This window comes from Fervidobacterium pennivorans, assembly GCF_001644665.1.
In the GTDB taxonomy this organism is placed as follows: Bacteria; Thermotogota; Thermotogae; order Thermotogales; family Fervidobacteriaceae; genus Fervidobacterium; species Fervidobacterium ngatamarikiense.
This window is the reverse complement of record NZ_CP011393.1, coordinates 1,682,914-1,740,584: the sequence shown is the minus strand read 5'-3', so window position 1 is coordinate 1,740,584 and position 57,671 is coordinate 1,682,914. Positions and strand designations below refer to the sequence as shown.

The 57,671-nt window shown below is 39.6% G+C and carries 54 protein-coding genes (2 of these 54 only partly in view); 13 read left to right on the top strand and 41 right to left on the bottom strand.

Features of this window, described 5'->3' with window-relative positions; genetic code table 11:
- The 3 genes in view from murQ to JM64_RS08030 are tightly spaced (at most 21 nt apart) and all read left to right on the top strand, a layout consistent with a single transcriptional unit that may run on beyond the window.
- Positions 1 to 678, top strand: the 3' portion of a protein-coding gene (gene murQ, locus JM64_RS08040) for an N-acetylmuramic acid 6-phosphate etherase (RefSeq protein ID WP_064012186.1). The gene continues 288 nt to the left of window position 1, outside the view; the window shows 678 of its 966 coding nt (coding positions 289–966); its start codon lies off the left edge, out of view; it ends in the stop codon at positions 676 to 678.
- Positions 675 to 1,394, top strand: coding sequence for a GntR family transcriptional regulator (locus JM64_RS08035; protein ID WP_231882341.1), 720 nt, complete (start codon positions 675 to 677; stop codon positions 1,392 to 1,394). The genes murQ and JM64_RS08035 overlap by 4 nt, the downstream gene beginning before the upstream one ends.
- A 21-nt stretch (positions 1,395 to 1,415) precedes the next feature.
- Positions 1,416 to 2,291 (top strand): BadF/BadG/BcrA/BcrD ATPase family protein, encoded by an 876-nt coding sequence (locus tag JM64_RS08030; RefSeq protein WP_064012185.1) that lies wholly within the window; start codon positions 1,416 to 1,418, stop codon positions 2,289 to 2,291.
- Here JM64_RS08030 and JM64_RS08025 read toward each other — a convergent pair whose 3' ends face one another.
- The 16 genes from JM64_RS08025 to JM64_RS07955 all read right to left on the bottom strand — a co-directional run bounded on the left by JM64_RS08025 (position 2,292) and on the right by JM64_RS07955 (position 21,492).
- The gene (locus tag JM64_RS08025; protein ID WP_064012184.1) at positions 2,292 to 3,239 is read right to left on the bottom strand and encodes an ABC transporter ATP-binding protein; all 948 of its coding nucleotides are present in this window, start codon (positions 3,237 to 3,239) and stop codon (positions 2,292 to 2,294) included.
- A complete protein-coding gene (locus JM64_RS08020; RefSeq protein ID WP_052107152.1) occupies positions 3,224 to 4,177 on the bottom strand; it encodes an ABC transporter ATP-binding protein in 954 nt (317 codons plus the stop codon). Before JM64_RS08020 ends, JM64_RS08025 begins: the two co-directional genes overlap by 16 nt.
- Before the next feature lie 36 nt (positions 4,178 to 4,213).
- Positions 4,214 to 5,020, bottom strand: a complete 807-nt coding sequence (locus JM64_RS08015; protein ID WP_033191751.1) for an ABC transporter permease — start codon at positions 5,018 to 5,020, stop codon at positions 4,214 to 4,216.
- Positions 5,021 to 5,025: 5 nt separating this feature from the next.
- Entirely contained in the window at positions 5,026 to 6,009 is a 984-nt protein-coding gene (locus tag JM64_RS08010; protein WP_231882339.1) for an ABC transporter permease, read from the bottom strand.
- Positions 6,010 to 6,166: 157 nt separating this feature from the next.
- A complete protein-coding gene (locus tag JM64_RS08005; RefSeq protein ID WP_064012183.1) occupies positions 6,167 to 7,756 on the bottom strand; it encodes an ABC transporter substrate-binding protein in 1,590 nt (529 codons plus the stop codon).
- Positions 7,757 to 8,062: 306 nt separating this feature from the next.
- A complete protein-coding gene (locus tag JM64_RS08000; protein ID WP_064012182.1) occupies positions 8,063 to 9,511 on the bottom strand; it encodes a SpoIID/LytB domain-containing protein in 1,449 nt (482 codons plus the stop codon).
- Between the two features lie 668 nt (positions 9,512 to 10,179).
- Positions 10,180 to 11,016, bottom strand: coding sequence for a MurR/RpiR family transcriptional regulator (locus JM64_RS07995; protein WP_033191748.1), 837 nt, complete (start codon positions 11,014 to 11,016; stop codon positions 10,180 to 10,182).
- Entirely contained in the window at positions 11,009 to 11,905 is an 897-nt protein-coding gene (locus JM64_RS07990) for an ROK family protein (protein ID WP_064012181.1), read from the bottom strand. Before JM64_RS07990 ends, JM64_RS07995 begins: the two co-directional genes overlap by 8 nt.
- A 28-nt stretch (positions 11,906 to 11,933) precedes the next feature.
- Entirely contained in the window at positions 11,934 to 13,436 is a 1,503-nt protein-coding gene (locus JM64_RS07985) for a DUF4127 family protein (protein WP_064012180.1), read from the bottom strand.
- A 110-nt stretch (positions 13,437 to 13,546) separates the two neighbouring features.
- Complete coding sequence (locus JM64_RS09810; protein WP_082868363.1) at positions 13,547 to 15,298, bottom strand: family 10 glycosylhydrolase; 1,752 nt, start codon at positions 15,296 to 15,298, stop codon at positions 13,547 to 13,549.
- A 12-nt stretch (positions 15,299 to 15,310) separates the two neighbouring features.
- Positions 15,311 to 16,450: a hypothetical protein gene (locus JM64_RS09805; protein WP_082868362.1), complete on the bottom strand. Its 1,140-nt coding sequence runs from the start codon at positions 16,448 to 16,450 to the stop codon at positions 15,311 to 15,313.
- A 41-nt stretch (positions 16,451 to 16,491) separates the two neighbouring features.
- The gene (locus tag JM64_RS07975) at positions 16,492 to 17,319 is read right to left on the bottom strand and encodes a carbohydrate ABC transporter permease (RefSeq protein WP_082868361.1); all 828 of its coding nucleotides are present in this window, start codon (positions 17,317 to 17,319) and stop codon (positions 16,492 to 16,494) included.
- Positions 17,320 to 17,326: 7 nt separating this feature from the next.
- Positions 17,327 to 18,193: a carbohydrate ABC transporter permease gene (locus JM64_RS07970; RefSeq protein ID WP_033192597.1), complete on the bottom strand. Its 867-nt coding sequence runs from the start codon at positions 18,191 to 18,193 to the stop codon at positions 17,327 to 17,329.
- A gap of 70 nt (positions 18,194 to 18,263) precedes the next feature.
- Positions 18,264 to 19,511 (bottom strand): ABC transporter substrate-binding protein, encoded by a 1,248-nt coding sequence (locus JM64_RS07965; protein ID WP_064012179.1) that lies wholly within the window; start codon positions 19,509 to 19,511, stop codon positions 18,264 to 18,266.
- On the bottom strand, positions 19,508 to 20,809 hold the full coding sequence (locus tag JM64_RS07960; RefSeq protein WP_064012178.1) for an FAD-dependent oxidoreductase: 1,302 nt from the start codon (positions 20,807 to 20,809) through the stop codon (positions 19,508 to 19,510). Before JM64_RS07960 ends, JM64_RS07965 begins: the two co-directional genes overlap by 4 nt.
- Positions 20,806 to 21,492, bottom strand: a complete 687-nt coding sequence (locus JM64_RS07955; protein ID WP_033190852.1) for an N-acetylmannosamine-6-phosphate 2-epimerase — start codon at positions 21,490 to 21,492, stop codon at positions 20,806 to 20,808. Before JM64_RS07955 ends, JM64_RS07960 begins: the two co-directional genes overlap by 4 nt.
- A gap of 273 nt (positions 21,493 to 21,765) precedes the next feature.
- Here JM64_RS07955 and JM64_RS07950 point away from each other — a divergent pair, with 273 nt between their 5' ends.
- A complete protein-coding gene (locus JM64_RS07950) occupies positions 21,766 to 24,873 on the top strand; it encodes an alpha-mannosidase (protein ID WP_064012177.1) in 3,108 nt (1,035 codons plus the stop codon).
- A 52-nt stretch (positions 24,874 to 24,925) separates the two neighbouring features.
- Here the strand turns inward: JM64_RS07950 and JM64_RS07945 are convergent, their stop codons facing one another.
- The 7 genes from JM64_RS07945 to JM64_RS07915 form a co-directional block, all read right to left on the bottom strand.
- Positions 24,926 to 25,879: an aldo/keto reductase gene (locus tag JM64_RS07945; RefSeq protein WP_033190854.1), complete on the bottom strand. Its 954-nt coding sequence runs from the start codon at positions 25,877 to 25,879 to the stop codon at positions 24,926 to 24,928.
- A 168-nt stretch (positions 25,880 to 26,047) separates the two neighbouring features.
- Positions 26,048 to 26,959, bottom strand: coding sequence for a glutamate formimidoyltransferase (ftcD, locus tag JM64_RS07940; protein WP_064012176.1), 912 nt, complete (start codon positions 26,957 to 26,959; stop codon positions 26,048 to 26,050).
- Positions 26,960 to 26,993: 34 nt separating this feature from the next.
- Complete coding sequence (locus JM64_RS07935; protein WP_156487928.1) at positions 26,994 to 27,620, bottom strand: N-glycosylase/DNA lyase; 627 nt, start codon at positions 27,618 to 27,620, stop codon at positions 26,994 to 26,996.
- A 36-nt stretch (positions 27,621 to 27,656) separates the two neighbouring features.
- The gene (locus JM64_RS07930; RefSeq protein WP_064012175.1) at positions 27,657 to 29,867 is read right to left on the bottom strand and encodes a BamA/OMP85 family outer membrane protein; all 2,211 of its coding nucleotides are present in this window, start codon (positions 29,865 to 29,867) and stop codon (positions 27,657 to 27,659) included.
- A 29-nt stretch (positions 29,868 to 29,896) separates the two neighbouring features.
- The gene (locus JM64_RS07925) at positions 29,897 to 30,436 is read right to left on the bottom strand and encodes an ATP-binding protein (RefSeq protein WP_064012174.1); all 540 of its coding nucleotides are present in this window, start codon (positions 30,434 to 30,436) and stop codon (positions 29,897 to 29,899) included.
- The gene (locus JM64_RS07920) at positions 30,424 to 31,047 is read right to left on the bottom strand and encodes a PHP-associated domain-containing protein (protein ID WP_231882336.1); all 624 of its coding nucleotides are present in this window, start codon (positions 31,045 to 31,047) and stop codon (positions 30,424 to 30,426) included. Before JM64_RS07920 ends, JM64_RS07925 begins: the two co-directional genes overlap by 13 nt.
- Positions 31,048 to 31,152: 105 nt before the next feature.
- A complete protein-coding gene (locus JM64_RS07915) occupies positions 31,153 to 31,482 on the bottom strand; it encodes a hypothetical protein (RefSeq protein ID WP_064012173.1) in 330 nt (109 codons plus the stop codon).
- Positions 31,483 to 31,607: 125 nt separating this feature from the next.
- Between JM64_RS07915 and JM64_RS10090 the strand changes: the two genes are divergently transcribed.
- A complete protein-coding gene (locus JM64_RS10090) occupies positions 31,608 to 32,558 on the top strand; it encodes a DDE-type integrase/transposase/recombinase (protein WP_064011260.1) in 951 nt (316 codons plus the stop codon).
- A gap of 34 nt (positions 32,559 to 32,592) precedes the next feature.
- Here JM64_RS10090 and deoC read toward each other — a convergent pair whose 3' ends face one another.
- From deoC to leuS, 16 genes are read right to left on the bottom strand one after another with little or no spacing between them, the layout of a single operon-like run.
- Positions 32,593 to 33,342, bottom strand: coding sequence for a deoxyribose-phosphate aldolase (gene deoC, locus JM64_RS07905; RefSeq protein ID WP_156487927.1), 750 nt, complete (start codon positions 33,340 to 33,342; stop codon positions 32,593 to 32,595).
- A gap of 24 nt (positions 33,343 to 33,366) precedes the next feature.
- Positions 33,367 to 33,810, bottom strand: a complete 444-nt coding sequence (gene smpB, locus JM64_RS07900; protein ID WP_064012171.1) for an SsrA-binding protein SmpB — start codon at positions 33,808 to 33,810, stop codon at positions 33,367 to 33,369.
- The gene (locus JM64_RS07895) at positions 33,807 to 34,232 is read right to left on the bottom strand and encodes a YraN family protein (protein WP_231882334.1); all 426 of its coding nucleotides are present in this window, start codon (positions 34,230 to 34,232) and stop codon (positions 33,807 to 33,809) included. Before JM64_RS07895 ends, smpB begins: the two co-directional genes overlap by 4 nt.
- The gene (gene gatC, locus JM64_RS07890) at positions 34,153 to 34,437 is read right to left on the bottom strand and encodes an Asp-tRNA(Asn)/Glu-tRNA(Gln) amidotransferase subunit GatC (protein ID WP_064012170.1); all 285 of its coding nucleotides are present in this window, start codon (positions 34,435 to 34,437) and stop codon (positions 34,153 to 34,155) included. Before gatC ends, JM64_RS07895 begins: the two co-directional genes overlap by 80 nt.
- Positions 34,421 to 34,666 carry a carbon storage regulator CsrA gene (gene csrA / locus JM64_RS07885; protein ID WP_064012596.1) on the bottom strand — a complete coding sequence of 82 codons (246 nt, stop codon included), beginning with the start codon at positions 34,664 to 34,666 and terminating at the stop codon, positions 34,421 to 34,423. Before csrA ends, gatC begins: the two co-directional genes overlap by 17 nt.
- 1 nt (position 34,667) lies before the next feature.
- Positions 34,668 to 35,144, bottom strand: coding sequence for a flagellar assembly protein FliW (gene fliW, locus JM64_RS07880; RefSeq protein ID WP_064012169.1), 477 nt, complete (start codon positions 35,142 to 35,144; stop codon positions 34,668 to 34,670).
- 52 nt (positions 35,145 to 35,196) lie between these two features.
- Positions 35,197 to 35,955, bottom strand: coding sequence for an alpha/beta hydrolase (locus tag JM64_RS07875; protein ID WP_064012168.1), 759 nt, complete (start codon positions 35,953 to 35,955; stop codon positions 35,197 to 35,199).
- A gap of 56 nt (positions 35,956 to 36,011) precedes the next feature.
- The gene (locus tag JM64_RS07870) at positions 36,012 to 36,461 is read right to left on the bottom strand and encodes a SoxR reducing system RseC family protein (protein ID WP_064012167.1); all 450 of its coding nucleotides are present in this window, start codon (positions 36,459 to 36,461) and stop codon (positions 36,012 to 36,014) included.
- 39 nt (positions 36,462 to 36,500) lie between these two features.
- Positions 36,501 to 38,114, bottom strand: a complete 1,614-nt coding sequence (locus tag JM64_RS07865) for a DAK2 domain-containing protein (RefSeq protein WP_409417956.1) — start codon at positions 38,112 to 38,114, stop codon at positions 36,501 to 36,503.
- Between the two features lie 17 nt (positions 38,115 to 38,131).
- Positions 38,132 to 38,461 (bottom strand): Asp23/Gls24 family envelope stress response protein, encoded by a 330-nt coding sequence (locus tag JM64_RS07860; protein WP_029684059.1) that lies wholly within the window; start codon positions 38,459 to 38,461, stop codon positions 38,132 to 38,134.
- On the bottom strand, positions 38,458 to 40,347 hold the full coding sequence (gene dxs / locus JM64_RS07855) for a 1-deoxy-D-xylulose-5-phosphate synthase (protein ID WP_064012593.1): 1,890 nt from the start codon (positions 40,345 to 40,347) through the stop codon (positions 38,458 to 38,460). The genes JM64_RS07860 and dxs overlap by 4 nt, the downstream gene beginning before the upstream one ends.
- 57 nt (positions 40,348 to 40,404) lie before the next feature.
- Positions 40,405 to 41,685, bottom strand: a complete 1,281-nt coding sequence (gene serS / locus JM64_RS07850) for a serine--tRNA ligase (RefSeq protein WP_064012166.1) — start codon at positions 41,683 to 41,685, stop codon at positions 40,405 to 40,407.
- 34 nt (positions 41,686 to 41,719) lie between these two features.
- Positions 41,720 to 42,793: an S-methyl-5-thioribose-1-phosphate isomerase gene (gene mtnA / locus JM64_RS07845; protein ID WP_064012165.1), complete on the bottom strand. Its 1,074-nt coding sequence runs from the start codon at positions 42,791 to 42,793 to the stop codon at positions 41,720 to 41,722.
- Positions 42,794 to 42,846: 53 nt separating this feature from the next.
- Complete coding sequence (locus JM64_RS07840) at positions 42,847 to 43,902, bottom strand: potassium channel family protein (RefSeq protein WP_064012164.1); 1,056 nt, start codon at positions 43,900 to 43,902, stop codon at positions 42,847 to 42,849.
- A gap of 36 nt (positions 43,903 to 43,938) precedes the next feature.
- Positions 43,939 to 44,925, bottom strand: a complete 987-nt coding sequence (locus JM64_RS07835; RefSeq protein WP_064012163.1) for a peptidyl-prolyl cis-trans isomerase — start codon at positions 44,923 to 44,925, stop codon at positions 43,939 to 43,941.
- Positions 44,926 to 44,959: 34 nt separating this feature from the next.
- Complete coding sequence (gene leuS, locus JM64_RS07830) at positions 44,960 to 47,416, bottom strand: leucine--tRNA ligase (protein WP_064012162.1); 2,457 nt, start codon at positions 47,414 to 47,416, stop codon at positions 44,960 to 44,962.
- Positions 47,417 to 47,835: 419 nt separating this feature from the next.
- Here leuS and mgtE point away from each other — a divergent pair, with 419 nt between their 5' ends.
- The 7 genes from mgtE to JM64_RS07795 are packed head-to-tail and all read left to right on the top strand — an operon-like array spanning position 47,836 to position 55,088.
- Positions 47,836 to 49,182 (top strand): magnesium transporter, encoded by a 1,347-nt coding sequence (gene mgtE / locus JM64_RS07825; protein WP_064012161.1) that lies wholly within the window; start codon positions 47,836 to 47,838, stop codon positions 49,180 to 49,182.
- Between the two features lie 43 nt (positions 49,183 to 49,225).
- Positions 49,226 to 49,576, top strand: a complete 351-nt coding sequence (locus tag JM64_RS07820) for a hypothetical protein (protein WP_064012160.1) — start codon at positions 49,226 to 49,228, stop codon at positions 49,574 to 49,576.
- Between the two features lie 4 nt (positions 49,577 to 49,580).
- Positions 49,581 to 52,394 carry an excinuclease ABC subunit UvrA gene (uvrA, locus tag JM64_RS07815; protein WP_064012159.1) on the top strand — a complete coding sequence of 938 codons (2,814 nt, stop codon included), beginning with the start codon at positions 49,581 to 49,583 and terminating at the stop codon, positions 52,392 to 52,394.
- On the top strand, positions 52,391 to 53,017 hold the full coding sequence (gene rdgB / locus JM64_RS07810; RefSeq protein ID WP_082868356.1) for an RdgB/HAM1 family non-canonical purine NTP pyrophosphatase: 627 nt from the start codon (positions 52,391 to 52,393) through the stop codon (positions 53,015 to 53,017). Before uvrA ends, rdgB begins: the two co-directional genes overlap by 4 nt.
- The gene (hutI, locus tag JM64_RS07805) at positions 53,014 to 54,210 is read left to right on the top strand and encodes an imidazolonepropionase (protein ID WP_064012158.1); all 1,197 of its coding nucleotides are present in this window, start codon (positions 53,014 to 53,016) and stop codon (positions 54,208 to 54,210) included. The genes rdgB and hutI overlap by 4 nt, the downstream gene beginning before the upstream one ends.
- Before the next feature lie 3 nt (positions 54,211 to 54,213).
- Complete coding sequence (locus JM64_RS07800; protein WP_064012157.1) at positions 54,214 to 54,612, top strand: NusG domain II-containing protein; 399 nt, start codon at positions 54,214 to 54,216, stop codon at positions 54,610 to 54,612.
- Positions 54,606 to 55,088 carry a Gx transporter family protein gene (locus tag JM64_RS07795; RefSeq protein WP_064012156.1) on the top strand — a complete coding sequence of 161 codons (483 nt, stop codon included), beginning with the start codon at positions 54,606 to 54,608 and terminating at the stop codon, positions 55,086 to 55,088. Before JM64_RS07800 ends, JM64_RS07795 begins: the two co-directional genes overlap by 7 nt.
- Before the next feature lie 103 nt (positions 55,089 to 55,191).
- Here JM64_RS07795 and JM64_RS10085 read toward each other — a convergent pair whose 3' ends face one another.
- Positions 55,192 to 55,392 carry an IS1/IS1595 family N-terminal zinc-binding domain-containing protein gene (locus tag JM64_RS10085; RefSeq protein WP_231882332.1) on the bottom strand — a complete coding sequence of 67 codons (201 nt, stop codon included), beginning with the start codon at positions 55,390 to 55,392 and terminating at the stop codon, positions 55,192 to 55,194.
- Positions 55,393 to 55,508: 116 nt separating this feature from the next.
- Positions 55,509 to 56,459: a DDE-type integrase/transposase/recombinase gene (locus JM64_RS10080; protein WP_064012155.1), complete on the bottom strand. Its 951-nt coding sequence runs from the start codon at positions 56,457 to 56,459 to the stop codon at positions 55,509 to 55,511.
- Positions 56,460 to 56,586: 127 nt separating this feature from the next.
- Between JM64_RS10080 and JM64_RS07785 the strand changes: the two genes are divergently transcribed.
- Positions 56,587 to 57,671: the 5' portion of a GH1 family beta-glucosidase gene (locus JM64_RS07785; RefSeq protein ID WP_082868409.1), read on the top strand. The gene runs 229 nt beyond the window's last position; 1,085 of the gene's 1,314 nt are visible here — the first part of the coding sequence; the start codon lies at positions 56,587 to 56,589; its stop codon lies beyond the right edge, outside the window.

The following is a 57,671-nucleotide window of genomic DNA, read 5'->3' as shown; positions in this document are numbered from 1 at the left end:
ATGCCACCTGATGTATTTGTTCCATTAATTGCTGGAGGCGAGGAAGCTTTGAAAAGATCAGTCGAAGCTGTTGAGGACAACTTCGAACTTGGTAGGGAGGATGCTCGAAAAGTTACTATATCGAGTAGAGATGTAGTCATAGGTATTACAGCAAGTGGAAGAACACCTTACGTCGGAGGTGTGCTCGATGTTGCAAGAGAACATGGCGCCAGAACGGTTTTAATTTGCAACGTTTCAAAACCAGCCTTAGCGGAGTATGCGGACATCGTGATTTCAATTAAAACAGGCCCAGAGGTAATAGCCGGCAGTACAAGGATGAAGGCTGGAACATCGCAGAAGATGGTTTTGAATATGATTAGTACGACAACGATGGTTAAGCTTGGGAAAGTTTACAAAAATCAGATGGTTGACGTTCTTGTTCTCAATGAAAAGCTGAAAGAAAGGGCGATCCGAATAATTATGAAAGTAACGGGTGTGGATTACAGAACTGCTTCTGAACATCTGAAAATTGCCGATAATAATACGAAAGTAGCTATCTTAATGATATTAACTGGAAAATCCAAAAACGAATGTGAAGTTCTTTTGGAAAACTACGGTAGTATTACACATGTGATGAGACACATAAGCACAAGCCAAGTAGAAGAAGCTCAAAATATTAAAAAGGAGGAGAGATCTTGATAAACAACCCTGCGCTTCCTTTGTATTACAAGATTTATTCCGAGTTAAGAACAAGGATTCTTAACGGGTATTATAAAGATGGAAAACTACCTCCTGAAATGGAGTTGTGCAAAGAGTTCAAGGCAAGTAGAATCACGGTAAGGAATGCGTTAGAACAGCTCAGACGCGAAGGTTTGATTGTTCGTTCCAAAGGCAGTGGTACTTTTATCAAGAGAGTAGAGAGTGAAGAAGAATTGACCAGGCTGACGGGTTTCACGGACGAGATGAAAGGAAAGAAAGTAAGCTCGAAAGTTTTGGAAAACAAGCTCGTGAGTGTTCCTCTGGAAGCTCAAGAGCAGTTCGGTTTACCAGCTGGAACCTTGGTAGTTCTGTTAAAACGTGTCAGGTACATCGATGGCAAACCTATAGCGATAGAATCGGCGTATCTAAACCCTTCTGTAGATCTCAGGATACTCAATATTCTCCACAAAGACATGGAAACTTCTTCGCTTTACCATTTTTTGCAAGACGAACTTTCAATCATGCTTTCTTACGCAGAAGAGATCCTTGAAGTTACTAAGGTTTCAAAAGAGGAAGCACAACTTTTGAACATCAAGCATGGTGAGTGTGCGATACTGAGAAAAAGATACACGTACACCGAGACTGGCAAATGTGTTGAATATGTTCTGTCAGTATACAGAGGAGACGAATACAAATTCAGAGTTATCCGGAAATGAAGAAAAAGAGGTTTGATAGTAATGTCAAAGCTGGTCTTGTCAATAGACGGTGGGGGAACGACCACAAAGTTTTGCTTACTGGAAAGTCAAAACAACAAAATTGTTTACGAATCCATTGTTGAATATGGTCTTAACTTAACTGCAACTACAATTAAGCAACAGTTGATTGTTTTGAATGAAATAAAAAATCGAATTAATCATTTTTTTGAAACGCAGAATGATATAAGCACAGTTATATGCTCGGTATCAGGGGCGGGCAATGAGAAGAGAAAGAAAAATTTCGAAAATCTTGTGAAAGCCCTTTTCAAAGTGCATGTTATTGTATTATCCGATATAGAAGCGCTTAGACTTTTGTTGTTGAGAGAAAAGCCGGGGATAATTGTCATTTGCGGCACAGGCAGCATTGCTATTTCGAATAGAGGAACACGTGTAGGTGGATGGGGCCATCTATTCGGAGACGAAGCGGGAGCTTTTAGAATTGTCTTGGAAATAATAGAACGATACTGTGATTATATCGACGGTATACACGACTACGACCCTGTTTTTGATAGCCTAAAGTTTTTCTACGGTTTTTCGTCACCATATGAATTGACGAATCTACAACTGAGAAAGGACTTCAAATCGAAAATCGCATCGTTTGCATCTTCGATACCGTTGACTGATCTTACAAAACACGTTATCGAGTCCCAGGTAAACCGTTTTACGTTAAAAGTACGTCAACTTGCTAAGAAAGAGAACATTAAGGATATATACCTCTTCGGTGGAATGTTCAAGAATGAGTATTTCAAAAACACTTTTCAGCAAAAGCTCGAAGATTTCAATACCGAGGTTGTTGATAAAAAACTTCACGTTGAGCTGGGACTCAACGTGAAGTTCTTTGCGGAAGAACCTCATTAACTATCTATAAAGTACACACCTAACTTTTCTTCCTTCAACTTCCACAAAATCTACCTCTTTGCTACATTCAGGTCTGGCGAACTTACATCGTGGCGCGAAAGGACATCCAGGCGGGGGATTTATCAAACTCGGAGGTTCACCTGCATCGATAAAATTAGTGGCCGAAACTTTTTCAGGGTCGGGTGCCGCCTCTTTCAACAATTTTGTGTAAGGATGCAGTGGGTTATTCACGACTTCTTTTGCATTGCCTTCTTCAACGACGATACCTGCGTACATAACCATTATCCTATCGGATACATATTTTGCTGCGGCTAGGTCATGCGTAACATGTAGGAATGCTATCTTATAGTCATTCCTAAGTTTCAACATCAGATTTAAAATACCTGACTTTATGGAGACATCTAACATAGAAGTTGGTTCGTCTGCCAAGATTATTCTCGGTTTAGTTATAATAGCTCGCGCAAACACAACGCGTTGCCTTTGCCCCCCAGAAAGCTCATGTGGATACTTTTCCAGGTAGCTCTCAACAGGTGTCAGTTCAACTTCGTGGAGTACATCCTCGATAACTTGCTGCTTATTTTGTATCTTATGAATCTTCAGAGGCCTTTCCAACATATGTGCAATGGTTTTTGTGGGGTTGAGAGAGGCAAAGGGATCTTGAAAAACCATTTGTACGTTCTTTCTGAATTCGAGTTCCTCTTTCCTTCCAAGCTTTTTAGGTAATTCTCTACCAAATAGGAAAATCTTTCCAGCTGTTGGTTCATATATCCTTGCCAAAACTCTTAGTAGGGTGGTCTTGCCACATCCACTTTCCCCAACTATTGAGACTATCTCATTTTCTTTAAGGTCCAGATCGACACCTCTAAGTGCTTTTACTGTAAGTATATTAAATCCCTTTCTAATTGAAAATTCTTTCTTTAGGTTTTCTACCTTCAGTACAGATGACACGAAACCCACCTGCCATTTCCGTCGAGTTCAATGTATCTCATCTGCGGTTTTTCAACTGCACAACGTTCGAAAGCGTAAGGACATCGTTCCTTGAATGGGCATCCTTGTATTGGTATTGCTAGGTCGACAGGTCGACCAGGTATGCTCTTGTAGGAATCCAAATCTTTTGAAATGCTTGGTAATGCTTCGATAAGCCCTTTTGTGTAGGGATGCATCGGTCTTGTGTAAACATCTCTGGCAAGGCCGATCTCGACAAGTTCTCCTGCGTACATGATTGATATCTTACTCGCAAGCTCGAATAATAGAGATATATCATGTGTGATAAAAATTGTTGAAAAATTTTCCTTTTTTCTAAGCTCTTCGATTTGCTGAAGTATAGACCTTTGCACCACAACATCGAGAGCTGTTGTCGGCTCATCCATTACAACAACGCTCGGTGATAAGAGCAGTGCCATGGCAATAACTACACGTTGCCTCATGCCACCAGACAACTGGTGCGGATAACTTTCCATGCGGTCAGCGGTAATCCCAACCAACTGCAATTTCTCTTTTACCAAGTTATATGCATCACTTTTCGAAAAACCATGGTTCCTAATTAGCACATCCGCCATTTGGTCTTTTATCCTTTTGACAGGGTTCAGCGAATTCATAGAACTCTGTGTAACCAGTGAAAGCCTCTTCCATCGTATTTTTCTTAACGTTTCGTCCGGTAAAGACAGAACGTCTACACCATCCAGCAAAACCTGACCGGACAGTATTTTTCCAGGTTTTTTTAGCAATTTCAGTGCGGCCAGCACTAACGTAGATTTTCCGCAACCTGACTCGCCTGCGATCCCATAGAAGTCCCCTTCTTCGACAGTAAGTGAGACATTTCTAACAGCGTGTACGAACCTATTCCTGAACTCATATCCAGCGTTGAGCTCTTTTATTTCAAACACAGTATCACCTCTACTCAATTCTTTATTCTTTCCACCTTATCTGGCCCTTAGCCTTGGATTTGTGATTTCATCTATCGAAAAACTGATAAGTGCGAACGCTGTACCAAGGAGTAGTATGCAAAGCCCAGGGGCAAGAACCCAATACCACATGCCGTTTAACAACGCATTTGCATTCTGCGCCCAATATAACATCGTCCCCCACGTAATTTTACTCACATCACTGAGGCCCAAGAAAGACAAAGAAGCTTCGCCGATTATCGCATAAAGAACGGAACTGAAAAAAATAGAGGCAACGAGCGAAAGCATGTTCGGAAGCAATTCAACGAATATTGTGTAGAAATCATTCTCGCCGATAACCTTCGAAGCAAGAGCGAACTCCCTATTCTTGAGCGATAACATTTGAGACCTGATAATCCTTGCACCAGAACCCCAGCTTGTGAACGCTATGACCAAAATCACCATCAGAGGTCCTCTCACGCGCATGTACGAACTTATTACGATCATTAACGGCAATCCTGGGATAACAAGAAATATATCAGTTAGAGTTGACAAGATTCTATCTACAATACCACCGTAATAACCCGCTATCATACCGACGGTAGTTGCTATTGTTGTCATTATCAAACCTGTAGAAATGCCTATCGTGAGAGAAAGGCGAGCACCGTAGAAGACCTGAGAGAGTATATCACGCCCCATTCTGTCAGTTCCCAGCGGATGCTCCCGGGTTGGTGGTTGGTATGGCATTCCAACCGTTTTATTTGGCTCGTACTTTGTAAGAAAAGGTGCGAAGATTCCCATAAGTATGAACGTGAGAATAATAGCAATCCCTATTTTCCACTTCACGGTAACTACCCCCTAACACGTGGATCCAAAAAGGCATAGACAAAGTCCATGATGAGGTTCGCTAAAAGCACAGAGAGAGAAATAAAGAAGAATATAGCCTGTATTAACGGGAAATCCTGGCTAAGGACAGCTCTGTAAAGTTGATAACCTACACCTGGATATGAATACACTATCTCTGTTAATAGGGCTCCACTGACGACGAAACCGAGTGATATACCAAATGCAGTAATACTCGGCAATATTGCATTTCTTGCCGCGTAGTGCACCATTATATATCTCTCGTCCAAACCTTTTGCTTCCGCTAGGGTGATGAAATCTTCTGAAAGAACAGACACCATGTTGTTTCTCATTGTCAGTATCCAGCTTCCAAGGGATGCAACGATAAGTGTTATACTAGGCAGTATCGCGTGGTATATTACACTTAAGACTAAACTGAAACCTGTTAGAATCTCTGTTGTAGAGTAAGCATTCGATAACGGGAACCATCCAAGTTTATAGCCGAAAATGTACAATATTATCATCGCTAACCAGAAGTATGGAATTGCTCTTAACGAAAGTGAAAATACCAGTAACGCAGAGCCACTCAGTTTATCTCTATTCCATCCTGCATATATACCAAGAAAAGTTCCAAGCAAGAAGCTCAAAATTGTTGAGGTTCCGACTAGCCCTAGAGTCCATGGAATCGAATTTCTCAGAACCTGTGACACCGGGACGGGATAGTGAAGATAAGATATACCGAAGTTCCCTGTGATCGTGTTTTTTAAGTAATCAACGAACTGTGATAATAAATTTTTATCTTTTTCTACACCAAGGGCTATTCTCATTGCCTCTATAGCTTTTTCGTCCACGTTTGGACCAAAGCGTGAAAGGATCCTTTCTGCAGGGTCACCTGGCATAAGCCTGGGAAGAATAAAATTAATCGTGAGAGCGAAGAAAAGAGTTATAACAAAGAAAAACAATCTGTTGGCAACGTACTTCAAACCTCTCACCTTCCTTACCTCAAGACAAGATTTCTTTATAAAAACAGCAACGCACTGTCGTGTTTCTTACAAAATCCCTGAGTCAACAACAGGAAGTAATTATCGTGCGTTGCTGTTAATTTGATGAAACTCCTTTTAGAATTTCAAAAATTATCAACTCATTTTATTATTTAACAGGTTCCAAGTTCATGATGAGGTAAATTTTATCCATACCGGTAATTCTTGGTTCTACGTAAGGCTTTTTTTCATTTGGCCAGCCTGTAAAGTTCTTCGTCGAGTAAATGAACCAAACTGGATTGTAATACAAAGGAACAGCTGGTACGTTTTCAAGAAGGATTCTTTGTAACCTTGACATGATAACCTTCCTTGCAGATACGTCTGCTGTTTCCTTTATCTTCGCCAAAAGTTCGTCGGTTGTCTTATCTATCCATCCACCTCTGTTACTACCAACGTATGCATTTGCAGAGTTCAGATGGTTATCGTAGAAATTGTACGGAGTAGCGCCGTAATTTGACCAGCTCAGAACTACGTCGAAGTTCTTGTTCCGAATTCTTTGCAAATATTCACCGTAATCTATAGGTGTAACTTTTAGCTCAACTCCGTAGTTCGCCATTTGTTGTGATAGCAACTCACAAACGGCGATCCAGTCTGTCCATCCTGCTGGAACTAATAATTCGTAACTAAGCTTAATATTACCCTTCGCAAGAATTCCATCTTTTCCTCTCTTGAAACCGGCCTGAGCAAAAAGCTTCTCTGCAGTCTTTGGGTCATACTTCCACCACAAATTCTTCAAATCTTCGCTTATCAGATACTCGTATCCAGACTTAATAACAACCGGATTCACTGGGGCAGCATAACCGGTCATTCCGATTTTGATCAACATGTCAGTATTAATTGCATATGCAAATGCTTTCCTCAAGGTCGCATCCTTGAATGGGTCTTTTGCAAGATTAAAGAACAAGAACACTGGATTACCCTCTGCAAACCAATAGTTCAGTTCTTTCCTCTGCTGAACAAGTTTCTCGATCTGTGGGAAGTTAATACCAGCCCAGTCGATTTCACCGTTTGCAACCGCCAACTGTGCACTTTCGTTGCCGCTAAACGCGGGTATTCTTATCGAATCAACTTTTACGTTTGCAGCATTCCAGTAGTTTGGGTTCTTCTTCAACGTTATAACCTGTGTGGAAAAGTTATCGAGTAGATAAGCTCCTGTTCCAACAGGATTTTCATTGGTGAACTTTGACGGATCTTCAACTTTGCTCCAAATGTGCTTTGGAAGTATGTAAACTCCCGCAACGCTATACAAATAGAGTGTGTTTACTGTTGAGAGTTTTAATTTCACGGTATAGTCGTCGACTTTCACAACCTCAGCCAGTCCACCTTTCCAAACCCCCGGAACATCAAGTGCAGGGAATTTTTTCAGCGTTTCGAATGTGAATATCACGTCATCTGCTGTAAAAGATGTTCCGTCTGACCACTTGACTCCTCTGCGCAATTTGAAAGTAATTTCTTTGTAGCCAGCACCCCATTTAAACTCTGATGCCAGCCAAGGTACAAAATCTCCTGTTTTTGTGTTCGCATATATCAATGTTTCGTAAATGAAACCTGCTGCAACGTAGCCGGTAGCACCTGCAAAATACGGGTTAAAGTTCCTCTGGAATGGACCTGTGACAGAAATTATCATGGAAAGTTCTGCACCAAGTGAAATAGTTACCATCAGTACCAACAGTGTCAGAATCGCATAAAACCTTTTCATACTTCTCACCCCTTTAAAAATGATATGGCATATAACTCGTACGGCACAATTTGTTATAACATACTATCATATTTTGACCAGATTATACAATCTCCAAATTTTCACTATTTCTATTCCTGAAATCGAAAAATGCGGACTTTCTGCCATTTATACCTTCAAGTCTCCTATTTTTTCCAAATTTCTTAAAATTTTGATTACAAGAAGAACTAACTAGCAGAAAATAAAAGGTGCACGCCGTAAAAAAATGGGGCCGAAGCCCCTTACAAACTGTTGTGAAATCTTACTTTTCAAGAAAAGCTTTTGAACTTAAAACGCTTTTTCTATTTCACCTTCGTAGAATGTACGAATGATCTCTTGATAGTTCTTGCCATTTTTAGCGAGATAATTTGCGCCGTACTGACTCATACCAACACCATGGCCGTTTCCACCACCGTAAAATGTGATCTGCTTTATCTTTCCTTCGAATTTCTCTATTACAAACGTGAAATACCCGCTGGGGAGAATGGAATAGTTGGAAACAAGACTTCCGTCGTGCCTTTCAAGGTTTATGTCTTTTGGCATACCGGTTATTGCTTTTGTAGGTCTTATAACGAAACGTATGTTATATTCTTTGTCGACATCGTAGATTCCGCTTTCTGCTATAATTCTGAGAGTCATAACGATGCCACCTTGCCCTCGTTTCATGACCTGTAAGTCTTTCAGCTCTCCTATGGAGAAGTTTGGATCATTTACGTCTATTAGCCTTCCTTCAACTGTTCTAATGGCATCGAACCCTAAGGTAAGGTCGGCCTTTTCCCTTGCAACAAGACCTTTACTAATTGAAACCTCGAGTTCCTCTCTGGTCATAGTTACTTTCCATCGAAACCATGGAGACTCTCGGTCATAAAAATCGCAAAGTTCTTTTTCAAGGCCCCAGAAAGATCTGAAGAATTTATCCCAAAATACTTCGTTTACTTCATTTACAATAAATTTTGAGAACTGTGGCTTTGATCTTAGATAAGGTATCGGTTCACCTGGGAATTTGCCCTTTGCGTCGCTCCAAACTTCCTCACTGTTTGAAGTGAATCCAGCAGATGTTGAAAAATACACTATCGTATCCATTGGTTTACCGTCGATAACTAAAATTTCACCAGTCGTTTCGGAAACTGCAACCTTAATTATATTGCTAACTATCTGATTGTTGAAAACCTGGCTATTTGTACTGTCATCACAGTGAGCTCCGAAGAACTTTTCTTTCGGCCCGCTCAAAACGTCTGCCACCGCTCTGCTTCTTGCCAAAACAGCTTGAGCTTTAATCGCCTCCTTCTCAAACCATGATGGTACCTCGCTTGGAACAACTAACTCTACATAATTCTCTAATTCCAGTTCGTTAATTAACGCAATCTTTCCATTGACAAATTTAACATATATTGTGTCTGAGTACTGTGGTACTCCGAGCGCTCGCTTTGCTGATAGTAACTTCACAGTACCTTTTAGAACTAATGTATCAACTCCTACAGCGTTACCATTTACTATGAGACCTCCTTGGTTTGTTGTTATTTCAATTATGTCCCCAGCTGAGAACGCGCTATCGTTTACTTTGACAGAACTGAGACACTCGAACTTTACCACGCTAAAAAGATAACCTTTTGAAGCCCCGGATGAGTCGAGTTCGACGCTTAAGAGTACCGAAATACGTGTTTGAGACGTTGAAGCAAACGAAACTACCTGTACAAGAATCGCAAACAAAAATAAAACCTTTACACACGGTTTCATCCTCGCTACCCCCTTTCTTATTGTTATATTCTTACGCTTCACAATAAAGCGTCGCTTATTAATCGAGAACACAAAACAGTTGGAACTCTTTGGACCGGTGTAGCTTCATAAGAAATCAGTTATACTTCTCTCATTCGTTACGGATCAAAACGCTGTACTATGTCGAGCTATTCAAACTACATACAAAGTGCTTATTATTACCTTAATCATGTGGCGTTTACTATCAGCATCGTCTGATACGCTAAGATGATCTCATTTTGCTTAGAATCAACAGTTAAAAATCTGTTTTTAAGTTATTGATATGCCTATTGCTTTTACCTTAAAACATTATCTAATTAACTACTTTTCTTTGTGCCTAGTTTAAAATAAAAATTTGTTTCAGCATGTTTTGTAAGTGCAGATAATACCAATGCTAAAAGAATGAAGACACTACATTTCGTCACGTCCAATTTGATATGTCATTAGTAGCAAATGTGTGCTATAATGTCCATTTGCTATATCATTTTATCAAGAGACCATATCATAAGAAAATGCTCATAAGATCTTCCTTTAGCAAACAAACTGCAAGAAAATCAGTTATCACAAATTTCTTTAGTTTTGCACATTTTTCACTTGTTTTCTACAAACGATACTTAGAACCTCGGAAATACTCTGCATGTGTAAATCTGCTAGTAAATCCACCTTTCAACAGCGCGAGCAGTTTGTTGTATATAGTGGTTTGCCCTTTCTTTTATATTCCGCTTAGTCATTTCAAATAGAGCTTCTAAGACATGTAGCTGAGAAATTTTCGATCTTATCGCACCGCTTTCAAATGGTGCTTCGCGAATAGGCGTAAGTAAAACATAATCAGCGACTTCTGCAAGAGGAGATCTCTTATGTCCCGTTACGGCAACAATTTTTGTATTATTGTCCTTTGCCATTTTCGCCAGATCTACGATCACAGATGTTGACCCGCTTTGAGAAAAGGCAAGAAGGACATCATTCGAAGTGGAGGTGGCAAGTGCCATAGCTACTAAGTGGGTGTCTTGGGAAAAGAACGTATCAATACCTATTCTCATAAATTTGTAGTATGCATCCAATGCTGTTGCTCCAGATGCACCAACACCTACTGTGTAAAGCTTTTTGCATTGCGAAATTATTTCGGCACACTTGCTTAGGACTTCCTTGGACGAACTGAGTAATTCGTACGTTTGTACAATAGTATTAATGTGATTCGTTTTTATTTGCAAAAGCAGGTCCTCAGAAGAAAAGGATTCTGCCTCGTTTTTGTTATTTGGTAAACTTTTTGCAAGAAATATTTTGAAAGAATGAAATCCTTCAAAACCGAGTTTTTGACAAAATCTAACGATAGTGCCTTCACCAACGTTCAATAAATCAGAAAGTTCTGTGATGCTCATATGCACAACCTCTTCACCGTTCTCTATGACGTACTGTGCTATTATTTTTTCCTTTTTAGTCAGAGCACCGGGTTGGTAACTTAAACGCGTCAAGATATCTTCAACCATGATATACTACCTCCTCATACTGCGTTGCAGCGAAAAGAGAAGCACCAATAAGCCCAGCGTCGTTTTGAAAGATGCTGAGTTCGACCTGAGTTGGATGATAAAGAGATTTAGACGAATACTCTATCAGCTTGTTCCTAAGTATATGCAAGGCCATTTCTCCAAGCTCTGAAAATCCTCCGCCAACGACTACAATTTCTGGGTCTATGATGAGAAATATTTTATCAATCAACATCGCCAGGTTACCGCACAATTTTTCAACTGCAGCTAACACTTTTTCTTCGTTGTTTATGAAACCGGCAAGCAACTGATTCCTTTCAGCTAAGGGGATTTTTGCGTACCTGTGGAGAACTTTCATAGATATGTACTGCTCTGCGCAACCTCTCTTGCCACAGTTACATTTTCGACCATTTGGATAAAGTATGGTATGCCCAATTTCCCCAGCTTCCCACAAAGTTCCATTTACCAATTTACCATCAATAAAGACCCCCCCGCCTAATCCCGTTCCTATGGTTAAAAAGACAAGTGAGTGCACTTTACGAGTGTAAGCTTCAGCTAATGTAGCTGCTTTGGCATCGTTTATAACATATGTCGGGATGCCAAAGAGAGTTTCCAGCTCTTTTTTTATGTTTCTACCTGCCCAGTTCTTCAAGTTGGGTGTAGCATATAAGATTTCTCCCGTTAATGAGTTAACTCTTCCTGCTGTTGCAATACCGATGGCTGATATTTCTTTGTCATTTTCCATTAACTGTTCAATGATCTTTATTGTCGTGTTTAGCGGATCTACCCTAGATGTGTTCTTAACAACCTTTTTTTGTATTTTATTTTTGGAAAATACTGCGCCTTTAACGGTAGTTCCACCAATATCAACTGCAATGATTTTCTTTTCCATTTACTAATGTCCCCTTCCTTGTCAACATCTAACCAACCACCTGCTTAGTATCGATAAGCACTATGCCTATTTCAAAAGGACGGTGCCATGGGAAAAAGACTGAGTATTTCCAGTTCTTTTTTAAAGATTGGTTTATTCTGTCCATGTACACTTCGAGATTTTTCTCGACGAACCTCTTAGCCCATTCTTCATCTTTAATCATTGAAAGACATGAATTTATATCTTGGTTACGTCTTCTGAGCTCCTCATAGAGCATCTTTCGGACATTAGCTTGGTAGCCCCAGTGTTCTAATAGAAGTATTGACTGATATTTCTCCAGTTTCTCTCTGTCTATTTGAAGTAAACCCTTTTTGCTGAGATACAACAATACTGAATGTGCACACGTTGAGCCAAGCGTGTTACCTGCTGTGTTCCAGCCGTAGTAAGTTGTAAGTTCCCAATTTATTGGTTTTTCCAATATCCTTTCAACTAAAGAATTATCCGAACCATTCGCGTATCTTACATCTGCAATTGCTATTATCTTGTTTTGTTCGTAAGCAAGGTCGATCCATTCTATTAATTCAGCGTGTTCAGTGCGTTTTAAATTCTGAATCGATTTATTCTGAAAAGGTGCTTCTTTTGGTTCGTCTGGTTCAAAATTGTTCACGTAAAGCAAAATATCAAACTCAGATTCTAAGTCGACAGGATGTCCACCAGCTCCTAAAATGTGGCTTTTGGTAGACGTGTCCAGTTCATCGCTATGATACGGGGGCACAAGATAAGCATGTTCTGGCTTTCGATAGATGACTTTAAACCTTGGCTGAAGGCGGAAATGATCGCAGAGACATTTTGAAATTAGACTTAACGAAGCTTCGTCTGCACCGTTTCTTATTTGTACCTTCTCGTTTAAGCCCAATTGTGCAACCAGCTGTTCGAGTTCACACGCTTCTTTGTAGACAAGACTACCTTCGGAGTTGTCATCAAGCATTATGCTTAAGAAGTCTATAACACCTGCTTTCACAAGGTTGATAGCTTCCTTGGTGGTCTGTAAGTTCCTCCTTCGTCTCCACAAAAAGTCCTGAATTATCCACTGAGGAATATTGTGCTCTTTAATATTATGCCCACTGGCAAGGCTTGTGGAATACTCATATAGAGCTTTACCAAAGTAAACCCAGTAGTCTGGTTCTTCTTCCATAGAGTTGTACGTAGGTATTCTTGTAACAGTCTTCGTTGCGTATATTTTTAGATTGCTGTTTTGTTTTTTCACAAGTGACAGAACATTCAAGCGTTTAATTAATGTCTCTTCTTGGGTATAATCCAACCTCGATGGGACCAGTCCGCCATGCAAGAGCATATCCAAAGATAGCACTGCAAAATCGCAACCAAGAGAGTTTTGTACCAACCAGTTAGCTAAATATTCAACGTCTGCCGGTGTTTTTTTTAACCCAAAATGCTCGGGAAAAATTACATCTATACCAACAGACGAGCAAAGGTGAATGAAGTAGTCTTTAGTGCAAAATCTTTCATCTAGTGGAAGAAATAATACTCTCATTTATAGAGCAGTACACGGCCCCCACGTTAGTCTATGTTTTAAGTTTTACAAACTGGGACGTGTACCGAACACCTCCTTTCTAAAGTTATTAAGTAAAGATTTTGGAGTCATTACTTTCTTTGAAATATAAGTTTCCCAAATCTTTCAGGTGTGTGGAATGAACCATAAGTAACACTCCAAGTATAATAAAAGGGAATATTGCCTTTCCAGCGGTTTCTGCAGAAGTTTGCCTTTAGTTCGGAAGTATCTTTCAAAGAAATTCCCAAATAATTCATGTTAATTTTTATTTCCACATACCACGCATCAATTTCTCTCCAAGTTGTTGCCACAATATCACCGTTCCATTTACTATCGTATCCCAGTTCGTCATAGATGGTACCGTCGAAACCAACGACAAAGTGGTAGTAGGAATTAGTTCTTTCGTCCTTGAGAATGAACACTTCTACAGAATCCCCCAAGTAAGTGCGGGTGTCGCGTGGACCAGAAACAACTTTAACTGAGCTAAAATCAGGTTCTTTACAAACAAAAAGCACGTACAGGTTTTCATCATCGTACATGATCTTAGCATAACTTGATACATCCGCTCTCTGGCCGGTATCGTACATAAGGAATTGACCGCTTGTCTCAGCATCTTTCCACTCTTCGAGATTTCTACTAAGGGTTGCTTTACCTTGTTTGACTTCTAATTTCGGTATTGGAACAATGTTTTCCACTACTACCATTTCTTTAGGTTTTTGGGGAATGAATGAACTTTTTGGCTTTAATTTATTCGCAGCCGGGTATGTGATTTCGAGCATCCAGCTTAGGGAATCTATAGCGCTTAGAGCCAGAGTTGGATCCTTTACGTTGTCCGATATTGTGAAGATGCCATTTGATATTTTTTCGACCAGGTCGGCGTAATTACTGCTTTTCTTGATCTTTTCAAATTCTGAAAAGATGAAATTAATGTCCTCTTTGAGTGAGTCGTTTTCGGTGAATATACTAATATCATCCATCAAAGTATCAGCAAATGAATCAAGTAGTACATCTATACCTTTGAATGGGGTTACGGCGTGCTTTGACATAACCACTCTGAAATACTCATAGTCATTTGAAAATTTCTTTATGTGAGAGACAGAAAACAGAACAAATCCGGATTTGAAGTAGTTGTTTGTTAAGGCGATTTGATCGATGACTTTCTTAGGTTCGTCCAAAGATATCAGTTGCAAACCAGGGCAAAGGTAAACATCTTTTTTATACTCAGACTGCATATCAAAGAGTATCTTGAGATCTTCGGCCGAATTTCTGTAATCCATTGGGATGAGAAGATCTAAATATCCACTCTTTACCCAGTATTCCCAGTTTTGTTTTTTCTCCATGCGAGCACCACTAAGTGTTGGGTATACTGCCGCACTGATGACTAAGTTGTTTTTAATTTTCTTAGCTTTACTGTAGAATTCTCTCACAAATGTATTTACGTTCTCCTCACGCCACATTTGCCATATAACGCTTTCTTTACTGTACTTCTCAATGGTAAATGGATCTATTCCTGTCTCTTCTTTAAACCTTTTCACAGCGAATTCGTCGTATCCAAATTCATCACCATCGTACCGTATGTAATCCAGATTTATACCGTCTACGTCGTATTTTTGTATCACTTCCAGCAAAGTGTTAATAAGGTAGTCTCTTACTTCTGGATTTGCATGCGATAACCATGCGGTGTTGTTTTTTGAAAAGATACTACCATATTTGTCCTTCTCAATCCACTCTGGATGAGCATCCATGAACGGAGTTTTGATACCTCCGGACGCAACAGCGTAGATCCAACACCACGCATGAACCTCCATCCCTAGTTTCTTGGCTTCGTCAACTATAACCTGCAATGGGTCTTCTTTCTAGTCCTGAAAAGCTGGGTCTTGAGGAAATCTGGAAATCTTCGGAGAAATTGTCATTCCTTTGTAGATAACTTCAGGAAAGATAGCGTTGAATCCAAGCTCGTGGAGTTCTCGAATCTGTTTGCGCAACTTTTCCGGTGTTTCACAATCTCTGATTGCGTAACTATCAAACCAGATACCTCTTAACTGGACATTGTACTGTGGTAAGAGTTGTATCTCAAGCAAATCGACCATCTTTTGGAGCTTTTTCAACTCTGATAAATCAGATGCTTTTTTTGATGCATCTTTTATCTCCCAAAGCATTTCCTGCATCTTGTATAGTTGCGTTTTTGGAATCTTTTTTCTACTTTCCAATAGCCTGGTTTCAAATGTCGCAATTTTTTCGTCCAATGAGGCTTTAAGATAAAACACAGGATTAACGTTTGATATAGGTTCTTCAAGTAAGTAACCGATGGTATTGAGTACCAAAGATTTAAGTTCATCGTTGGTCGAGGTTTGAAGGAATATGTTCTCGCCAAAATAAACACCAAAAGGTGAAAGAACCGCAGCAGCCGGATACTTTTCGTTTGAAATCTTTCCATCTTTTGTATACCAAATAGCCAGAGGTGTTGCATTTTGTGTCAGATCTATGACAAAAGTGAAGCCTCTCGACAAAGGTATATTCTTGTCCGTTTTAAAAACAGAGACCCCTGTTTGCGTAGGCTTCATGACGAAGTACTTTCCGCTATCCCAAGAAACGAACTTAACACCTAAGAATTTTGAGTATGCGAAGTTACTCCTGTTTTTAGCCTGCGCATCTTTGAGACCGCTTTCGTAACAGGCTATGAGTTTTCCGCCTTTCATAAGGTAAGATTCGACAAGGTTAATTTCGCTATCTGAAATGGCACCATTTGAAGGGTCTATAAGGACCTTTATGTTATCTGGTATACTTGTAACTTTGCTTGTATTGATGACCTCGTATTCGAGCTTACCGTAGTCTAATACACTAAGCACTCCACGGATTATATTGTCGTAAGTAGGTTTGGTGTAATAACTTTCTGTTGTTGGTGAGTAGAGGATCCCGATAGAAGGAATAGCTAAAATTATCCCGGGAATTAACCAAAGCAACAAGTATACAAATACCTTATAAGCCCACTTCATACCTGTTCACTCCCCCTACCTTAACTGAGTTAGGTGTTTTATTACTCAATTATTGCGCCCTTGTAACCTTCTATGAAGTATCTCTGAGTAAGGTAGAAGAATGTTAAAATAGGTATCATTGCAATGACCATCGCAGCTGATGCAGTTCTGAAGTTGGGTTCGAACGTACTACTCAGCTGAGACAATCCTACTTGGATAGGATACTTCGTAGGTGTTCTGAGAACGATGAGTGGCCAGAGCAGGGAGTTCCAATATGCAGTGAAAGCAAATATTGCAAGGGCAGCAGTTGCTGGTCTAACTAATGGAAATGTTATCTTCCAAAAGACTTGGAATTCATTACACCCATCAATTCTTGCAGCATCCTCAAGTTCTGCTGGTACTGACAGATAATGTTGTCGCATTAGAAATATACCAAAAATTGATACAGCACTTGGAAGAACAACGGCCAAGTACCTGTCATACAACCCCATTTTCAATATAGTAATAAAGTTAACGATTAGAGCGCCTTCCATAGGTATTAAAAGGGGAAGAAGGATGAACTTAAAGACAAGGTCTTTCCCCTTCCACTCAAGTCGTGCTAGGGGATAAGCAGCGAGTGCTGCTAAAATGACTTGAAAAATCACACCCAAGGAGGTTATGATTATCGTATTCAGAAAGTATCTTATCATCGGAACTTTCCGAAATACGGTTACGTAGTTTTCTAACGTTGGATTTTGCGGTATAAATTTTGGCGGCCAAGTAAACAGATTCTCACCTGGACCTTTAAATGACGTTGATAGTACCCAAATGAATGGGAAGGTGAAAAATATACCTAAAGCTATCAGAATGATATAACTAAGAATTACTCTAATTATTTTTTTCATTGTCATGGTTATATCACCTCTTTGGTCCAAAGAATTTGAAATTGATAGCTGTGAATACTATTAGAATACCTGCGAAAACCACGGAGGTTGCGGTCGAAAGTCCAAATTTAAATCTGACAAAAGCGTAATCGTAAATCAAATACATCATCGTTGTTGTTCCGGAACCACCTTGAGTCATTAGGAACACTTCTTCAAATACCTTAAGAGCAGCCAAGCTGGAAATCGTGAAGCAGAACAACATGGTAGGTCTGAGAAGCGGTAATGTGATTCTTGCTAGAATCTGCCTAGCATTTGCTCCGTCTATTCTTGCTGCTTCGTACAGCTCACTTGGTATATTTTGAAGACCTGCGAGGTAAATGACCATGTAGTAACCAATACCCCTCCAAAACGTTACAAACATAACACTATAGAGTGCGAACCGTTCGTCAGTTAACCACATAATTGGTTCTTTTATTACACCTGTGGACAGCAGAAAACTGTTTAATAAGCCATCAACGTTGTAGATCCAGCGCCAAGTCATACTAACAATAACTGACCCAGTTATCACCGGAACATAGAAAAGAGTTCGAAAGAATTTGATTCCAGGAATGTCTTGATTTACAAGTACAGCTGTAAGTATTGCGGTAAACTGTATAAGAGGAACCACGATCAGGTATTTAAAGATATTTCGAAGTGCTTCGTAAAAGTATTTGTTTTGAAATATTTCTTTATAGTTTCTCAAACCTACCCAGGTTGTCTTCTTAGTAAACATATTATAGTCGCTAAAAGATAGTATTATTCCTCTTATTATTGGATAATAGGTAAATATACACAAAAGAGTCAAAGGCACGAAGAGAAAAAGTACAGCAATTATAATCGTTTGTCTCTTCCTTGCTCGCAAATTTATCACCCCACATAAACTTAGCAAATGTGGGGGGCACCCCCCACACTAAATTGCCATGAGATTGCGTTTATTTTGCTAATATTGCATTGACTTCTTTTTCGGCCAAGCTCAGCGCTTCTTTTGCTGTAAGTTCGCCTTTAATTGCCTTCATCCAATAGTCCTGAAGAACCTTTCTGACATCTGGGAGTTTACTAGCTGGAACACCTATAACACTTGGAGCATTAAGATCTACTGCATTTTTCATGGAAAGACTTGCCATGTACATAGCTTTAGCGTTAAGGTCGCCTGCTTTAACTCTTTGTCTGAAATATTCACTTGTTTCCAAGCCTTGCACGGTTGAAGGTGATACTGTAGCATACTTACTAAACTCTATCTGCCATTTCGGTGAAGTTACATGAGCAGCAAATTTTGCCGCTTCCTTTGGATATTTGCAAGTAACGGGAATCACAAGGTTCATCAATGAGACCTTTATTATCCCAGCTTTTCCAACGGGGTGTGGTGCCACATCCGTAACCTTGAATATATTCGGACTATTAACTTCTATGTGTTTTAGCATTGTCAACCCTGCTGGATACATAACTATCTTACCTTGCTGATAGAACTCTCTACCTTCACCATAACCGCCAAGCGACCTTGGCATCAAATTCTCTCTGTATGCTTTTTGGAACCATTCCAGTCGGGCAACCGCTTCTGGGGTGTTGAAAGCTGCCTTTTTGCCGTCTGGTGTTACTATAGGAACACCTTCCAAGAGAAGTTCATCAATAGCGATTATATTTGGCTCGAAACCGTATATATCCAATTTAGCCCTTATAATTCTCGAATACTCCAAAACTTCATCCCAAGTCTTTGGAGGTTTATTTGGATCGAGCCCTGCCTTTTTGAACAAGTCTTTATTGTACATTAATATCGGGATGGATGCATACCACGGAAACGCATAAGCTTTACCATTTACTACTGTTGCGTTCCAAAGCTTTTCCCAGTATTGTTTAATGGTGACTGGAGGAATTAAATTATCTATGGGCAATATTGCACCTTGAATTGCAAAGTCAACAGCCCAAGTTGTGTTCAAGTTCACAACATCAGGACCTTGCCCAGCCGCAATAGCCGCTGTTAACTTTTGAACTGCTGAAGCATAAGGTATATCAAGCCAATTGATTTTAATACCAGGATTGTTTTTTTCAAAATCAGCAATCATCGCTTTTAAGTATTCGTCAAACGTTGGACTTAAAGAAAGTGTCCAGAATTCCAACGTGATAGTTTTAGCAAAACCAATTGCAGCGATAAGAACCAACAGCACCAAAAATACCTTTTTCATTCCGAACCCCTCCCTTTTTCATTGTCTAGCATTCTTGACCTTACAATTTCATGAAAACTAGTATTTACCATACCAGCCGCACGTCCGATTGCTTCACCCATGTCCGTGCATGTTGCCATTATTCGAGCTGCGGATTGACCTAAAAATGTTCCCGAGAAATTTCGACCAACTATACCCAGGTTCACGAAATCTTTGGAAATCAGTGATCTTAATGGTATCTCGTAATAGTCTTCGTATCTGGGAACTTCAGAGGTGTTTTTTGAGTTGCTGGTTTGAATCTTTTTGTGAACATCGATGCCATAAACAGCTTTAACAACCCCATCCTCAAATCTGCTTTTTCTAATAACATCGTCTTCGGAGAAGGTATATAAACCCCGAATACGGCGACTCTCCCTGACGCCAAGATAAGTGGCTATCTTTTCAACGTAACAGTTTTCAAATCCGGGCACATATCTTTTTGCAAATGTGTACACTGTTTCAACCTGTTTGTGAAGATCCTTTAGTGCTTTCGAGATTTCAAAATCATCAGTTGTTTTGACCCATACGTGAGTCGTGTTAACTGTTACTCTACCAGTTCCAGGTAGTTGGTTGAAGAAGAAATAGTCAACCGGATAGTTGAGTCCATCTTCCTTTGCTTTTCTCACCTCCTTAAAGTATCCTCCTACGGACAAAACTTTCGAGTTTGGTGAAACCCATTTGAAAAAGTTTTCGGGCTCTCTTCTCACATATTCACGTACTTTCTCAAAGTCTACGTTCGCTAATGTGAACATGAGAGTTGTCCCTTGGTTTTCATGTGTTGTCTCATCTCCAGAATCGTATGAACAGCCTGCAAGGTAAGAAAAACTACCATCACCTGTCGCATCAACAAAAAGCTTAGAATGAATTTCATACTCGTTTCCTAACGCTGTTTTAACCACAACTTTTTCAATTCTTTTTAGTCCGGACTTTTCATCCTTGCTGTCTCTTACCGATATAGGTATCGCTCTGAAAAGGATATCCACACTTTGCAGTTTTTCCATCAATACTAATCGCAGTACCTCAGAGTCAAAACAATTTTCGATTATTCCATCTCGTTTTCTTAGATCTGTAATTAACTCTTCGAAGAAATCTCCACACAGCAACTGGTTATCAAGCCAGAACCTCATGAATGGATTAACAAGTCCTGCAGTTGCATTGCCACCAACGACTGAGCTTTGTTCGATTAAGATTACCTTTTTCCCAAGTCGCTGAGCCGTTACTGCTGCACTTACACCTGCGAGGCCTGCACCAAACACGGTAACATCATATTCAAGTGTCATCTCTTTTCACTCCTCGAGCCATTGGTACTCCTGAATGTTTCGACGAGTTTGGACAACATTATCCATGGTCTTGTTATTGCTGTTCCAACAACAACTGCGTACGCACCAGCAATAAGTGCTTGTGTAATCTCTTCTTCATTTGAATAACCACCTTCAGCAATTACAGGAACTGGAGAAAACGAAGATAACCTTTTTACAAGCTCTATATTTGGCAGTTTAACGTTTTTTGTATAGTCCGTATATCCGCTGAGGGTTGTTGCCAGATAGTCCGGCTTTAAAGGTAGAACTCGTTCTGCATCAAATTCATCTGCTATATCAGCTATAATCTCTACATGGGGAAACCTAGTTCTCACCATGCTGAATAAATCTTCTACAGAAACAGGGCGCTTGCGACGGGTGCAATCTATAGCTACTACATCACAACCAGCGCTTACTACTTCTTTGACGTCCTCAAAAGTTGGAGTTATATATGCTTCATACGCCCTGTTCTTAACCAAGCCTATAATGGGAATATTTATTTTTCCCTTCAAAATTTTGACGTGCTCCCTACCATTGGTTCTTATAGCTACCGCTCCTACGCTTTCAGCAATTTTCGCCATGCTTAGGACAAAGCATGGGTCCGTAATGGGATCTGTAGGTTCCAATTGAACACTCAAGATAATCCCACGTTGTATTTTTGCCAACTGCACCACCCTTTCGTTTGAGCAATTGCGAAGACAAAATTGAAATATTCTCCAAAAAAATTTTATCATTGGAAATCATTTCCAAAAAATCTGTTTTTTCTGAGAAAATAGGTGGGAATCTGTGAAAAAAGAATAAAAGAATTGAAATCAATCTTTGTCTAAAGTTATCTCTTTTTTCTTTCCAATCATGCTATGGGAAATTATTCTTCCAAAAGTATATAATTTTGATAAAGTGAAGCTGATTTAATTGTTGAAGAAAGGGGAGCGATTGCTATGTACAGAAAAAGACAAATCGAATGCTCAAGATTTTACAAACTACTTGATGAGCTGATGCCGTATTGTGTGGTCAAGGTTGAAGAACTGAGTTGGAAACACAACACGAAATCAATAAATCTTCCTTATGAGTGGAATGATATGAGCTATCCTGCAGTTTTCTCAACGGAATTTCAGATAAAACCATCAGAGAATTCCCATGTGTGTTACTTGCGTGGTTGGTTTGGTGGAGAATCTCTTGTTAGAATTGATGGAAAACCTTTTGGAGAGATAAACGAATACCACAGAGAAGTAAACCTAACTCAATTTTGCGATGGTGAGAAGCACGAAATAATTGTTGAAACAATGCCAAGGGGGCTTTTCGGAACCAAATCGGAACCCGTATTTAGTGAGGGCTTTTTAATTTTCTACGATGCCGATATGTTAGGAGCAGTAAGATTTTTTAGAAACGTTGTCGAAGTAGTACAAGAAAGTGCGGATGAAGGTCTGGCTACGTTCTTAATAGACTCGTTAGACAAATGTCTACATACCATAGAGATTCCTCGTGACACGGAAAACTACTTACACGGACTAAATAGAAATGAGTCAGCTAAACACATAGTCTCTAGCGTTTGGGAACCACCTATAATTCCAACGTTGTACCGAATGTGGCGAAAAGACGTTAGGGAATCTCTGTTAAATGCTTACAAAGAGTTAATTTCAAAGCTTTTGAATGCATCGATAAGATTTCCCATGATAGGAAAGGTTTACTTAGCTGGGCACGCACATATCGATTATGCTTGGCTTTGGCCTGTTGAGGAAACTAAACGAAAGATCGTCAGAACATTTGCAAATGCTGTTCAACTGGCGAAAAGATACAAAGATTTTGTATTTATTCAGTCGTCTGCTCAGATGTATGAAGACTTGAAGGAAAGTTATCCAGAACTTTTTGAGCAAATAAAGGATTTAGTAAACAAGGGTCAGTGGGAACCAGTTGGAGGTATGTGGGTTGAGTCGGATTGCAATATCCCAAGCGTAGAGTCTCTTATCAGACAGTTCTACTACGGTCAGAAGTTCTTTGAAGAGCATTTTGGAAGGTTTTCAAAAGTGGCTTGGTTGCCTGATGTATTTGGATTTTCATGGGTGTTACCCCAGGTTTTGAAAGAATCAGGAATAGAATTTTTTGTGACGACAAAACTCAATTGGAATGAATCGAATGATTTCCCTTACGACATATGCAAATGGCGTGGGATTGATGGGACTGAGGTAGTCTATTACAATTACAAGAACTTAGAGGAAGGTTATAATGGAAGAATTAGTGCAAAGTCAATCATAAACACTTGGCAGAATTTTCGCCAGAAGGAACTGACCGACAAGGTCTTCTTAACGTTTGGTTACGGTGATGGTGGTGGTGGACCTACGGAAGAAATGTGTGAGAATTACTATGCTCTGAAGGAGATTCCTGGGATACCAGATGTAGAGTACTCGACAACGGAGAATTTCTTTGAAAAACTGAAAGAAGATTTTTCTGCCGAGAATTTGCCAACATGGGACAATGAACTTTATTTGGAACTCCATCGTGGTACGCTGACTTCACAAAGCAGGACAAAACGTTTGCACAAAATTGCTGAAGAATACTTAAGAATTACTGAGATCTTGAATGCTTTATACGATGGTGAGTTGCAACAAGAGATTGACAAGCTATGGAAAATACTGCTTCGGAATGAGTTTCACGACATTCTCCCAGGTTCTGCAATACACGAGGTCTACGAGACAACTAATAACGAGCTGAGTTATATTATCTCACGCTGTAAAGAACTTCAGGAAAGCATAGTTTCTGGAAATAAAGCATCATCCAGTGGATACATTACACTTTTCAATACCTCTTCTTTTGAGCAAGGAATTGAATTTGAATTAGAAAGGAGTCTGGAGCTCGATTTCAACGGTAAGCCTTTAAGAAAGGTTTGTACGTACGACGGTAAGTATTTTTACAAGCTGATTGGTGACGACGTGTTTATTGAACCTTTGGGATTTGCAACGCTGAATGTTGATAACCTTGATAATGTCAGAAATCCTAATGAATCAATTCCATCTAACAACACGACGTTCATGATTTCAAGGAACGAAAGGGGCTATCATGTAGAAAATATGCATCTGAAGGTTGATATATTCAACGACGGTTCTTTGCAAATTTACAACAAACATCTAAGAAAATCCGCATTTAAGGGGAAAGGCAATTTGATGGCTTTGTACAAGGATGTTCCGGCTTACTGGGACAACTGGGATATAGATTATCGTTCTCGTTTTTCTGAAAAGATTTTGAAAGCAGACGACGTTTTTGTAGTTGAGGATAATGAGCTGAGGAAAGTTTTGAAAGCAACGTACAGCGTTGGAGGTTCAGTAGTTGAGCAATTCTTTATCATTGGAAATGATAACGAAGAGGTCGTTATACGAACGCTTGTGGATTGGCACCAAAGAAGGACTGTACTGAAAGTGAAATTCCTAACAAACGTACTTTCCAGAATTGCCAAATTTGATATCGATGGAGGATACATTGAAAGGGCTACGCATAGGAATACGAACTTTGAAAAAGCACGTTTTGAGGTGTTGGCGCACAGATGGGTAGATATTTCACAGTACGACTTTGGTGTATCGATAATAAACGATGGTAAATACGGTCATTCGGTTGAAGGTTCGAATATAGAGCTAACGGTCCTAAAGGCAGGAATATATCCCGATTTTTACGATGATGAAGGAAAACAAGAATTTTCCTACGCTATATATCTTCATGGAGCTTGCGATGTCAAGGATATCGTCCAGAGAGCGGACAAATTCAATAAGCGAATAATTGTGTTTGAAGGTTTGCTAAGTCAACCGAAGAATTTGTTAGATATTAAGTCAGATAACTTCAAAGTGCTTTCTTACAGAAAAATAGGCGAGAAGAAAATTGTAAGGATATGCGAGCAAGTTGGCTCATCAGGTGAATTAGAAGTAGTTCCGAAGTTTCTTTTCTCTAAAGCATACCTAACAGATATTTTGGAAAACGCGAAAAAGGATTTGGAAGTGTGTGGTGGGAGTGTCAAGATTGAGTATGAACCTTTCAAGATTTATACCTTGGTGATTGAATAAAAAAGCCGCGCATTAGCGCGGCCTTACTGCTTTGATTAATCATTTTTCGTGATTAAAATAGTGACGAGAGTTCTCTGTAAATTTCATCAGTTATCTTATCTTTAACTTCTACAGCTTTTATATTTTCTTTAAGTTGCTCAAGTGAGCTCACACCGAGTATCACACTACTTACGTGCGGATTTTTGAGACACCAAGCTATGGAGAGCTGAGACATTGTAACACCGAGGTTGTCAGCGATTTGTTTGAGTCTCTTAATCTTATTCGTTGTTTCTTCACCAAAAATGCCGCGTTCCTCCATGACTTGTTTTAGCCATGGCCACCTGTCAAGTCTTGAACCTTGCGGGATACCCTCCAAATACTTACCGGTAAGTACACCTGAAGCAAGTGGGCTCCACGTGGTCAGTCCCATTCCGTATTTTTCGTAAATTGGGGCGTATTCTTTCTCGACTCTATCTTTGAATATAAGGTTGTACTGAGGTTGTTCAACAACTGGTGGTATGCAATTAAGTTCTTTTGCAACCTGATGTGCTTTCTCTATTTCTTCAGCACTCCATTCGCTTGTGCCCCAGTAAAACGCAAGACCACTTCGCAAAATCTGATCCATTGTCCAGACAACCTCTTCCATTGGAACTTCTGGATCCGGTCTGTGGCAGTACACTATATCTACGTAATCCAGCTGCAATCTCTTCAAAGAATTCCAAATACCTTCTAGTAGATGCTTTCTGGAAAGTCCTTTGTCATTTGGACCATCTCCACCCCAGAAAATTTTTGTGGAAACAACTAAATCTTCTCTTTTGTACTCTTTTAGTATTATCCCAAGTATAGATTCAGCAATTCCATTTGCATACGCTTCGGCGGTGTCGATAAAATTTATTCCGCTTGAGACCGCGTATCTAACTACTTCTCGTGTTGCTTTAAGATCCAGTTGACTACCAAATGTTAGCCATGTTCCAAGTGAAACCTCGCTGATTCTCAAACCCCACTTGCCTACTTTTCTGTACTCCATAATTCTCACCTCCATCTCTTTTGTGCAAAAACTAAGATTATACAAAGAAAAAAGTTCGAATCACGAACCTTTCAGTGATATTATATCACAAAACAAACGGGAGATGCAAGTGCATCTCCCGTTAAAAATATGGTTTTAGAGATTGTGAATTAACGCAGTTTAGTGCTTTTATTCTTCTTTTGTTAATTCGTCAAGTAGCCTTTCTTCTATAACCCTGTTTGTTCCAAAATCGTCAATTTGCAAATACCATGCGAATGTGTCAACAATAGCTTGTAAAGGGACCATGCCTATAATTTCACTTCCAACAACTGGGACTCCGTACCTTGCTGCTTCACGTTTTATAGTCTCGAAGACTCTGAAGATTGGTGATTTTTTGTAATTTGTTAAATTCATAGATACCTGTACGATACCCTTTTCTTTCAATTCCACACCCATCGCTTTAACGTATCTGTATCCACCGCTGATGTGTCTTACTGCCTTTGCTATTTTGTCGGCAATCTCTATGTTGTTTGTTCCAAGATTTACGTTGAACGCAATTAGGAATTCCCTTGCTCCAACAGCAGTAACACCTGCCGTTTCATGAACTCGAACTGGTCCGAAATCTGGTTTCCATTTTGGGTCTTTGATTTTTTCAAAGAAACCTTCAAATTCGCCTTTTCTAATTTCAGAAAGGTTCTCCCTCTCTGGTCTTGTTGCACTGCGTTCGTATAGATAAACGGGGATCCCAAGTTCTTCGCCTATTCTTTTGCCAAGTTGCTTAGACCACTCCACACATTCTTGCATAGTTGTTCCAATTAGTGGAACAAGAGGAATAACATCCGTGGCTCCCATCCTTGGATGTTCGCCTTTGTGGTAACGCAGGTCTATGAGTTCGGCTGCTTTCTTTGTCATATCGAAAAGTGCGTTAAGAACTTGCTCGGGCTCACCGACGAGCGTAACAACAGACCTATTATGGTCTTTGTCCATCGACCAGTCGAGTACTTTTACTCTTGGATATTTACTTGCTTCTTCAATAATCTGTCTTACAATTTCTTCCCTTCTACCCTCGCTGAAATTTGGAACGCTCTCAATTAGTTTCATCGAAATTCCCCCTTCTTTAATTAGACAGTATTGTTTACTTGTCCACAGTCTTTTTTATCATATACCACAGGTAGAGGTCAAACTTCCCTAAATGCTCTCCAAACATATCTGCGACCTTTCTAAGCCTTTCTTCGTAATCTAAGTAGCGTTTTTTCGTCCATCCTTTGGGTATCTCCTCGATGAGACCGTATTTGTTCATAATTCTTAGAACGTGCTTGTCTAAGATAGCGTAATTTGTGAATGCAGTATTGCGTAAAAAATGTGAACTTTCTTTCCAACCAAGTCCTTTGACATTTTTTACGATGTATTCACGAGGATCGTCTTGTTCGATTAACTCTTTTAGTTTACCTATAATCCACCTGTTTGATATTATGTATTCGGCTCTAGCTTCAGGATACCTGTGGCCAACTTCACGCAGTTTGCTCGCCAATTCTTCTTTTGACATATATACAAAACCACGTCCGATAATTTTTTGCGCTTTTATGCCACCTTGTGCACTCCAGTTAGCTGTTAGGATGCAAAAGCATAACTCTGAGAATAAATCTTCCTCGGTTCCTTCACGCCTTAGTTTTTCAAATTCCTCCCATCTTGATTCAACAAGAGGTCTTGCTTCGTCTCTTATTGATTCGAGATTTTCAAGTAGCTTGTCAATGCTGTGCATTTTCATAAACCTCCAAATTTTCATTCGATAAGGTCCTTAGAATGTCTGACCAAGAATGAAATACGTGTTGAAGTTTGGAGAAAACGCCGGTAGAATCTGCAAACCTGTGCCAAAACGTACCAAGCCGAACATAGGTAACACTAAGCCCAGTTCTATACCTGCTGAAGATATAAGGTTGTCGAATGTGTAAGATTGACCTATGAATCCAAGGTCGTAGAATATAGAGAAATAGAATATTTGCTCCGGTTCTTTAAATCTGATTTCGTTGTTGTTTAAAACAAGTACAGTTCCCTTTTCTTCGCTCTTTACACCTCTCACTTGATATGGACCAGCAAGACTGAAGTTAACAGGAGCTCCCGATGTTTGGATGACCTGGGCATTATAAATACGGCTTGCTAACGAAACAGTTTCGGATAATGGTAAGTGGTATGTTGCTTCTGCGAAGTAACTTATAGCGTCAGAACCTTGTTCTGAAAGCGGGAAATATTTCGTTCCACTGAGGGTGAATGAATAACCTTTCATCGGAACGTAAAGGTTATCTAAAGTTTCATAAACGTAGCTTCCTGTGAGAGCCATAGTTTTTGTTGTGAGCGTTGTTGTAGACGATGTCGTGGTTTCGGAATAATTCGCTGTCAAAGAAAATTGGCCGATAGGCAGTTTTAGAGTGCTTATTCCAGCTGAAGTACTCCATTTTGTTGTTGTTGTTCCCTCTTGTGTTTCCTGATTAAATGAGATTGAAGAAGAAATGCTTAACGGCATTTCAAAAGGTTTTCTTATGCCAAAGTTAAGCGATAGATCTGTGGTAGAAAGTGCTTTCTGCAACGATACTGAAAAATTCTCGCCGTAACCGAATGGATTTGTAGAAGATAGCGATATTATACCTGCAAAACCTTCATACCAAGGTTTATTTTTCACTGGTCCCCATGTTATTCCTCCCTGGAAGTCAAATTTCTTGTCTTTTTCCAAGACGTTTACAACAATGTCAACGCTGTCTTTATCCACTGGTTCAAAGTTTAAATTCACATCCTTGAAGAAGTTACTCTTTTTAAGTTCAATATACGTGACTTGTAACTGGTTACGGTTTAGATAATCGCCAGGTTTGACAGCTATTAAATCATCGAACACATAAGTTTTCGTTCGTTCGTTACCAGTTATTTTAACATTTCTGATTTTGGTTTCACTCACGATTATGTATAGATATCCATCGCTACCAATTTCCAAGTTTAGATTAATGTAATAACCAGCTTTGTCGTATTTGTTTTTTGTGTTTTGTACAGCTTTTAGGATGTCGAAGTTTGTATAAGTGCCCTCTTTCGTTTCACCAACGAGCTCTTTTTCTGAAAAAATTGTGTTGCCTTTTGTTTTTATACCTTTCAGATGGACCGGTTGTGATACAACTGTGTTATCAGTTACGGTAACAACAAGTTTTTTCGCTGGAATGTTCAAATCTACCTCCGAAGTAGATATGTCAACTATCTTAAAGTACACATACCTAGAAATACTTTGGAAGAACTCCTGCAACTTCTGTAAATTGGGAACGTAATTCTTTGGACTGTCAAAGATTTTCAGAAGCGGATTTTTTGATTCGTAGTCTTTATACTTAGGTAAGCTCAACTCTTTTTCGATGTTTTTGAATTCTACTTTAAATTGCTCGTCGTCGCTTAAAACCTCGAATTCTAAGTCGTAAAGCACATATTCGGTTACCTTGAACAGAACAGAGTTACCATCTACGCGACCCGAGATGTAAACAAAAGCAAAGGTTTTATCCTGAGATTTTGGTGTGGCAGCGATGTACCCGTTATCAGAGTAGATTTTTGCAATGTTGCTTATACTTTCCCAGAACTTCACAAAACTGAAAGCCTTACCTTCCTGTAAAGTTATCGAGCTTTGCAATGTTTCCTTAGCTATAAGCCCGGGACCAGCGATTTCTAAGGAAACTTGTGAAACAGGTTCGTTCTCTACAACTTTTATGACCAAGACTTTTTCATTTTCCTTTCCTGGAACGTCTTCCAGAACATATTGAATGTCTTTGAAATATCCAAATTCCTCAAGCTGAGAGATTATATCTTCTATTGCGTACATGTTCACATCCTTACCTATGTAAGCACCGTAAACAGAAACTAACTCGTTTTTGCTAATAGTCTTTAATCCTTCGAACTGTACATCTCTCAACACAAAACCGAACAAAATTGAACTGATGAAAACAAAAAGTGCCGTTAAGATAGGTAAAACGGATGTTTTTCTCATCTTTTTTCCTCCCTTTGTGTAATTTCTTATTAATTTTTTATTGAACTTTCAAGCTCTTCAAGCAGTTCTGATAATGTTTTTATTTTCTCTGGCGTGTCTAAAACTCCTAGGTATTCTCGGATCGTTTCGGAAGAAATTTCGTAGCAATTATCATTATAACACCGTTTGATAAACCAATTTATATTTTGATTCAGCAGAAGGACAAGAAATGTATCGACAAGGTTTCCGACTGGTTGGCAATCAATGTGGGATTTATAAAACAAAGCTTCTGTTTTTGTACCCTTGCCATATTCTGAATTTACCTTTACATACCCACCAGTTGCTTCGGCAGACTGTTTTAAGAAAGGAAGTCCAAGTCCTACCCTTCTAATCTCTTTTTTTCTTGTTGTTACAAATGGATCAAAAATTTTCTCAAGGATATCCGGTCTAATCCCACCTGCATCATCTTCTACCGAAAAATAAAAGGTATCATCTGTTTCTTCAATCACCAGTTTCACATTCTTTGCTTTCGCATTTATTGAATTTTCCGCTATATCATGTACATGGTCTGATAGGGTTATAAGTCCCAAATTGTTTTAAACCTCCCTTCTTGAATTAGTTTTATTACATCCGCCGCACTTTTTGGTTGTTCTTCGAAATATATTTTCCTTGAGCCTACTTCGTCAGGTGTATGCGCATCTGATGAAGTTAAGACTATGAATCCTTTGCTTCGTAATTCAAATGCAAGTTCTTTTTTCTTTACCTCAACGTGTTTGACATTGTGTGGCACCATTCCAAGTTGCTGGATGACACCAAATCTTCTATCAACGTGTGCAAAGACTGGAAGACCATTGTACTTCTTAATCAACTCCAAAATGTCTTCGATGGTCATATTTACAGGAAAACCAAGGTAATAATCCAGGGATTCTATAAATTCTTCCTGCTCATTCAAAACTAGTTCGTAACCATATTTTTCTGGGTCATATTCGAACTTTGGCAACATTTGTTCGACAGTTTCTGAAACAGCTAACGCATCTTCAATATCTGCGAAGTAACCAAGTATGTGAACGTCTTCTTGTGAATGAATTTCAATGCCAGGAACGATAATTTTGTTACTACATAAAGAAACAAATGCCGCAACGTTACGTGCGGAGTTATGGTCAGTGATAGATAGAATTTCTACTTCTGACTTGCAGACCACTGAAGGCACCATCGTAAGTTCTGCACAAGGAGACAAACAAGAATGAACGTGAAGATCTGCTCTGTACATGTATCATCAACTACTTATAATCAAAAAAAGCTGAAATCAACGAATTCCTAATTCGTAGATCTTACCGGCGACGTAATAAGAACTCTCTGGAGAGATGTACAGGTTTATACCTTCCTCTTTTGCTTTTTCGATAGTATCTTGCGGATAATCAAGTCCTTCACACAGCACAATAGCCCTTATTCCTGTTAATGCAGCAACTGCAATTATATTGACGTGACTTTGGACAGTAAGCCAAATGCTATTTTGCTGAGCGGAACGCATAACAACACTTAATAAATCACCAACATAACAATGTTCGATTTCGTAATCGTTGCAGAACACAACCTCTTTCAAACCTATGTTTTTTGCTATTTCAGAAATTTTCACAAAAGCCCCTCCCCTTGCAGTATTGATAATGTTAACTAAAAGTATTGAAACTTTCCAAAAACCGCATTATCCTTATAAAGAGGGGACACCCCCCAACCAACTCTCGACAAAGGAGGTATCCCGATATGAACAACTCAACGCTCTCTTGTCCAAAATGCGGTTCCACCAGCTTATACAAAAACGGTCATGACAAATACGGTAACCAACAATTCCTTTGCAAACTCTGCCATCATTCTTTCAAACTCTCCCATTCTCACAAACGCAAAAACTTCTCTTTCCCTTATCCCAAATGCCCTTCTTGTGGTAAATCTATGGAAATTTACAAAGTCCGTCGCTCTTTCGTCGTCTTCCGTTGTAGAACTTGTCGTACCAAAGATAGAGTACCTTTTAACCTCCCCGAACCAGTCACCCTTATTCCTGAGAAATTTAAATATTTCCGTTTTCCTATCTACTTCATCTTAAAAGCTTTCGTTTTGTATATGAAACACAATATGTCTTATCGCTCTCTTGCTCATTCTCTTAATATCAAAGTATCTCATGTCACCATATACAAATGGGTTATTAAATTGTGTACTTTATTCTCTGTACTTTTTCCAACATTTACCATCGAAAATGTTTTCTCAGTTCATGCTGATGAAACTGTTCTTGTGTTCAAAGAACAAAAGTACTATGTTTGGCTATTAGTTGATCACGAAACTAACTTAATTCTTTGTTGGCATGTCTCAAAGTATCGTGATATGGGACAAGTCAAAGTATTGCTCGAGAAGTTCTTTGGTAATTCAAAACCTAAAAACATTGAACTTATTACTGATGGACTTGGTGCATATGAAAGTGCAGTAAAGCTGTTGTTCAGAAATATCAATCACGTAGTGGTACCGCTCGGTAAAAACAATCAATGTGAATCTAAGTTTTCATTGTTGAAAGACTTTTTCCGACTCAAGCGAGGGCTGAAGAATACGAAGAACTTAGCGAAATATATTCAAGGATTTTGTGTAGTGAAGAATCTTTGGAAAACGCACAATGGCAATATCAATCGCATTCTTTCACAATTACACTCTTTCATCACTACAAGTTAACACTATCGTTTATTACAAAAACAAACTGAATGTATCAATATCCTCCTTGCCCAGGAACCTTATTTGTAACTATTGCAACACCTGAGCTCGTTCCAATTCTTGTAGCTCCTGCAGTAAGCATTTTTATTGCATCTTCGTATGTGCGTACTCCACCAGATGCTTTGACTTCGATTTTCCCCTCAACTGCCCATCGCATGAGCTGGACATCCTCAAATTTTGCACCACCCGTCCCGAAACCGGTGGATGTCTTCACAAAAGCGGCGCCGGCAAGTCTTGAGAGTATGCATGCAGCAATTTTCTCTTCATCAGTTAAAAAGCATGTTTCGATAATGACTTTGACAGGAACTTTCGCAACCTCAACAACAGACTTTATATCGTTGTAGACGTATTCGTAATCTCCCTCTTTCAGTTTACCTATATGGATTACCATATCTACTTCTTGAGCTCCGTTTTCAACAGCCCATTTTGTTTCCTCTACCTTAGCGTAAGTGCTGGTGGCTCCCAGTGGAAAACCGATAACCGTAACTGTGAGAACTTGACTATCTTTCAGCCTTTGTGCTACTAAAGGAACAAACGATGGGTTAACACAAACACCTTTGAATTTGTAGTCAAGAGCTTCTTTACAAAGCGTTTCTATCTCTGCTGTTGTAGCAGTAGGTTTAAGATTTGTGTGGTCGATATACTCGTTTAGTGAGATGTTCTTTAAATTTATCTCAACGGTTTCTGGTTTGTAATTTTCTTTGAATTCTTCCAGCTTTTCAATAACAGCCTTTCTTACATCCATATTTATCACTCCCTTTGAAAGTTTTTATCTTTTCAAATATTCTTTTATTCTCCTGTCAATTTCTTTCTTTTTGATTTCCTCACGTTTGTCATGACCCTTCTTACCTTTTGCAACCGCAATTTCTACTTTGACTATTCCTCTGTCGTTGAAATAGATTTTTGTCGGAACCACCGTGTATCCTTCTTGTCTAATTTTTCCCCAGATTCTGTCTATCTGCTTCCTATGTAAGAGCAATTTCCTGGGTCTTTCAGGATCATGGTTGTAGATATTTCCAAAACGATACGGTGGTATATGTAAATTCAACAAATATATCTCTCCGTCTTTTATCCTGCAAAATGAATCTTTGAAACTTGCACCATGTTCCCTCAAAGACTTTACTTCTGTTCCAACAAGCACAATGCCAGCTTCATATGTTTCATCTATAATGTAATCTGTGTATGCTTTTTTATTGGTTGCTATTATCTTCATATAAAATCCCACCCTATGTTCTTGTAGTGTCTTATTTCTAATTTCTCGTTGCTTACAATCTCAATAACATCTATCCGGGCTTTTGAATACCGCTTACTTCTCAGATAATATTCCGCACTGCGGTTTATTCTTTCGTACTTCTTCACATCAACACGCTCGGAAGGGTTTATTCGAATACCTGTACCAGATTTTACTTCAACAAACACGTAAGTTTTACCGTGCTTTGCAATTATGTCTATCTCACCAAACGGTGTGTGATAGTTTCTTTCAAGTATCTTATAGCCGTTGCGTCTTAGGTATTCGGCGGCGAGATCTTCCGCCTTTTTCCAGTTCGTTAGTACATCAACCGTAGATACTTGGAACTTTGATGAATCGGCCTTCCTTTTCAGGAAAGTTTTCAATAATACCTTCAACATTCTCATGTGATTTTGGCTCCGACTCTCTAAGCTTGCATGGTTCCTCTATAGGTGTGTACATCGGTTCGATACCTTCGGTGTCAACTTCGGAAAGTATTTCAAAATAGTCAATGATTTTCTGAAGGTCAGATTTTAGTCTCTCCGTCTCTTCAAACGTTAAACGTGCAAGCTTAGAAAGATGGTCAATAAGTTTATCATCTATCTTTATCACCGCCGATAACCTCCTTTAGCTTCTTTACCGTTTCTATTTGTGAAGCAGAATCAGTAGCCATTTTGTTGCTTTGAGCTACCGTTTTGTAGACCTCTTCTCGGTAAATCCTTACATCAGTTGGTGCGATTATGCCTATTTTAACAGCATTACCATCTATTTTCAGCACTTTCACTTGTATATTATCACCGATTATTATACTCTCTCCAACTCTCCTTGATAGCACAAGCATATCAAGCACCACTCTCTTCTTTACTTTTTCTATCATCAGATTGACTCTCTGGCTCTTTTTCGGAAACTATGGGATGTTTTAGTTCATACTTTTCAAGTATAACCTGAATGCCTATTCCATTTTTTATGTTCACCACAACTGGAGCTTTTAAGTTTACCGTCGCTAACTCCGGTTTACCGACAGGGATAGTAACTATACTCCACACAACTATGTCCGAAGGGTCTTCAACCTGTAAAATATCTAAGTCTTGTTTTGATAGATCTACCTCGTATGTCTCCAAAACCAACCAAGGGTCTATGAGCGGGAAAGATACGTTCTTATCCTCTAAACTGACAAGCCATTGAATTGGTCGTGTTTCTGGGATATTCAAAATGGCAAATTTTCTGAGTTCCTCAAAACCTGGTATTCCATTTGGAAAGGTTATGATTTCGTTATCTTTTATTTCCAGCTCACCGAACCTTGTTTTGTAAACTCCCATTCTTGCTCACCCTTTCAGCTATATACTTTTTCTTTCTTATTATTAAACAGACTTATACCCAATCTTTTATGTAATATAGGATTCTGTTATGGAATTCCTCGCCATGTTCTGGGTCTTCAAAAAGTTCGTGGTAACCACCTTCAAACTCTTCAATTACCTTTTGTGTATCAAGCTCTTCGTAAAATTTACGTGCTCCTTGAGGAGGCGTTACTTTGTCTTCTGTACCTATTAGAACGACTACGGGACATTTGATTCTCGGAGCTCTCTCATGCGCTAATTGGACATTTTGCAACATACTTTTGCCAAGCTTAATCGAGATTTTGTCATGAACAAGCGGATCTGTAACATATCTATGAACTGCATCTTTATTTCTCGATAAAAGGTCCGGGTTTATACCATTCTTCACAGTTAACGAAGGCGCTAAAACAGAGAACATTTTTAGCATCATTATCTGGCTTGGTTTCGGTTCAAGCTGTAGTGCAGGAGACGATACAACAAGTTTGGAAACTTTGTTTGGTCGTTCTTCTGTGTAACGTACAGCGATGAGCCCACCCAAACTGTGCCCAAAAAGGATAAAGGAGTTAACTGTTTTTGTGATTTCATCGATTAAGTCTATGACTTCTTCAATAGATGTATGCCCACGTTTACCGGAGCTTTTACCATGACCAGGTAAATCAAATCCGATGACACCGAAATTGTTTTCCACAAGCATGTTAATGAGTTTCTCATACCTACCTATGTGCTCGCCAAGGCCATGTATTATAACAATCCAACCGTTATTACCGGTTCCTTTTTTGAAGTGGTATACCATACCCTTCCCCCCTACGTTTGCAAAAAAAAAGATTGCAGCACTTACATCGGTTTTTGCTATGAAAGTTGTCCTGTGTTTATCGTGACCGTGTTTCTTCTAACATCTATTATCTCTATTTTGTATTTTCTGTCGTAAATTCTTGTCAAAAATGCTCCTCCCCCGGTAAGAGCCAACGCAAGTATGAAAGAAACAATGTCCGAAAATTTTAATAGGTAACCAATAAGGGTTCCAAGAATAAAGCCTGCTAAAGGTATACCGTAAACAATTAGCGATAGAATTGCTGGGTTGTATTTGAAATCAACAACCACCAAATCACCTGGCACGAGAGGAAGCAAGTCTTGCCTCACACTCCTTTTATCTATCTTGAAAACTCCCTTCTTAGAGCTCTCGTTTTGTATTGAGCAAGAACCTGATAACCCACATGAAGCACATGCTACTTTGTCAACGTTTAAAGAAAGATATACATAATGCTCATCGACACTTTTAACTGTCATTAATTCCCTCATATCTTCACCTCTAATGCAAGAACTGTAAACAACTCAATTTTACTCGACCATCATAAGGAACGGGTAGTGTGGCTGACCTCCTTCGATGAATTCTATCTGCACGTTCGGGTATTTCTTTTTGGTGTATTTTTCAACAATACTTTGCTCAATAGGGGTTGCGCTTGAGCCAACGAATACTGTAAGAATCTCGTGTTCCTCGAGTTTGCATCTTTGGTAAATCTTATCAAGCACATTAACCAAATTCTTGTGGTGTGCAACAAGTTCTTTGTTCAAAAAACCTAAGTATTCATCCTTCTTAATCTTTTCACCTGCGTATTTTGAATCTCTTACGGCAACCGTAATTGATATAGCTATTGTCTTTCTTATTGTCTCCTCTATGCTGGTTATTATTTCCTCAATTTCTTCTCCTACCCTGTAAATCATTGCTGAAATGCTCTGTTGAACGTTGGTTGTTTTTACAACGTAAACCTTTATTCCTTCTTGTTCCGCAGTTTTTGCTGCTTGTTCTGCTGCCAATATTATGTTCGAATTGTTTGGAAAGACAATTACGTTCTCTGCATTGGCACGTCTTATAGCATCAAGTATATCAGCCATGCTTGGATTCATCGACTGCCCACCAGAGATGATTTCGTCAACCCCGAGGTCTTTAAGCACTTTGGAAATCCCTTCACCGGGTGAGACGGCAACGTAGGCTATCTTTTTTCTTTCCTTTTTTGCGTAAGCTTCTCCAACAACGTGTTCATGCTGTTCTTTCATGTTGTCGATTTTAACCTTTAGTAGCTCACCGTGCTTCAGGAACTCTTCAATAACTTGACCTGGATTGTTTGTATGAACGTGGAGTTTGATGATATCATCCTGTACAAAGAAGACAACGGAATCACCTATTGTATTTAGGTAATTTTCCAATTGCTTTTGCGTACCGTTAGTTATTGGTCTTTTGGCTCTGACGATGAGTTCTGTACAATATTGATAGGTTAGTTCTTCGTATGCTATGGTTATTTCTTCGGAAGGTCTTGTCTCAACACCTTCCAGGTTTATTGATGTATCACCCAAGGCGTACATTTTGAATCCCTGAATGATGTAATATAGACCTTTCGCGCCAGCATCAACAACATTCGCCTCTTTTAGTTTTGGCAACAATGATGGAGTTTTTTTCACAGTATCAAGTGCAATCTCTTCCATCTTCTCGAAGAGCGCTTCAAAGCTTTCGAGGTTGGAAAGTTCTTTGGAATGTTCGTCCAGTACGCGAATTACTGTCAAAATCGTCCCCTCAACAGGTCTTAAAACCGCCTTGTAAGAGGTCTCTTTAGCCCCTTTTATGCCCTTTACAAAGTCTGCAACTGTGAGCTTGCTTTTTTTCGAAAGTGTATCACAAAAGCCTCTGAATATTTGGGAGAGGATAACTCCAGAATTCCCCCTTGCCCCCATCAGAGTGCCTCGTTTTATGGCATCAAGGACTTTGCTTAGTTTTTCATCAGTAAGGTTTTCAAGGTACTTACACGCTTCGAGCATTGTAGAACTCATATTCGAACCTGTATCCCCGTCAGGAACAGGGAAAACATTCAGTGCATTTATCTCATCCCTATGGGCAAGCAAATTCTCGGCACCTTTCATGAAGATGCCTTTCATATCTGAACCATTTATTGTGGTCAGCAAGCTATCACCTCATTTCAGCGCACACCAATAATGTGCACGTTTACTTCTGGATTTTCACAGTTCGCGAATGCGCGGAGTTTGTGGACAACGTTCTCTTCTATATTCTTGCCAACTTCTGTGACCTTTGTACCGAATTCTACTTCAACGAATATATCAATTTTTAAATGTCCGTATTCGTCCTCTTCAACCTTTATCTTACCTTCCTCGGAGGAAAACCATCTTGAAAACCAATTGTCGGAACCTATGCTTATAGGTCCATAAGTTTCAAGGACTGCAAGATAAACAAGCTTTCTTATAGCGTTAACGGTAATTTCAACCTCACCGTATTCTGTTTGAAACTTCATAACCTCACTCCTTTCATAACGTATTTTTTAATCATTTGCTCAATATTGTTGCTGTCAAGTCCGACGTACTTTATAAGTTCATCCCTTGTGCCATGCGGTATAAATTCGTCCCGTATACCAACAACCTCTACTTTGCAGTCGTATTTGTCCGCATAATCTCTTAGGTATTTCGCAGCAACACTCTCTCCAAATCCACCAAGCACCGCACCTTCTTCTATAGTAAAAACGTATTTATGAGTTTCGAATACTTTTTCAAGCATCTCTTCATCTATTGGTTTTACACTTCTTACTCCAATCAAAGTCCAACGGTTTGCTTTCGCAATATCCAAGTATTTCTTTGCAAGCACGCCGACCGCTAATAAAGCTGCTTCCTTTCCTTCCACAAGTAACTGCCATTTAAAAGGCTCTACGGTTTCTATTTTACCACAAATTTCCTCCAAATTGCCAAATTCCACATCCCGTGGGTATCTTATGGCAATGGGACCTCTGTACTTATCCCTTTCCTTCAGGACCGTCCACAACATAACAGCAAGGTCTTGACCATCAAGCGGTGTTAATATCTTCATATTTGGTATGGGTCTAAGATAGGCTATATCAAACACTCCATGGTGTGTTGGACCATCTGTTCCCACTAAGCCTGCCCTGTCGATGGCGAATAGCACATCCAAATTCTGGAGTGCGATGTCGTGGATTATCTGGTCGTAGGCTCTTTGCAAGAATGTAGAATATATTGCTACCACAGGTTTGAAGCCCATAGTTGCCAAGCCACCAGCATAGGTGACCACAGATTGTTCGGTTATACCCAGGTCAACAAATCTTTGTGGAAATTGCTTTGCGAATTTACTAAGGCCTGTTCCATCAGGCATTGCGGCAGTTAATGCAACAATTCTATCATCCTGCGAAGCAATTTTTGTCAATGTTGTTCCAAAGACTTCGCTGTAGGAATAAGTTCCCTCAGGCTTCTCAAAAAAGCCTGAATCTGGATCAAATTTATCCACACCATGAAACTTTGTAGGATTCTGCTCGGAGAAATAATAACCTTTACCCTTTATCGTAAACACAGTGAGTACCGTTGGATATGGATAGTCTTTAACTTGTTTTAGAGCTTCTTCTAAAGACCTCAGGTCATGTCCATCAACAGGTCCAAAATGCTTTAAACCTATAGACTCAAAGAAGTCCTCACCTATGAGTGCAACTTTTAAGGCCTCTCTAATCTTTTTCAATTCAAACTCAACAGCTTCGTTGAGCCCTTTTTTCAGTTTCTCTTTTACTGTTATATAAATCTTGCTCGTTCTGAGAGTCTCAAGTAGTTGGGATAGTCCGCCGACATTTTTAGAAATGCTCATCCCATTGCTGTTAAGTATTATCTTTATCTTAGAATCCTGCGCTTTAACTTGGTTGAGTGCTTCTAAAGCTTGTCCACTTGTTAGTGCACCATCACCTATGACCACTACAACGTTAGCCTTTCTGTTCTGCAACTTTAATGCTTTTTCTATACCTAATGCAGCTGCTATCGAGGTTCCAACATGCCCTGCACCGAATCTATCCACCTTCGCTTCAAACACGTTCGTAAATCCTGATAGTCCGCCAAAGGTCCGAAGCGTTTTAAAAGCATCCCATCTACCTGTCAATAATTTGTGAGTGTAGGTTTGATGGCCTGTATCCCAGATTACGTAATCTTCATAGGGGGCGAAGACTCTATAAAGCGCGAGGGTTAATTCGACGGTTCCTAAATTGGAAGCCAAGTGACCTCCGTTGACGGAGGTCACATCAATGATGTATTTTCTAATCTCTTGAGCAAATGAATGAAGCTCTTCGTAATTCATCTTTCTAATTTTTTCTATCAAAGCTCTATCCTCACCGAAGAGTGTGTTGAAATCACGCATCAAAATTCTCCCATCCCTTGTTACACTATCGTTCATTTTGCATTTTATATTCCCCACTTACTTCATTGGTTTTATGACATCAGTTTTCATGTAAGGTCTAAGCACTTCAGGCACAGTTATTGTACCATCAGGATTTTGATAGTTTTCCATAATAGCGACAAGTGTTCTTCCTATCGCAAGACCTGAGCCATTAAGTGTATGGACGTAATTGAGCTTTCCGTTTTTCGTTCTATAGCGCATATTACCTCTTCTTGCTTGGAAATCGGTATCGTTGCTACAAGATGAAATTTCTTTATACGCATTGTAAGATGGCAACCAGACTTCTATATCATACGTTTTCGCAGCTGCAAAACCAAGGTCACCTGTGCAGAGCGCTACAACCCTGTAAGGTAACCCAAGAAGTTGGAGAATCTTTTCCGCATCGCGGGTTAGTTGTTCCAGGTCTTCGAAAGACCGTTCGGGTGTTGTGTACCAAACAAGTTCAACCTTTTCAAATTGGTGTTGTCTTATTAATCCTCGCACATCTTTACCGTAACTTCCCGCCTCTCGTCTATAACATGGAGTGAACGCTGTGTACTTTATCGGAAGTTGAGTTTCTTCAAGAATCTCATCTATATGCAATGCGGCAAGTGAAACTTCCGCAGTCGGGATAAGGAATAAATCATCTCTTTCACATGTGTAAAGTTCTTCCGCAAATTTCGGAAGCTGGCCTGTCGCAGTAATTGTTTCCCTTTTAACTAAATGCGGAACATTGACTTCTATATATCCGTTCTGTGTGTGAGTATCAAGCATGAATTGAGCGAGAGCACGTTCAAGTCTAGCGATTTCTCCAAACATCACGGTAAACCTCGAACCACTTAACTTAGCACCCCTGTCAAAATCAAGCATACCAAGTTCAGGACCGAGGTCCCAGTGGGCTTTAGGTTCGAAATCGAACTTTCTCGGTTCTCCCCATCTTCGAACCTCGACATTCTCAGTTTCGTCCTTCCCAACAGGCACACTTTCGTGTGGAACGTTCGGTATGTAAAGCGCCAAGTTGTACATCTGGTCTTCCAACTCTTTTTCTTTTGCCTCGTATTGAGCGATTTCATCACCCAATTTCTTGCTTTCGGCGATTATTTCATTCGCTTCTTCGTTCTTACCCTCTGCTTTCAATTTTGCAACCATTTTGGAAAGCTCATTTCTTTTTGCTTTTAGGTTGTTGACAATATTGACATAATTTCTCCATTCCTTGTCCAGCTCCACGATTTTGTCAAGGATTTCAGTAGAATAATTCCTTTTTCTCAGTGCTTCATAGAATAACTCTGGGTTCTTTCTCAGTAATTTGAGATCTATCATATCATCACACTCCTCGGATTTTGTAAACAACCTCTTATTTTTCTTCTTCAAATAACTTTTTCAAATTCTCTTCGTACGGAGGATAAACTACCCCTTTTTCCGTGATTATCGCAGTGACAAGTTCGTTGTCAGTTACATCGAAAGCGGGGTTGTAAATGTTAACGTTGTTTGGAACTATCCTTTTTCCACCACAAGTTGCAACTTCTTCATGAGACCTCTCTTCAATTGGTATTTCCGCTCCGCTTCTTATTGACATATCTATCGTGCTCGTTGGGGCAGCAACATAGAATGGTATGCCATGTCTTTTCGCAAGAACGGCAACCATATAGGTCCCTATCTTATTCGCCACATCACCGTTGGCGGCAATTCTATCAGCTCCGACGATAACTGCGTTGATTTTTCCCTGTTTCATCACCCATCCTGCCATATTGTCACTTATAACTGTGACATCAAACCCATCTTTCATTAATTCCCATGCGGTAAGCCTTGCACCCTGCAGATACGGTCTTGTTTCATCTGCGTAAACTTTTATACGTTTGCCCTGTTCTTTGGCTGCTCTTAGAACACCTAGTGCCGTTCCGTAATCTACAGTTGCAAGTGCGCCTGCGTTACAGTGCGTCAAGACTGTAAAACCGTCTTCAAGTAATTGAGCACCATGCCTGCCAATGGCTTTGTTAGTTTCTATATCTTCAATCGCAATTTTCAAAGCCTCTTCTTCCAACACCCTAACAAGTCCTTCAAATTTTCCGTGTTCTACTGCTCTGCGTTCCATCCTATCCAGCGCCCAGAAAAGGTTTACAGCTGTTGGCCTTGTTCTTGCCAGCGTTTCTTTCACGTTTTTCAATTGCATCATGGCTTGTTCATAATTGTAAGTTTTTCTTGTTATTTCTTTTGCTCCCAGCACATATCCAAATGCCGCCGCTGCTCCTATAGCTGGAGCTCCTCGTACAACCATTTCTTTTATAGCAAGCGCAACTGCACGATAGTCTGCGCAAGTTACGTAAACTTCTTCAAAAGGAAGCCTTCGTTGGTCAATAAGTATCAAAGCATCACCATTCCATTCCATGGTCATGGTTTTCAAACCCTTTGCCTGAGCTTTCGCCTTCATCGTTTGCTCCCTCCCAACCGTACTTTTTGTGATTTTTCATAACTTTTACTTTGTTACGTGTTTAAAAAATCTTCTCTGAACTTTGAAAGACCGTTTACTTCACCAAATAGGACCGCTTTGCTATCATCTGTCAAAACCTCATTCTTTGAGGGACCTAAGACCAGAGCTTTGTCTTTTAACAAGCCAATGATGTAAACACTGTACTTTTCCTTAAGTTTCAATTCTTCTATCTTTTTACCAGCAAGTTTTGTGTTTTTTATATCAATTATTTCAACCTGAAAGGCTTTGTCTGATATGTTTAGCACATCTATAATATTTTCACGCTTTTTGAGGAAAGTCAGCGCTTCGACAATCTTTAACCCCGCTATTTCTGCTGTTGCAATAGGATGGTCTACCCCTGCGTAAATGAATTTTGTTAGATTCGATATATTCGATATATTCGAAACGACGTATATGTTTGGATTCAAGTTCTTAGCAGTCAGGGTAACAAAGATGTTGAGTGCATCGTTTGGTAAAGTGGTAACAAGAGCCCTCGCTTGCTTGATACCAGCCCTTAATAATACTTCTTCGCTCGTTGCATCGCCCTTTACAAAAACTACGTTATTTGTTTTTGAACTGTCGGTTATTTTTTCCCTAAGCTCTTCTTCAGTCACAAGGCTGTCTATTGCAACAACCGGTTCGTTCAACCTTAACAACTGATTTATAACCTTTGTTCCTATGTTTCCAGCTCCAACAACAATTACATGGTCCTTCATCTTTGACACCTTTCTTTCCACTCTTTTTTGTTTCATCAGTTTGATTAATTCACCCTCAACTAGCAGAGCTGTTACATACGACACGTTATACAAAACAACTGATAAACCAGCAAATATAAGCATCACAGTAAAAAACTTACCAAACGCTGAAAGTTGCTCATGCATTCCATAACCAACTGTCGATATGGTTATTCCAACAAAGAAAATAGCATCTGTAAGTGAGTAACCTTCAAACAGCCAGTAGTACAAGGTTCCAATTAAAAATATAAGCAAAACACTAACTAAAGCATTTTTTACTCTATTTAGTAAGTTTCTTTCTATAACTCCCAAGGTTTTTGATTCCGTTTTTGCCATGCTTTACACCTAACTTCGTTACAACAAAAGCTTTTTTCATTTCACAATAGGACTTTTGTACCTTATTTCTATCTTCGAATCTTTTCTAAATTTTTCGAAATCCTCCAAAAGTTTTTTCGATGCTTCCTCTTGCTTTGATGCAATCAAGGTGTTTTTTATTTCCTCACTAACTTCACTAAGAGTTTTCGTGCTACCAACTTTTATGTCTCTTACCTTCACAACGTAGTATTCGTTCCCCACTTGCTGGACTGGTAACGTAGTACCTTTAACAGCACTGGTGATAAATATCCAGAGTGATTGTGGAATTTTCGATGTGTCGTTAATGTTAACATATCCGTTGACAACAGGGGACAGGTTGTATTTTTTCAATATTTCGTCGTTCGAAAGACCTTTCACAACATCTAATCTTAACGTATCCGCTGTCGATTTGTCGTTCGTTTTGAAAACAAGTAAATCATATTGAGCCGGAACTGTGTATTTGTCCTTGTTTTTTTCGTAGTAAGACTTTATCTCTTCATCTGTAACCGCGAGGTTTTTAAGATAGTAAGTGTAAGCGTTAGCAAGTGATAGTGAATATTTTCGTTGGAAATAGAGTTTTTGCCTGTAATCTTCGAGCTTGCCCATTCCGAGCTGTACCAAGTATTCGTCTAATTGTTGTTCGGTCATCTTGAGTTCAGTAAGCATTTTCTTTATTTCGTTATCAACATCTTCTTTAACAGTCTTATCATCAGGTGCAACCCCAAGTTTCTCAGCAAACTGGATAAATAAGACCTTGCGGACAAGTTGGTCCAGGACTTCCAATTTGTATTTTTCTATCAAAATAGCTCCCTCTGTAGAAGTTGTTAAAACCTTGTAAAACGTTTGGTTTGAGTTTTGAATATCTAAGAGCAATTTCTGAACATTCGCCTCCCTGTTCCATTCGTCCATGGTGACGTTTCTTCCATTAACAACAGCAACAATGTCTTGCTGAGCGAACGTAAGTAAACTGATGAACAATACCAAAAACACTGTTAGTTTCTTCATCCTAACTCCCCCCGATATTTTTATGGTATTAGAATTATTTAACAACGATATTCACCAGTTTTCCAGGCACATAGAAGATGTTGACTATCTGTTTTCCCTCTACCAACTTCTTAACATTTTCAACAGCCTTTTCTTTTATTTGGTCTTCCGAAGAGTCTGCCGGAACAGTGATTCTACCTCTCACTTTACCGTTAACCTGGACGACTATTGTTATCTCTTCTTCCTTAAGTGCTTCTTCATCGTAATCTGGCCAGCGTTCTTCAACAATTAATGTTTCTTTTCCTAAGTCATGCCACATTTCTTCTGCCATGTGTGGTGCAAATGGTGAAATTATAAGCGCTATTTTTTCTGCTATCTCTCTCAACAATTTTTTGTTTGGTTTCTGGACTGTTTCAAGGTAATCGGAAAGTTGGTTGTTAAATTCCATCAGTCCAGCGATTGCAGTGTTGAACTTAAAGCCACCTTCAATGTCTTCTTTTATTTTCTTAATCATCGCATGCAATTTTCTTCTGAGCGCTTTTTCTTCTTTTCCAAATTCACTTTCTTCACCATCTTGTGAGTTTATGATATCAAGCATTTTGTAGTAGTTGTTCCAAAGCCTTTTAACAAATCGATTCACACCCTCTATTCCTGCATCGCTCCATTCAGCATCTTTTTCTGGGGGTGCCATGAAAAGTATGTACATTCTCAATGTATCGGCACCGTATTTTTCTATCATATCATCTGGGGAGACAACGTTACCTTTGGATTTGCTCATCTTCCAACCATCTTTGTAAATCATACCTTGGGTGAAGAGATTCTGGAATGGCTCGTCGAAACCAACATAACCAAGGTCGTGTAAGACTTTTGTGATGAATCTCGAATAGAGCAAGTGTAAAACAGCGTGCTCAACTCCACCTATGTATTGATCTACCGGTAACCAGTAATTTACATCGCTAGTATCAAAGGGTTTATCTTCCAATTTTGGGTTCACGTATCTTAAGAAGTACCAAGAACTATCGACAAATGTATCCATTGTCTCTACTTCTCTGTGGGCCGGACCACCACATTTTGGACATGTTGTGTGTTTAAATTCTTCGCTTAAGGTCAATGGTGATTGACCTGTTGGTAAGAATTCAACGTTTTCCGGCAGTTTGACCGGCAAATTTTTTTCCGGAACAGGCACGATACCACATTTGTCACAATAGATTATTGGAATTGGAGCTCCCCAATAGCGCTGTCTTGAGATAAGCCAATCTCTGAGTTTGTATTGGACACTTCGTTTTCCATAGCCTTTCTCCTCTATATATTTTATGACTTCTTCAATGCCTTTCTTACTGTCCAAACCGTCAAACGGACCGCTGTTAATCATTACACCTTCGTCTTCGTAAGGTGCTTCTTCTATATTCCAGTCACCTTCTTTGGGTTTGATGACCTGTTTTATCGGTAATCCATATGCTTTCGCAAAGTCAAAATCTCGTTTGTCGTGAGCTGGAACAGCCATTATTGCGCCAGTTCCGTATTCATAGAGTATGTAGTTGGCAACATAAATCGGTATTCTTTCACCAGTCAACGGGTTGATTGCATATCTGCCAAGGAAGACACCTTCTTTCTTCGCTTCCAAACTCGTTCTCTTGAACCTATCTTCAAGAGCAACTCTCGCTAAGAATTCTTCAACTTCTTTCCTCTTCTCATCAGTTACAAGTTCGAGCACCAGTGGAGATTCAGGTGCAATTGCCATGAATGTCACACCGTAGATAGTGTCTGGCCTTGTTGTGAAGATTCTGATTTTCTTGTCAAGACCTTCGACTGGAAAATCAACTTCGGCACCTGTGCTCTTTCCAATCCAGTTTCTTTGCATTGTTTTGACATGTTCTGGCCAACCAGGAAGTCTGTCGAGCCCTTCGAGCAATTTCTCTGCGTAATCTGTGATTTTGAAATACCATTGTTCAAGATGTTTCATAGTGACAGTTGTACCACACCTTTCACATTTTCCATCTTTCACCTGTTCGTTAGCCAAAACTGTCTGACAACTCGGGCACCAATTTACAGCTCCAGGCTTTTTGTATGCCAAACCTGCTTCGTAGAGTTTTAAGAATATCCACTGTGTCCATTTATAATAATCTTCATTGCACGTAATAACTTCCCTGTTCCAATCGTAGCTAATCCCCATCTTCTTTATTTGTCCACGAATAGTGTTTATGTTATCCATAGTCCATTTCTTTGGATGTATCTTATGGGCGATTGCTGCGTTTTCTGCAGGCAATCCGAAAGCGTCGTAACCAAATGGATGTAATACGTTGTATCCCTGCATTCTTTTGTACCTTGCAACGATGTCGCCTATTGTGTAGTTCTTAACGTGACCAACATGCAATGTTCCGGATGGATAAGGGAACATAACAAGTGCGTAATACTTGGGTTTTTCAGAATATTGAGGAGTTTCAAAAACCTTTTTCTCTTCCCAGACCTTTTGCCACTTTGGCTCTATCTCTTGTGGACGATACTCCTTCATACCTTTTCCCTCCAAGGCTCAGTTTTTTTGTGTTTTAAGTTTTGGTATTCCTAATCGCTTTTTTTGATTTCTTATACATTATACCATAAAATGCGATTTTTTCACTCACTTTATTTCGTCGAGCAAATATCCAAGAATTCTAATTTTCTTCACAGAAAATTCATATACAAGCCTGCACGGAAGGTCACTTTTTCTGGTATAATTAAATCATCAAGAAAGCAAAAGAAAATAAATGCACGATAAAAGCCCGCATAGTTTTTTTAAAGTGTTCGCTCTTCTGTTTTGGGAAAACTTCGAAAATTTTCGAGGTTTTTCCGTACAACGATTCTTCAGGTGAAAGGAAGGTGATTATTTGTGGAATACCCGAGTTATTCCATTGACAAACCACCATAAACTACTTGCAAAGGAGGGTAAAGAGGATGAAGGTAAAAATCCAGATCGACATCCGCAAACTCATCGAGCGCGGTGATTTCCGAACACTGAAAATGCTACTCGAAGACCAAGACCCAAACGTAATTTACGAAATGATTGAAGAACTCGAAACATCAGAAAAAGCTGTAGTATTCCGCCTTTTGAATAAAGAGCTTGCCGCGGAGGTCTTTTCCAAACTTGAGCCTGATGAGCAATACGAACTAGTAAAGCTGCTTACCGATGACGAAATCAAGTCTATTTTCAAAAACATGGACCCTTCCGATAGGGCTGAACTTCTCGATGAATTACCCGCCGATGTTGTTACCAAGTTGCTTTCGTTCCTACCTAAAAGTGAAAGAGAACAAACCCTTGAAGTGCTGAATTACCCCGAAAACTCAGCGGGTCGTTTGATGTCGCCGTATTTTATATACGTGACAAAATCCATGACAGTTCAACAAGCCCTTGATAAGGTGCGCAAGTTTGGAAAAGACGCAGAGACAATCTACACGATTTTCGTAGTGGAAGAAGACAGAACACTTATCGGAAATGTAAAACTCGAGGATTTACTGTTCGCTGAACCTGACACATTGATTGAGGAAATATACACGCCCGACCCGATTTATGTTAAAACCAATACCGACCAAGAAGAAGTCGCCGAACTGATGAAGAAATACGATTTAAATGCTATTCCTGTGGTTGACAACGATATGAGGCTTGTTGGGATTATAACTATAGACGATATCGTTGATGTTATTGATGAAGAAGCAACAGAAGATATTCACAAAATGGCAGGAATGAGTGTTACGACAACTTCTTATTTTCACACGTCACCACTGATTTTTATCAAAAACAGATTACCCTGGCTTGTTGGTCTGCTGTTGCTTGAGAGCGTTAACGCATTTATAGTTCACAGATATGAAGAAGTGCTCGCAACAATTCCTATAATCGCTGCGTTCATGACTACAATGGCCGATGCGGGAGGAAACACGGGTGGACAAAGCAGTACGCTTATAATCCGTAGTATGGCACTGGGCGATATTGAACTAAAAGACTGGTGGAAAGTGCTACTTAGAGAGTCTTACGTTGGACTGGTACTTGGCTCGATATTGGGAGCTGTCCTTTTTGTGCGCGGTTTCATGATTTCACACAACATCGTGGTTAACTTCTCTGCGGCACTTTCCTTGCTCATCATCATCGTCTTTGCAAACGTTGTAGGTTCTATGCTACCATTCATCGGTAAATTGATGAGAATTGACCCCGCTGTTATGGCGGGTCCACTGATAACAACGATAGCAGACCTTGCTGGTATCTGGATATATTTCGCAGTTGTAACTTATATGCTGCGGATAAGATAACTTTGTTCTCTTTCTTTTCCTGTTTGAATAGGGAGTGAGGCACATGGAGAGAGAAGAAATTGAAAAGAAGTTGATTGAATCCATTGAAAAACTGGAGGAACATCTGAAAAAGTACGAGGAAGATGTAAGGAATATTAACAATAGGATTCAACATCTACAAGAAGAGTTAGACAACGCATGGAACAACCTAAGAACTATAGTTATAGTACTCACGGTTGTATTTGTCGTAATGGCGGTTACCTGGTTCTTTCCATTCCAAGTAGCAGCGTATCGCTATTTAAGCATCGATGATATCCAAAGGAAAATCGTTGCTCTAAGTGTTGAAGCACTCTTTTTTGGGTTGTTATTCATATTAATGTTGTGGTCTATGCTTTCAAGGAGGTTTAGAGGTTAATCGAATGGACAGGATAATTGTCAAAGGTGCACGTGTGCATAATTTAAAGAATATTGACGTTGAAATCCCAAAGAACAAGCTTGTTGTTATCACCGGTCTGTCCGGTTCTGGAAAAAGCTCGCTTGCGATGGATACAATCTTTATCGAAGGGCAAAGGCGTTATTTGGAAAGTCTTTCCACTTACGCAAGGCAGTTCATAGGTGAACTAAAAAAGCCAGATGTGGATAGTATCGAAGGACTTTCTCCGACTATAGCAATTGACCAAAAGAGCGTATCTCACAACCCCAGGTCAACAGTAGGAACAGTTACCGAGATTTATGACTATCTGCGCGTGTTGTACGCGCAGATAGGTGTTCCACACTGTCCTTATTGTGGCAGAGAACTTCAAAGAATGTCAGTGGATGAAATTATAATACACGTCCAAAAGCATTTTCAAAACAAGCGTGTTATCATATTCGCACCTATCGCACGGGAAAAGAAAGGTACATTTAAAGACGAATTCGATAACTTTCTCAACAAAGGCTACACAAGGGTTGAGGTCGATGGAAAGATATATAGACTCGACGAGGTCCCAGAATTAAATAAGAATGTCAGACACACGATAAATTTAGTCATCGATAGGTTGGACCTGTCCGACACCGACACGCATAGGTTGTTCCAATCCATTGAACTTGCCCTCAAAGAGGGTAATGGTTTTGTTTTGGTAAGAACCGACGACGATGAACACCTTTATTCGGAAAAGCTTTCCTGTCTTTCCTGTGGTTTTTCAATGCCTGAGATAAATCCTAAGTTCTTTTCGTTCAACGCACCGTACGGTGCTTGCCCTGACTGCCACGGATTGGGTTTCAAACTCGAAGTTGATGAACGCACGCTTTTCGAAGAGGATATTCCCGTTACCCAAGGCTTAAGAATAGGACATAAAGCTGACGGATGGCTTCCTAGAAGAATCGAAAGAATTGTTCGAGAATACGGTGGAGACCCTTCCAAACCTTTTGAGCAACAACCCGAAGAGGTTAAAGAGGCGCTTTTATACGGAACTGAGTATTTTGAAGGATTAGTTGCCCTTGTAAAGGAACGATACGAGGAATACACTTCAGAAGAAATGCGTGAATGGATAGTTGCGAACTTTTTCGTGGAACGCACCTGTCAAACATGTAAAGGCAAAAGATTACGTCAGGAAGCTTTGAGCGTCACGATAAAGGACCTAAGCATCATCGATTTTACAGAGCTTCCTATATCAAAAGAATTGGAAATCATTAGGGCGTTGCCATCAGAACTTTCAGAAAAGCAAAGAGAAGCTGTAAAGGAGTTGTTAAACGAGATAGAGAAACGCTTAGATTTCTTGGAACAAGTTGGATTGGGTTATCTTAGCCTTTCAAGAAATGTGCGCACACTCTCGGGAGGAGAAGCCCAAAGAATCAGGCTCGCGACACAAATAGGCTCAAGACTGACTGGCGTAATCTATGTGCTCGATGAACCGACCATCGGATTGCATCAAAGAGATAACGACAGGTTGATATCTATGCTCAAAGAACTGAGAGATTTGGGAAACACCGTACTTGTCGTTGAACACGATGAAGAGGTTATACGGAGCGCGGATTACGTGGTAGATGTGGGACCTCGAGCAGGTGTAAATGGCGGGCAGATTGTTTATGCTGGAACGTTGGATGGTCTTTTGAAATGCGAAAAATCGCTTACGGGAAAGTATCTTTCTGGAAAAATGAAGATAGAGGTACCTAAGTATCGAAGAAAAGGAAACGGGAAGTTTATACGGATTGTTGGTGCAAAGCATAACAATTTGAAGAATATTACTGTTGAGTTTCCACTTGGAACTTTCATATGCGTTACCGGTGTGAGCGGTTCAGGTAAAAGTTCGTTGATTATTGACACACTTTATCCTGCTATAGCGAATAAACTTCACAAAACTCGATACGAAGTTGGGGAACACGATAGGATAGAAGGACTTGAAAATATCGACAAAATCATTGCCATCGACCAATCACCAATTGGTAGAACACCGCGTAGTAATCCTGCCACATACACCAAAGTTTTTGATGCAATTAGGGAGTTGTTCGCTATGACTCCGGAAGCGAAAGCACGTGGTTATGATAAAGGAAGGTTCAGTTTTAATGTTAAAGGTGGAAGGTGTGAAGCTTGTGGAGGACAAGGTGTTGTAAAGATTGAGATGATGTTCTTGCCGGAAGTCTACGTGGAATGTGAGGTATGTAAAGGTAAAAGGTACAACTCGGAAACTTTGGAAGTCACGTACAAAGGGAAAAATATCGCAGATGTTTTAGATATGACTGTCGATGAGGCGCTTGAATTTTTCCAAAATATTCCAGCAATTAAAGAAACGTTGCAAGTTCTATCAGACGTCGGACTCGGTTACATCAAATTAGGTCAGCCAGCAACAACGCTTTCTGGCGGAGAGGCTCAAAGAGTTAAGCTTGCTTCTGAATTAAGAAAAAAAGCTACGGGAAGAACATTGTACATATTGGACGAACCAACCGTCGGACTACACTTTGATGATGTAAAGAAGTTAATAGAAGTTCTTAATAGACTTGTCGATAAAGGAAATACCGTGATTGTTATCGAACATAATTTGGATGTTATAAAGTCTGCTGACTATATAATAGACCTAGGACCCGAGGGTGGAGATAAAGGCGGATACGTCGTTGCAACAGGCACGCCGGAAGAAGTCGCAAAAGTTGAAAGTTCATGGACTGGAAAGTACTTAAGGATGGTACTTTCAAATTCAAATGACAATACAGATACAATCCAAAATTTGTTATGCTGTGATGAGGGGGAAGCATCGTGAACGTGTTAAACAATACAGAACCTGCAAATCAAGAAAAGGTAAAAATCTACATTGCATCAAAGAACAATCACAAAATCGAAGAGATAAAACTCGTTGTCCCGGAATTTGTAGAACTTGAAACAGTGAACTGGGAGATTGATGTTGAAGAAACCGGTGAGACATTCATTGAGAATTCCATCATCAAGGCTCTCGAATATGGAAAGGAAATAGGACAGCCAGTAATAGCCGATGATTCAGGTCTTTCTATAGACGTGCTGGGTGGCTTTCCCGGTGTTATGAGTGCCAGGTATTTGGAAGGGGCAAGTTATGTTGAAAAGATGGAGAGCATCCTTCAGTTGATGAGAAATTACGAAGAACGAAGCGCAAAGTTTGTGTGTGCCGCTACGTATTTCAATCCTATTAAGAATTTCTTGATTTCTGTAGAAGGTTATGTTGAAGGAACAATCAGTCGAGAGATACGCGGGGATAAAGGTTTTGGCTATGATCCCATATTTATTCCAAAAGGCTACGATAAGACATTTGGTGAGCTTGGTGAAGAAGTGAAAAAGCACATAAGCCACAGGAGCGTGGCGTTTAAAAAGTTGTTCGAATTTCTGATGAAAGTTGGGGAGATTGTAATATGAGCAATGCAGAAAAATTTATCATCCATGCTGAAAGAATTTTGACCCCCACCTTCGAACCTCCCGTAAGAGGATTAGACATGAAAAGGGTCGAAGAATACCTTGATAAAGATATCGTTATTGAAGATGGTAAAATCAAAGACATACGTCCACATAAAAGTGCTGATATAAAAGCCAGACTCGTCACTCCCGGTCTTTTTGACGCTCATACCCACATCCCTTTCGTTGGTTCCCGCGCAAAAGAGTTTTACATGCGGGCTCGTGGGAAAACCTACCTTGAGATTTTGCAGGCTGGCGGAGGCATACATTATACTTCGACTTTAGTAAAACAAACCAGCGAAGATGAACTTTACAATGTTTCTGCTCGATATATTAAAGAATTCACAAAGCACGGTGTAGTCGGAATTGAATGCAAAAGCGGCTACGGACTAGATAAGGAAAACGAAATGAAGCAGCTGAGAGTAATAAGACGACTCAGAGATACGCTTCCAAACAAGATTATAGCTACGTTCCTCGGGTTACACGCAAGACCAAAAGATAAATCCGTTGCAGATTACATTGCCGAAATGAAAGAATTACTCAAAAATATTTCGAAAAACAACCTTGCTGATTTTGTTGATGCATTCTGCGATAAAGGTGCATACCTTCCAGAGGAGCTTGAAGAGTTCTTTAATTTTGCTAAATCACTTGGGTTTAAAGTTCGGTTGCATGCTGACGAAATAGAAAATGTTGGGGCTGCTAAGTTTGGTGCTCGACTCAATGCTGTGAGTGTTGACCATGTTTTGAAAGTTGCAAAAGAGGATATCCAAGAAATAGCAAAAAGCCAGACTATCGTTACACTAATACCAAATACGAGCTTTTATCTCGGAGAACCGTTTGCACCGGCAAGAGAACTCATCGATGCAGGTATACCAGTGGCTCTTGGCTCTGATTTCAACCCGGGCTCTTCTCCCATTTTTATGCCAAGTTTTGTTATGCACCTTGCAATAAGATTTTTGAAAATGGAACCAGAAGAAATACTAACCGCCTATACGGTTAATTCGGCATATTTACTTGGTTTCACTTCTGGAATTGTGAGACCAGGATATCCCGCAGATTTGGTGCTCTGGAAAACTTCAGAATTTCTGGACATTCCATACATGTGGCAAGAGAATTTTGTTGAGCATGTTTTTATAGATGGAAGGAAGGTCATCTAAAGCATGAAGGAAAGAAAATTCTTAAAGCCAAGTGATATTATTTTTGTCACAGTTGCAATTGTTTTTGGAATAGGTTGGTATTTTTTTCAATTTACGTATGAAAATGGTAATGTTTCAAGTCAGAAAACAATTTTTGTGAGAATCCAGGGTGAGGAGATATTGAAGGTCAAAGAACCTGGCGAATTTATAATAAGAAACCAAGAGGGAAAGTACATAACAACACTACATTTCGACGGAAACAAAGTTTGGGTTACCGATTCGAATTGTCCCGATAAAATTTGCGAAAAGACAGGGAAGATAGGACCAGGAGGGAGTATAATTTGCGTACCAAACAGAATGATAATAGAGTTCAAGACAGACGAGAAAAAAGGAGAGAAAAAAATAGACGTGGAAACGTGGTAATTTTCGGGATAATGATAGCGTTGAGTAGTGTGGCGTACGTTGTTGAAGGGTTAATACCATTTCCTGTTCCAGGAGGCAAGTGGGGTTTTTCAAATTTCTTAGTGTTGTACATGTCTGTTTTTTCTGGTCTTTCAGACGCTGTACTTCTTGCCGTCTCTAAGTCTTTACTTGGTTCTATTCTTTCTGGCACCATATTTACTCCAGGTTTTTTCATGGGTTTTTTCGGCAGTGTGGCAGCTGCGATAGTTCAAAGCTTTCTCTCAAGGTTTAACTTCTTAAGTGTATTCGGAATAAGCCTTCTGGGAATGGTAACAAACAATTTGGTGCAGTTTGTTATAGGTAGTTTCTTAATTGGTTCAAATGCTATTTTCATCTTCCTACCATTGGTGATGACGTTAGGTACGTTCAGTGCATTTGCAAATGCTTTTTTGGCTGTGAAAACACATGATATTGCGGAAGATTTCGAACTAAGATAGTGTTAACTCGTAGCGAGATAGTGTTAACTTGTAGTGATGAAAGAGTGTAAGCGTGGAAGAATGAGATTGATATTACCATTGTGAGTTTTTCAAAGATTCTTCACTACACAAAGACCTTAGACCTATCACAAGAAGTGCATTTGGGATAAGGGAAAGGGAAGTTTTTGCGTTTGTGAGAATGGGAAAGTTTGAAAGAATGATGGCAGAGTTTGCAAAGGAATTGTTGGTTACCGTATTTGTCATGACCGTTTTTGTACAAGCTGGTGGAACCGCATTTTGCACAAGAGAGCGTTGAGTTGTTCATATCGGGATACCTCCTTTGTCGAGAGTTGGTTGGGTGGGTGCCCTCTCTTTAAAGGATAATGCGGTTTTTGGAAAGTTTCAATACTTTTAGTTAACATTATCGAACTAAAGATAGTGTTAACTTGTAGTGATGAAAGAGTGTAAGTGTGAAAGAATGCAATTGATATTGCCATTGTGTGTTTTCCAAAGATTCTTCACTACACAAAAGCCTTGAATGTATTTTGCTAAATTCTTCGTATTCTTCAGCCCTCGCTTGAGTCGGAAAAAGTCTTTCAACAATGAAAACTTAGATTCACATTGATTGTTTTTACCGAGCGGTACCACTACGTGATTGATATTTCTGAACAACAGCTTTACTGCACTTTCATATGCACCAAGTCCATCAGTAATAAGTTCAATGCTTTTAGGTTCTAAATTACCAAAGAACTTCTCGAGCAATACTTTGACTTGTCCCATATCACGGTACTTTGAGACATGCCAACAAAGGATAAAGTTAGTTTCATGATCGACTAATAGCCAAACATAGTACTTTTGTTCTTTGAACACAAGAACAGTTTCATCAGCATGAACTGAGAAAACATTTTCGATGGTAAATGTTGGGAAAAGTACAGAGAATAAAGTACACAATCTAATAACCCATTTGTATATGGTGACATGAGATACTTTGATATTAAGAGAATGAGCAAGAGAGCGATAAGACATATTGTGTTTCATATACAAAACGAAAGCTTTTAAGATGAAGTAGATAGGGAAGCGGAAATATTTAAATTTCTCAGGAATAAGGGTGACTGGTTCGGGGAGGTTAAAAGGTACTCTATCTTTGGTACGACAAGCTCTACAACGGAAGACAACGAAAGAGCGACGGACTTTGTGAATTTCCATAGCTTTACCACAAGAAGAGCATTTGGGATATGGGAAAGGAAAGTTTTTGCGTTTTTGAGAATGGGAAAGTTTGAAGGAATGATGGCAGAGTTTGCAAAGGAATTGTTGGTTACCGTATTTGTCGTGACCGTTTTTGTATAGGCTGGTGGAACCGCATTTTGGACAAGAGAGTGTTGAGTTGTTCATATCGGGATACCTCCTTTGTCGAGAGTTGGTTGGGGGGTGTCCCCTCTTTATAAGGATAATGCGGTTTTTGGAAAGTTTCAATACTTTTAGTTAACATTATCGAACTAAACCAGGGGGTGAAAAAATGATAAGAAGGTCCGATTTTCCAAAAGATTTTATCTTCGGAACGGCTACAGCAGCATACCAGATTGAAGGTGCAGCAAACGAAGATGGCAGAGGACCATCAATTTGGGATGTCTTTTCACACACGCCTGGCAAAACCTTGAACGGTGACACAGGAGACGTTGCGTGTGACCATTACCACCGATACAAGGAAGATATCCAGCTGATGAAAGGAATAGGGTTGGACGCTTACAGATTCTCTATCTCCTGGCCCAGAATTATGCCAGATGGGAAGAACATCAACCAAAAGGGTGTGGATTTCTACAACAGACTCGTTGATGAGCTTTTGAAGAATGATATCATACCATTCGTAACACTCTATCACTGGGACTTACCCTACGCACTTTATGAAAAAGGTGGATGGCTTAACCCAGATATAGCGCTTTATTTCAGAGCATACGCAACGTTTATGTTCAACGAACTCGGTGATCGTGTGAAACATTGGATTACACTGAACGAACCATGGTGTTCTTCTTTCTTGGGTTATTACACGGGAGAGCATGCCCCGGGTCATCAAAATTTACAAGAAGCGATAATCGCGGCACACAACCTGTTAAGGGCACATGGACATGCCGTTCAGGCGTTCAGGGAAGAAGTAAAAGATGGAAAAGTTGGCTTAACCAACGTTGTGATGAAAATAGAACCGGGCGATGCAAAACCCGAAAGTTTCTTGGTCGCAAGTCTTGTTGATAAGTTTGTTAATGCATGGTTCCATGACCCTGTTGTTTTCGGAAAATATCCCGAAGAAGCAGTTGCACTTTATACGGAAAAAGGGTTGCAAGTTCCCGATAGCGATATGAATATTATTTCGACTCCTATAGACTTCTTTGGTGTGAATTATTACACAAGAACACTTGTTGTTTTTGATATGAACAATCCTCTTGGATTTTCGTATGTTCAGGGAGACCTTCCCAAAACGGAGATGGGATGGGAAATCTACCCGCAGGGATTATTTGATATGCTGGTCTATCTGAAGGAAAGATATAAACTACCACTTTATATCACAGAGAACGGGATGGCTGGACCTGATAAATTGGAAAACGGAAGAGT

What these genes read in the sequence shown, in the direction of transcription:
- JM64_RS07870 (WP_064012167.1), bottom strand. Translation starts at nt 36,461, where the DNA reads ATGAGGGAATTAATGACAGTTAAAAGTGTCGATGAGCATTATGTATAT.
- JM64_RS08030 (WP_064012185.1), top strand. Translation starts at nt 1,416, where the DNA reads ATGTCAAAGCTGGTCTTGTCAATAGACGGTGGGGGAACGACCACAAAG.
- csrA (WP_064012596.1), bottom strand. Translation starts at nt 34,666, where the DNA reads ATGCTTGTGCTATCAAGGAGAGTTGGAGAGAGTATAATAATCGGTGAT.
- leuS (WP_064012162.1), bottom strand. Translation starts at nt 47,416, where the DNA reads ATGAAGGAGTATCGTCCACAAGAGATAGAGCCAAAGTGGCAAAAGGTC.
- uvrA (WP_064012159.1), top strand. Translation starts at nt 49,581, where the DNA reads ATGGACAGGATAATTGTCAAAGGTGCACGTGTGCATAATTTAAAGAAT.
- JM64_RS07990 (WP_064012181.1), bottom strand. Translation starts at nt 11,905, where the DNA reads ATGGAAAAGAAAATCATTGCAGTTGATATTGGTGGAACTACCGTTAAA.
- smpB (WP_064012171.1), bottom strand. Translation starts at nt 33,810, where the DNA reads ATGAAGATAATAGCAACCAATAAAAAAGCATACACAGATTACATTATA.
- JM64_RS07820 (WP_064012160.1), top strand. Translation starts at nt 49,226, where the DNA reads ATGGAGAGAGAAGAAATTGAAAAGAAGTTGATTGAATCCATTGAAAAA.
- JM64_RS07800 (WP_064012157.1), top strand. Translation starts at nt 54,214, where the DNA reads ATGAAGGAAAGAAAATTCTTAAAGCCAAGTGATATTATTTTTGTCACA.
- fliW (WP_064012169.1), bottom strand. Translation starts at nt 35,144, where the DNA reads ATGGGAGTTTACAAAACAAGGTTCGGTGAGCTGGAAATAAAAGATAAC.
- JM64_RS09805 (WP_082868362.1), bottom strand. Translation starts at nt 16,450, where the DNA reads ATGAAGTGGGCTTATAAGGTATTTGTATACTTGTTGCTTTGGTTAATT.
- JM64_RS07985 (WP_064012180.1), bottom strand. Translation starts at nt 13,436, where the DNA reads ATGAGAGTATTATTTCTTCCACTAGATGAAAGATTTTGCACTAAAGAC.
- JM64_RS10080 (WP_064012155.1), bottom strand. Translation starts at nt 56,459, where the DNA reads ATGAACAACTCAACACTCTCTTGTCCAAAATGCGGTTCCACCAGCCTA.
- JM64_RS08000 (WP_064012182.1), bottom strand. Translation starts at nt 9,511, where the DNA reads ATGAAACCGTGTGTAAAGGTTTTATTTTTGTTTGCGATTCTTGTACAG.
- JM64_RS07950 (WP_064012177.1), top strand. Translation starts at nt 21,766, where the DNA reads ATGTACAGAAAAAGACAAATCGAATGCTCAAGATTTTACAAACTACTT.
- JM64_RS07930 (WP_064012175.1), bottom strand. Translation starts at nt 29,867, where the DNA reads ATGAGAAAAACATCCGTTTTACCTATCTTAACGGCACTTTTTGTTTTC.
- JM64_RS08005 (WP_064012183.1), bottom strand. Translation starts at nt 7,756, where the DNA reads ATGAAAAGGTTTTATGCGATTCTGACACTGTTGGTACTGATGGTAACT.
- JM64_RS07965 (WP_064012179.1), bottom strand. Translation starts at nt 19,511, where the DNA reads ATGAAAAAGGTATTTTTGGTGCTGTTGGTTCTTATCGCTGCAATTGGT.
- ftcD (WP_064012176.1), bottom strand. Translation starts at nt 26,959, where the DNA reads ATGAAACTAATTGAGAGCGTTCCAAATTTCAGCGAGGGTAGAAGGGAA.
- JM64_RS07945 (WP_033190854.1), bottom strand. Translation starts at nt 25,879, where the DNA reads ATGGAGTACAGAAAAGTAGGCAAGTGGGGTTTGAGAATCAGCGAGGTT.
- JM64_RS10090 (WP_064011260.1), top strand. Translation starts at nt 31,608, where the DNA reads ATGAACAACTCAACGCTCTCTTGTCCAAAATGCGGTTCCACCAGCTTA.
- JM64_RS07895 (WP_231882334.1), bottom strand. Translation starts at nt 34,232, where the DNA reads ATGAGAATGTTGAAGGTATTATTGAAAACTTTCCTGAAAAGGAAGGCC.
- JM64_RS07840 (WP_064012164.1), bottom strand. Translation starts at nt 43,902, where the DNA reads ATGGCAAAAACGGAATCAAAAACCTTGGGAGTTATAGAAAGAAACTTA.
- JM64_RS07875 (WP_064012168.1), bottom strand. Translation starts at nt 35,955, where the DNA reads ATGGTATACCACTTCAAAAAAGGAACCGGTAATAACGGTTGGATTGTT.
- dxs (WP_064012593.1), bottom strand. Translation starts at nt 40,347, where the DNA reads ATGCGTGATTTCAACACACTCTTCGGTGAGGATAGAGCTTTGATAGAA.
- serS (WP_064012166.1), bottom strand. Translation starts at nt 41,685, where the DNA reads ATGATAGATCTCAAATTACTGAGAAAGAACCCAGAGTTATTCTATGAA.
- JM64_RS07835 (WP_064012163.1), bottom strand. Translation starts at nt 44,925, where the DNA reads ATGAAGAAACTAACAGTGTTTTTGGTATTGTTCATCAGTTTACTTACG.
- JM64_RS07960 (WP_064012178.1), bottom strand. Translation starts at nt 20,809, where the DNA reads ATGACACTTGAATATGATGTTACCGTGTTTGGTGCAGGCCTCGCAGGT.
- mgtE (WP_064012161.1), top strand. Translation starts at nt 47,836, where the DNA reads ATGAAGGTAAAAATCCAGATCGACATCCGCAAACTCATCGAGCGCGGT.
- JM64_RS07935 (WP_156487928.1), bottom strand. Translation starts at nt 27,620, where the DNA reads ATGCACAGCATTGACAAGCTACTTGAAAATCTCGAATCAATAAGAGAC.
- JM64_RS07860 (WP_029684059.1), bottom strand. Translation starts at nt 38,461, where the DNA reads ATGAAGTTTCAAACAGAATACGGTGAGGTTGAAATTACCGTTAACGCT.
- JM64_RS10085 (WP_231882332.1), bottom strand. Translation starts at nt 55,392, where the DNA reads ATGAACAACTCAACGCTCTCTTGTGCAAAATGCGGTTCCACCAGCTTG.
- hutI (WP_064012158.1), top strand. Translation starts at nt 53,014, where the DNA reads ATGAGCAATGCAGAAAAATTTATCATCCATGCTGAAAGAATTTTGACC.
- JM64_RS07995 (WP_033191748.1), bottom strand. Translation starts at nt 11,016, where the DNA reads ATGGTTGAAGATATCTTGACGCGTTTAAGTTACCAACCCGGTGCTCTG.
- deoC (WP_156487927.1), bottom strand. Translation starts at nt 33,342, where the DNA reads ATGGATGTAAGAAAGGCTGTTATTGAAAAGCTGGAAGAATTCAAAGAA.
- mtnA (WP_064012165.1), bottom strand. Translation starts at nt 42,793, where the DNA reads ATGAAGGCGAAAGCTCAGGCAAAGGGTTTGAAAACCATGACCATGGAA.
- JM64_RS07975 (WP_082868361.1), bottom strand. Translation starts at nt 17,319, where the DNA reads ATGACAATGAAAAAAATAATTAGAGTAATTCTTAGTTATATCATTCTG.